The organism is Acinetobacter sp. P1(2025), from assembly GCF_051390655.1.
Taxonomy (GTDB): domain Bacteria; phylum Pseudomonadota; class Gammaproteobacteria; order Pseudomonadales; family Moraxellaceae; genus Acinetobacter; species Acinetobacter junii.
The window spans coordinates 1-45,164 of record NZ_JBPKBJ010000029.1 but is presented as its reverse complement, the minus strand read 5'-3'; the positions used below and the strand labels follow the sequence as shown (position 1 = coordinate 45,164).

Below are 45,164 nucleotides of genomic sequence, written 5' to 3'. Positions count from 1 at the left end.
ATTTGTTTAAGATGAGATGTAACTCATTGAAATGTGTCATCATATTCGTCGTCAGAAAACAAGTATTATGCCATTATTTCAATGAGTTATCTTTTTTTGTCGTGTACAAAGAAAATTAACATAATACGCCTTATGCGAAATACGTAAAACAAAAAGCCCCTATCTATAGGGGCTTTTTATAATTTTATTGATTAAATCGAATGTCCTAAACGCTCACCCATCACCACAGTCGAGTTCGCTTTAAACTGCTCTTCCCATACCATTTTATCTTTTTCAAATAAAACCACTGCAGTAGAACCTAAGTAGAAACGACCTAACTCAGCGCCTTTATCTAACTGCATTTGGTGATGCTGTAATTCAACCTTACCTGATGGTTTTACCTTACCTGTTGCAACAGTTTCAATCCCAGCCACAATCATCGCGCCAACTAAAACCACCGCCATACGACCAAGTTCTGTATCAAACAAACATACCATACGCTCATTACGCGCAAACAAACCTGGTACATTTTCAGCAGTCGTTTGATTAACTGAGAACAACTCACCTGGAATGTATAAAGTTTCAGTCAATGTACCTGCAAATGGCATATGTACACGGTGATAATCTTTTGGTGATAAATAAACAGTTGCAAACTGACCATCTACAAATGGCTTTGCAAGTTGCGGATCACCAATCAATTTCTCTACAGAAAAACTTTGACCTTTGGCTTGGAAAATATCACCTGCCTCAATCTTACCCAACTGAGAAATTGCACCATCTGCAGGACAAACAATACTATCCGCACGCTCGTCCACGCCACGTACACCTTCCTTCAATGCACGGGTGAAGAACTCATTAAATGATTTATATTGATTCGGATTAGTCTGCTCAGCAATGCTCATATCAATGCCGTATTTCGCTTTGAATGCCTGAATCACAGCAGTTTTTACCAAAACATTTTCACTGGCTGCCACTTTGCCGATGACACGGCTCAGTTGATGTTGAGGTACTAAGTTTTGTGCTTTGATAAAAAGTTGTTTTTTTAGGTCTGCTGAAAAACTCAAGATGGTGACTCCCCTGAAATAATAGGACTATCGAGGCGATTGCCCCATTCACTCCACGCACCATCGTAAGCTCTCACTTGCCAATTGAGTAATTTTGCCAAGATATACGCCAAGCCCGAACGGTGATGTGACTGACAATACACCACCACAGGTTGTTGTAAATTAAAGCCTAATTGTTCCAAACGTTGTTGAGTGCGTTCAAGCGGGTGTAATTTTAGATGATTTTCACGATTTAGGGCAGTACTCCATTCAAAATGCAAAGCATTTGGGATGTGACCACCGCGTCGCGCAGCAAGACGTAAACCCGTATATTCATCTATGGTACGGCAGTCCCAAAGTTGAATATTCTTATGATTGACTTCATTGAGGAGTTCATCATATTCAATACGATGCTGTTGTACCGCCTGCTCATCAATAGCAACCAACTCTGCAACAGGTTTGTATGGTTCAACTTCAGACGTAGTTGGTAAACCTGCACCTAACCAGCCGTGAATACCACCATTAATTAAACTGGTACGTGTGAAACCTAAGCAGTGTAAATTCCAAATCAAACGCCCTGCCCAAGCACCACCCTCGTCGTCATACACCACTACATGATGTTGCGGTGAAATATTTAATTTCTCAATCAGGGTTTTTAAACCATCGACATCTGGCAATACACCATTCGCTTGTTCATTCTGCGCAACTAAATATTTAGGTGGCAAATGTATGGCATGTGGAATGTGCAGTTGCTCATAAACCGAAGCTCGGCTTAGATCGATCACTCGAATCAACTCATGACCCAAGTATGGTACAAGTTGTTCAGGTTCAATCAATAAACCTAATTTAAAATCTGTGTCAGTCATTGTTATGGTGTCTTGTGATTACAGCATTACATCAAATTTTAGCATAGCTCACTTTTTATCTTTGTCTGATTTTTCATATTCATTTAGCAGAAAAGTAGATATAGGAAAAAACCCAACGATTTTAGATTTAAAGCATAAAATTTGCTGACAATTGCGAAAGTTAAGCCATATAAACCTGTCGAAAAAATTTACTGGTGCAGAGGCGGCATCCATGCCACCTCTGTGGCTGCTTTGCGCTGCTTTCAAAGCGTTGCTTTTAAATTGCTCAGGATGTACCGTCAGTTCAACAAAAAAAATGTTACTTTGGATCTTTCAAAAGTAAAGAGTACCTATTACAGATCTCTCATAACATTTGAGCTATTCCAGAGCCGTACTAAATTTTGAGTATGAAAGAATAACTAGGCCTCTTCAATCTCAAACACCTGACGCAAATACGCCAAAAACGTTTCATTATCGCTCATGGTCTTGCCTGAACTATCAGAAATTTTTGCTACCGATTGCCCATTACATTCCACCAGTTTTAAAACAATATTAAGCGGTGTCTGTCCCATGTCATTGGTGAGATTAGTTCCAATACCAAAACTGACCTGAAAGCGATCTTTAAAATATTGGTGCAATAACCATGCTTTCTCTAAATTTAAACCATCACTAAAAGTTAACATTTTGGTCTTGGTATCTATTTTTAATTTGCGATAGTGCGCATAGGCTTTATCACCCCATTCATAAGGATCACCACTATCATGGCGCAAACCATCAAATAATTTGGCAAAATACAGATCAAAATCTCGCAAGAAAGCATCCATCCCAACCACATCGGTCAATGCGATTCCTAAATCCCCTCGATACTCTTGTACCCACGCTTCTAAAGCCGCTTTTTGGAAATTACGTAAACGAACATCCAATGCCTGAAAAGCCTGTAAAAACTCATGTGCCATGGTTCCGATCGGGCTAATGCCTAATTCTTTCGCTAACAGCACATTGCTGGTGCCACGAAAAACTTTGGGTGCAGCTGAGTGAAAGGCTTGAACTACATGTTTTTGCCATTCAAAACTATAACGTCGTCGTGTGCCAAAATCTGAGACTAAGAATGGAGGATCATTTTCTTGCTGTTGCTGAGCATAATCTTGTAGTAGAACGAGCTTCTGCTGTAAACGGCGCTCGCCTTCTACAAAAACGTCATCATTACGGATGCGTTGGAAATACAGCTCATTGACGATAGCTAAAACGAAAATCTCAAACATCATGGCTTGTACCATTGGACCTTCGATTCGGATATCAAGCCGACCTGCCTCATCCATACTGGCTTGGATGAAACGACGTTTAAGTTGAAATAACTCTAGGTAATCAACAAAATCACTTTTAATAAAACGCAAGGAACGTAAATACTGTAACTCATCATCGGTGAAGCGCAGCTCACACAACAAATCAAGTTGATGGTTCAAATCATCCAAAATCTCAACTAGCGGATAAACAGTGTCATCTAAATTGCGGCAACGAAATAAATAAACACTGTGAGTTTGCGGAAACTGATGTAGCACGACTTGCAACATCGTGAATTTATACAAGTCCGTGTCGAGTAAAGATCGAATAATGGCAGGCATAAAGGATGGTTTTAACCAATTTTTATTAGATATCTGTTGTTATACAACCAAACGCTGGAGATTGAATAGTAGACTTTTGCTGCACGACTCATTTTTATCCTTTTGCTCTGCTAAAATTGCGCATCTCCTATCATCCAATTTTAAAGTTATGCGTGCATTAATTCAGCGAGTTCTCGAAGCAAAAGTGGTTGTGGACGGACAAACGACGGGCGAGATTGAAAAAGGCTTATTGGTTTTTCTAGGCTTAGGGAAAGACGATACTTTAGAAAAGGGTCAGAAACTGATAGATAAGATTCTCAAATATCGAATCTTTGACGATGAAAATGGCAAGATGGGGTGGAATGTGAGTCAGGCCAGTGGCGGTATTTTATTGGTATCGCAATTTACCCTCATGGCACAAACTCAAAAAGGGTTACGACCAGACTTTGGACCTGCGATGCCACCTTCAGAAGCCAAAGCACTCTACGAGCAATTGGTTAAATACACACAACAGCAATTTGAAAATGTACAAACAGGTATTTTTGCTGCGGATATGAAAGTACATTTGGTGAATGATGGACCTGTGACTTTTAACCTAGAGATTGAATAACTTTAGGCAATAAAAAAACTCCCATCTAGGGAGTTTTTTTCAGGCTTGTTATTTACCTGTTTTTTCTTTAATAAACGCACGTGCTTGGCGAATTTTTTCTTTTACAGGTTTTGGTACTTTAGGTGGAAGCAATTTCGCTGCTTGGTTGAACCAAACCAATAAGCTAAAGTCACCTTCCATTTTAATGCTACCGTCTTGCATACCTGTCATGAATGCTGTTGGGTCGCCTTTTACTAAAGTTTTTACGCCTTGCTCACTTGAAGCAAATTGCAAAATAAAATCCGCTTTTTCAGGATTGCCCGCAACTGTATCGATCTTACCGTGATTGACAATAATCTGACGTGCCATGCCCAAGTCTGTACCAATTTGAATACGAAATTCACGATCATGAACTAACTCAATAAACTTAGGGTTAGTACGTGCCAATTGCTTCATACGCAACGCCAAACCTGCCACCAACAAATCCAGTGGATCTGTACTTACATCAACGATAGGTAACTTAACCACAGGTAGAGAAGAAAGCTTCATGACAATTATGCCCACAGTATAATGATGAAAATTAAGACAACCCGTATCCTAGCACAATTGTGAAGAACTCTGTAAAAGCTTTGTTTCAGAAAGTGAATGTAAAAAAGGCGTGCTGAGCACGCCTTTGATGTGATTAGAATTATTATGTATTTATCGACTAGAACATTGTTGTTGGTCATCCTTATAAACAGGCGTGTGTTCAATATACTGGCGATTTGCCAGTTGTTTTTGTGCTTGTTTGTCTTCACGTAAAAGAATAAATGTCACCGTCACCATCGCAAGGCTGAGAGCTGTCAGATAACTATAAGCGACAGACATTTCGAACATGGTTTGCACACCAAAGCGTACCACTTCGAGCAGTCCCCAACTAATCATACCCGCCAACATAAAACCTAACCAACGACGATAAGGAGAGAAGAAAACAGCAATAACTGCGACAGCGATCAAGCCAAATCCAACCCACATGGTGAAATTCGCTGCTTCCATAGAAACCTCCGTCTTTAAAAGGATGTCTGAATCAACGTTCAGACCTTATATTGTTCTGTAATCTCTAACAGTACTTCGTGTTGCATTAACGTCTTTAAGCATTATGGAGCGTTTTTTTTAGAAAAAAAGAGCTTAAAATTAACGATACGACACAAGATGTCGCAATATGCTTTTGTAATTACATTTTTTAAAAATCAAAATTCTGAAATTTCTATATAGCATCAATTACTGAGTGTCATTACAAAAAAATACGCTTAATTTTGAGCTCAAAAAAACTTTTTTCAGAATTTTTTAATTGTAGGTTTTCTATACATTTAGTCATAAATATGACGAAGTGGTGACAGCTAATAAAATCAATAAAGCCACATGATCTGTGGCTTTATTTGAGGGCTCAGATCTACACTTATCTATGCCCGATTGAGGTCTTTATCATGCATACCTAAAAGATAAAGCACGCCATCTAAACCCACACTCGAAATTGCCTGATTGGCATTTTGACGAACTAGAGGTTTGGCGCGGAATGCCACACCTAGCCCAGCGATTGACAGCATTGGTAAATCATTTGCGCCATCACCAACAGCCATCGCCTGCTCTAGTGAGATACCCATTTTATCAGCCAACTGGCGTAACAGCTCTGCCTTACGCGCACCATCAACAATCGCACCTTTCACTTCACCAGTGACAAGCCCATCTTGCACATCCAAAATATTGGCATGCACTTCATCAATGCCAAGTTTAGCTTGTAAATACTCTGCGAAATATTGGAAGCCACCTGAAAGAATTGCTGTCTTATAACCTAAGGCTTTCAACGTTGAGATTAAGCGCTCTGCACCTTCTGTCACAGTTAGACGCTCAGCAATTTTAGGCAGAACAGATGCATCTAAGCCTTTTAACAACGCAACACGCGCACGGAAACTTTGTTGGAAATCAAGCTCACCTTGCATTGCACGTTCTGTAATTTCCGCAACTTGCTCACCTACACCCGCTTCTAATGCAAGCTCATCAATCACCTCTTGCTCAATCAATGTAGAGTCCATATCAAAGCAAACCAAGCGACGATTACGGCGATAAGCATTATCTTCTTGTACGGCAACGTCGATGTTTAACTCACCTGATAAACTCAAACAAGCAGCACGCATTGCTTGTGCATCCAGCATTTGTCCACTTAATCCGAACTGAACGCAAGCGCGTCGTGGGAACTGGCTTTCTTCTTCTAGTTCTAAACGTCCTGATAAACGTGTCACCGTTTCTATGTTAAACCCTTGACCCGAAACAATTTGAGTCACAGCTTGCAAGTGTGCAGCGGTCAGTTCAGGTGCAAGAGCCGTCACGATATAGCGTGTACGTCCGCCCTCACTCACCCATTGGTCATATTCTGCGTTGCTGATTGGTTTAAATCGCACAGTTAAGCCAATATCATGTGCTAAAATCAGAATCTCTTTCATTGCTAATGCTGTTGCAGTCTCGTTATCTGATGCAACAACGATCCCAAGGGTCAGTTGATTGTGAATAACCGCCTGACCGACATCGAGTATTTGCAAAGAATGTACGGAGAGTACCTGCATTAATCGAGTAAACTGATTCGGTTGATCTGGTCCTAAAAAGGATATAAGAATGATTTCTCGCATGAATTGACTCGTGTTAGAGCGACAACTATTGTAAGAATCATAACATAACCCATGAATCTATTTGCCTTGGAAGTTTAACTTGAATGCGCCTCGCCAAGGGCTATTTGCTAGCCTACTGATCGTTAGTTTTGCCTTGCATACCTTTTTATTGGTGATTGCAACGACTCATCAACTCAATGAAAACCGCGCCAGCCAAGGACAACTGATGACCAGTCAGTTAGTGGCAGATACTCTTTCTGAAATGGAACCCGCCAATACTGTTTCTTTAGCATTGGTTGCTAATCGCTATGCGACCAATCCAAGTGTTGCCTCAATCCGTATTTTGGATGCCAACAAACAAGTGTTAGCAACTAGCGGTATGGCTAAAACTCGTCAAGGCGAAGTATTTGTCCGTGATGCTTTACAGAATGAAAAGAAAGTGGGAACAGTCGAAATAACGCTGATACAACCAAGTATTGGTGAAATTTTGCGCACACAGTGGTTGGCGATTCTATTGTCTCTCTTGATTCATGGATTAATTTGGTTAGGCTACCGTGCTATTGCACGCCCAACGCGAACCGAATATCTTGCTCGTATCAATCAAGAAAATCATCTCAAGCATGAAATTCAACGTTTAACTCAAGCTTTGGCATTAGAAAAACAAAATACGGTTACTTTGGTCGCTCAAGCACAACAACAAGCAAAAGTACAACCCAAAACGCGAGTTGAAAAAGTCAGCACTGAAACACCTCAAGTTGATCAGCATACATTGGCGCTTAACATCCAATTTTATGATCCAAAACAACTCTTAAATAGTGTTAACCAATCCGTTTCATTGCCCTACTTTAAGCTATGTCAGTTATTTTTGGATAAAAGTATCGATCTATGTGCTAAACATTATCAAATTGATCCATCTAAAATTTGTGTTGAACAAGAGTTTAATGCTGAAGGGGCAACCTTAAGTACTCAGTCAGATCAAACACATGCTTTAGAATGTCTTATGATGATTGGTGCTGTTTTCCAACTGCTCGCAGAAGTACTGTATAAACGTTATCGCGAAGACAAACGCTTTGCATTGCAAACGCGTGGTTCTGTTGCTAGCTCTGTAGATGCCATGCAGCTCGACGCAATTGAAGCTTCGAAACGCCTAACTCAACATTTACATGCAAAAGAAGCTGCCTTGCATTTGAATCACGAGCAATTAAAAGCGATTCAACATAGCTATGAATTAGTTGCAATGCCAAACCCAAGTAACATCATGACACGTCATGCATTTATGATTAATGGTATGAATGAGGAGTGTGCAACTTTAGCTCAAAATCTGCGCACTGAAATTTTAATGGGTAAAAAGGCAAAAGTCTCATCTGAATCATCCAGCCTTTCTTAATTCACCTCGATAAAATAGCCCCATTTTTTAAGTATAGAATGGGGTTTATTATTTGAATAACTATTAAGTTCATTCCATCAAAAAGTGCTTGATTTGCATAAAACATCAACACACTCAAACTATAATCTTAAATCGATTCAGCGCAGCTTGAGTTAAAAAATTATTGCAAAGCAATGAAATTTTTAGAAAAAACAAAATATTATATTCTGAATCAAAACCAAATATTTAGATCAATAAAAGCGTTTACTCAGCATGATGTATAAATTCGTCACGTGCGATAAGAAGCACAGGCGAAAAGTTTTAAAATGCGGTAAACTATGCCAAATTTATCGAATACTAATGCCTTAAAAGGCTGCTTAAAAGGTGAAAGCGAATGCCGCTGAGTCGTGTTGAAGAACTTGTCGCAGATATTCGTGCAGGCAAAATGGTTATCCTCATGGATGACGAAGATCGAGAAAATGAAGGTGACTTAGTCATCGCTGCTACCCATGTTCGTCCTGAAGACATTAACTTCATGATTACACATGCACGTGGTTTGGTCTGTCTGACATTAAGCCGCGAACGTTGTAAGCAACTCAACCTTCCGCTTATGGTTGATCAAAACGGCGCTCAACATGCCACGAACTTCACCCTTTCAATCGAAGCAGCCGAAGGCATCAGCACAGGTATCTCAGCAGCAGAACGTGCTCATACCATTCGCACAGCTGTAGCTGCCCACGCTAAACCAAGCGATATTGTTCAACCTGGTCATATTTTTCCATTAATGGCTCAACCAGGTGGTGTCTTACACCGCGCAGGTCATACCGAAGCTGGATGTGACTTAACACGCTTAGCAGGTTTAGAGCCTGCTTCAGTGATCTGTGAAATTATCAATGAAGATGGCACTATGGCGCGCCGTCCTGATTTAGAAGTATTTGCAGAAAAGCATGGTCTCAAGATCGGTACGATTGCGGATTTAATTCACTACCGCATGACCAACGAGCAAACTGTTGAACGCTTATCTCAAGAAACTATTCAAACTGAATACGGGACTTTTGATCTTTATAAATACCGTGAAATCGGTAACCCAGATATTCATTTAGCTTTGGTAAAAGGTGAGCCGAAAGAAGGCGTGACCACTGTTCGTGTCCATGGTTTCAACCCTGTTCGTGATCTTTTAAAGCTCAATAAAGCCGATGGTTCTCCAGCATGGAATCTTGATCTTGCAATGAAAACGATTGCTGCAAGTGACCGTGGTGTATTGGTTTGGATTGGACAAGATCACTTGGAAGATTTAGGTCATGCCATTCATCATTTGAACCAACCAAAGCCACTGAAATCAAATGCAGCGCTATCGCAGCAATATCAAACAATTGGTGTCGGTGCACAAATTTTACGTGATCTTGGTGTTGAGAAAATGAAGTTGTTGAGTTCTCCGCTTCGTTTCAATGCTTTATCAGGATTTCATTTAGAGGTGGTGGAATACATCACTGCCGATCAAATCACAGCAAAATAATCGAGGTTGCTATGGCAATTCGCCGAATTGAAGGTTTATTACATCTCGCAAGCGAAGGTCGTTATGCGATCTTAGTTGGTCGTTTCAACAGCTTCGTTGTAGAACATTTACTTGAAGGTGCGATCGACACATTAAAACGTCACGGCGTTGCAGAAGATGCGATCACCGTGATTCATGCACCAGGTGCATGGGAGCTGCCGATCGTTGCGAAGAAATTAGCGGCTTCAAACAAATTTGATGCCATCATTGCTTTAGGTGCAGTAATTCGTGGTAGCACACCTCACTTTGACTTCGTTGCTGGTGAATGTGCTAAAGGTCTAGGTGTTGTAGCACTTGAAAGCACAATGCCTGTGATCAACGGTGTTTTAACTACCGATAGCATCGAACAAGCGATTGAACGTTCAGGTACGAAAGCAGGTAATAAAGGTAGCGAAGCTGCACTTACTGCTATCGAAATGGTTAACTTATTAAAGGCAATTTAAAGCATGTCGCAAACACTTCAGGCCGCTTATGCAGCGAAACGCAAAGCACGTCGTTTTGCTGTACAAGGGATTTATGAATGGCAAATGAGTCAAAATCCTGTTCATGAAATTGAAGCACGTACACGTGTTGAAAATGCCATGCACAAGGTTGACCTCAACTACTACCATGAATTACTCACTCAAGTGGTTGCTCAACATGAAGCTTTAGATGAGTTACTCATTCCTGTACTTGACCGTGAGCTATCTGCACTTGATGGTGTAGAACTTGCAACCTTACGATTGGGTGCTTATGAATTACGAGATCATCTCGAAGTTCCTTATCGCGTTGTACTTGATGAAGCAATTGAGCTAGCAAAACACTTTGGTGGTGCAGACAGTCATAAATACATCAATGGTGTATTAGATCGTCTTTCTTCAAAGCTTCGTGAAGCTGAAAAACAACAAGCGAAATAATAGGCTTGATGTTTCATGGCTGAGTTTTCAATTATTGACCGTTACTTTAAACGAGCATCTCATCAGGATGTCAGTTTAGGTATTGGTGATGACTCAGCCATCCTCACCCCTCCTTCCTCGCAACAACTCGTCATTTGCACAGACACTCTAGTCGCTGGGCGCCATTTCCCTTTAGACGCCTCAGCACATGCTGTGGGTTGGAAAAGTGTAGCCGTGAATTTATCAGATATCGCGGCAATGGGAGCTCACCCACACAGTATATTGCTTGCACTCAGTTTACCAAGTGTAGATGAGGCATGGTTGGCTGAATTCAGTCGAGGACTCTTTGAATGTTGTGACCTATTCAATGTTGCATTAATCGGTGGAGATACAACACAAAGCTCCCAATTAACGATTACAGTGACAGCGCTAGGTTGGATAGAACAAGGACAAGCAATTACGCGAGCTGGTGCGCAAGTCGGTGACTATATATGCGTGAGTGGGCAAGTCGGTGATGCTGCGTATGGACTGCACCATTTAGGTCATGCACTACAACAACGTTTAGATTATCCAACACCGCGTTGTCAGTTAGGTCAGCGACTGAAAGGTCGAGCGACCAGTATGATCGATGTCTCGGATGGTTTAGCACAAGACTTAGGACATATTCTGAAAGCCTCTGGCGTGGGTGCGACTTTATTTTTAGATCGTTTGCCAATAGATTCAGCACTAAAAGCATTAGACCAACAACAAGCTTGGCAATATGCGCTCGCTGGAGGGGATGACTACGAATTATGCTTTACAATATCACCGCAAAAATTCGAAGAACTATCGCGACATCAATCTGATGTACCGTTTACAATAATCGGCGAAATTACCCAACAAACTGGATTGTTATTTAAGTATATGGGCGAAATTTACCCATTACATGTTCATGGATATCAACACTTTGCATAAACCCCCTATTCACTTTAACCAAATGACTTGGTTTGACCGCTTTATTGTGTTCTGCGGTGTAGGATTTGGCTCTGGTCTTAGTCCCAAAGCCCCTGGTACTTTTGGGTCAGCATTTGCTCTTCTTTTCGTCCCCCTGTGGCTAATACTTGGCTTCAATGCCAGTGTTTTTGCAATCCTACTTATGTCGATTGCAGGCATTTATATTTGTGGTCACACTGCCAAAGTGATTAATGTCCATGATGATGGTCGTATCGTTTGGGATGAATTTGCGGGACAATCGATTACCTTTTTACCTCTGCTTTACTTACAGCAAATGAATTGGTTATGGGTCATTGCAGGTTTTGTCTTATTCCGTATCTTCGACATCTGGAAACCATTTCCAATTAATTGGGCTGACCAAAAAGTTTCTGGCGGCTTTGGTATTATGCTTGATGACCTGATTGCAGGACTTTGGGCTGCATTATGTATTTTTCTTATTCAATTTTATTTTTTGACCTAACACATTAATATTAGGGTTAATTATGTCAACAACCGTCATTATTCTAGCTGCAGGGAAAGGAACGCGAATGCGTTCAAAGCTTCCTAAAGTATTACAACCACTTGCAGGTCGTCCACTTTTGGGACACGTCATTGAAACCGCAAAAAAACTCAACGCCCAAAATATTATTACCATTTATGGGCATGGCGGTGAACTTGTTAAACAAAGCTTTGCACAAGAACAGATTGAATGGGTTGAACAAGCTGAGCAATTAGGTACTGGTCATGCTGTACAGATGACATTACCAGTTTTACCGCAAGATGGTATCTCACTCATTTTATATGGTGATGTGCCTTTAGTTCGACTCAGTACTCTTGAACAATTACTAGAAGCATCTAGCCAGTCTGGTATTGGGATGATCACACTCGATGTCGAAAACCCAACGGGCTATGGTCGTATCGTTCGTCAGGCAGGAAAAGTTCAAGCCATTGTTGAACATAAAGATGCCAATGAAGAACAACGTCAGATCCAAGAGATCAATACGGGTATCTACTGCGTTAGCAATGCAAAATTACACCAATGGCTACCAAAGCTGTCGAATAATAACGCACAAGGCGAATATTATCTTACCGATATCGTAGCGATGGCGGTTGCAGATGGTCTGGAAATCGCTTCCATTCAACCTGAACTTGCATTTGAAGTTGAAGGCGTAAATGATCGTCTACAACTCGCTACGTTGGAACGTCAATTTCAACAACAACAAGCCAAAGAATTAATGCAACAAGGCGTTCACTTAATTGATCCAAATCGTTTTGATCTACGTGGCACATTAAAATGTGGGCAAGATGTTCAAATCGATGTGAATGTTATTATTGAAGGTCACTGTGAGCTCGGTGATAACGTACAACTTGGTGCAGGCTGTATCTTAAAGAACACGCGTATCGCAGCAGGCACTAAAGTTCAGGCTTATAGTATTTTTGAAAATGCCGTAGTAGGCGAAAATACTCAAATTGGTCCTTTTGCTCGTTTACGTCCAGGCGCAAATCTTGCAAATGATGTGCATATCGGTAACTTCGTAGAAGTTAAAAATTCTAATATTGGTGTAGGTTCTAAAGCCAATCATTTCACTTATCTTGGTGATGCTGATATTGGTGCGGATTGTAATATCGGTGCAGGTACGATTACTTGTAACTATGATGGCGCAAATAAGCATAGAACTATTATTGAAGATCATGTATTTATTGGCACCAATAATTCACTGGTTGCTCCGATCAAAATCGGTACTGGTGCTACAACTGGCGCTGGTTCAACCTTAACACGAGATGTGGCTGACCATAGTTTGGCTGTCGAACGATCTAAACAGTTTGAAAAAGCAAATTATCAACGTCCCCAAAAGCTGAAAAAATAAGAGGATAAAATTATGTGTGGTATTGTTGGAGGCGTTGCTGAACGTTGCGTAACTGATATTTTGATCGAAGGACTTAAGCGTCTTGAGTATCGTGGTTACGACTCTGCTGGTTTAGCATTACTCAATAATCAAAAAATTCTACGTGAGCGTCGCGTAGGGAAAGTTGCCAATCTTGCCGAAGCTGTTTCAGAACAACATTTAACGGGTAATATCGGAATTGCACACACACGTTGGGCAACTCATGGTAAACCAACTGAAAATAATGCACATCCACACGTTTCTGGAAATGTCGCTGTCGTACATAACGGTATTATTGAAAATTACCAAGAATTAAAAGACGATCTACAAGCCTTAGGTTATGTATTTACCTCTCAAACAGATACCGAAGTTGTTGCTCATCTCGTACATGACGCATTAAAACATACTGATAGCTTACTTGAAGCCGTACAAAAAGTTATTCCACAACTGAAAGGTGCTTACGCTCTTGGAATTATTCATACTGAACATCCAGATGAATTAATCACTGTTCGTGAAGGTTCTCCTCTCGTGATTGGTGTGGGTATCGGTGAAAACTTTATCAGTTCAGATCAATTGGCTCTACTTCCAGTCACGAATCGCTTTGTTTATCTAGAAGAAGGAGATATTGCTCGCTTAACTCGTACGAGCATTGAAGTTTTTGCGCAAGGTGAAGCTGTTCAACGCCCAGTGAAAGAACTGGATGCTACGGTTAGCAACGCATCTAAAGGTGAATATAAGCACTTCATGCTCAAAGAAATTTATGAGCAGCCAGAAGCGATCCAGCAAACCATTTCACAAGCCTTAAATGGCAATTATTTGCGTGAAGATTTTCTTCAATATGCTAATGCTGATTTTGCTAAAATCCAACAGGTACAAATTATTGCCTGTGGAACCAGCTATCACGCAGGTATGATTGCAAAATATTGGTTTGAACAATTAATCGGCGTATCTTGCCAAGTCGAAATTGCCAGCGAGTTCCGCTATCGTACGCCTGTCATTGTGGCAAATACGCTGTATATCTGTATTTCTCAATCTGGTGAAACGGCAGATACCCTAGCAGCCTTACGTGAAACCCAAAAACGCGCTAAAGCCAACACGATTGACATTAGCACGATGACGATTTGTAACGTTGCGACATCATCGATGGTTCGCGAAACAGATCATCATTTACTCACTCTTGCTGGCCCTGAAATTGGTGTTGCTTCAACCAAAGCATTTACCACGCAACTTGCTGCATTAATGTTACTGATTCTAAAAATCGGTCAAGTGAAGCAACGTCTCTCTGATGCCCAGTTAACAGAAATTACTGAAGCTTTATGGCATTGCCCGAAAGTAATTCTAGATACTTTGCAGCACAATACTTCGATTCTTCGTTTGTCTGCGTTATTTGTAGAAAAGAACCACTGTTTATTCCTTGGTCGTGGAACACACTTCCCAATCGCACTAGAAGGTGCTTTGAAGCTCAAAGAAATTTCATATATTCATGCTGAAGGTTATGCGGCAGGTGAACTCAAACATGGTCCATTGGCATTAGTTGACAATGAAATGCCTGTGGTGATTTTGGCACCAAATGATGACATGCTCGATAAATTAAAATCGAATATGGAAGAAGTACAAGCGCGTGGCGGCGAGCTTTTTGTTTTTGCTGATGAAAATAGCGGAATCCAAGAAAAAGATCGCCAACACGTAGTTCATATCCCAGCAGTCAATGAATGGTTAGCACCTATTGTTTACAGTATCCCTGTACAGCTTCTGTCATATCATGTCGCTGTATTGCGTGGTACTGATGTGGATCAGCCACGTAACCTTGCAAAAAGTGTAACGGTCGAATAATAAAAAAATGGAAGAAAGGTTGCTGTGTTCGTTGTGTTCGTATAATTAAGTTTGTATCAAATAATTAAGTTTAGATTTAATTATTTAAGTTTGGATATTAATGAAGTAAACGAACGAAACCCTACCCTGTAGACCCAGTGATTCTTCACCAAGTCTACAGGGTTTTTAATATAAATAAATTCAAATTAGAATCACACCAGAAATATAAAATTATTACTAATATATTCAACAATATAGATATATAAAAATCTCACCCTAGATTCAAAAAGCATCCCTTTTTGACCTAATCTTGAAAACATTTCATTTTTATTTAAAGTATGCTTCACCTTTCTGAGCAAGAATTCGTATTTTAAAGTGGAAGAACCCGATACTTAATACAAACTTAATTTCATCTAAAATTAAGGATACCAAATTATAATACAAACTTAATTTTAAAATTGAAAAATAATGAATAATATATATCAATAACTTATGATCAAAAATAAAACAAACTTAATTAAATTACCATAATTAGACGCAGTATTTGGTCATAAAGCAAAATAAGGGATAAGGAACTATGTGCAAACTCTGAATAAGTCTATTAGCTATTCCTGTTACTAGCTAGCAGCCCACCTTATTTAAAATGAGGTATTTCATTCACTGGATATATTAATGTTAATGGATTTGATGTTAATGAGATAAAGCCAAACCGCTGATAAAACTTCATAGCTTTTTGATCCTTAGCATGTATTACAACAAAATTAACACCAATAATTTGAGCAACTTTTGAAACTTGTTTAAGAGCATGTGCTAAAAGTACTTTTCCAACTCCTTGCCCCTGTGCTGCTTGATCAACGGCAAAGCGACCCACAACCACACAAGGTAAGGGATAACGAGGTAATCGTTTAGTGAGAACAGCATCAACCCCATCAAATCCTATAGAGGTACTTGATAGACAATAAAACCCCCTCACCTGTGCATCATCATCAATAGCAACATAGGTTTTACTTGTTCCTGATTTCTGATGTTGGGATGCGTATTGTTTTATGAACTTATTTAAATCATCTTGCCCACAATTAAATGATTTTTTCTGATGATGGGCTTGTAAAACCTCAATTTTCATCCAATAAACTCATTAAATTTTTCATCTCATCATTTGCAGGGCGCGGATTTTCAAGCAAATTCATTAACATATCACGATCAGCATTATTTACTTTTAACTCGTGATTAGATTTAAGTAATTCTTTTGCTCGTTCAAATGAGGATTGGATCATAAAGGAACTCACACTAAGACCCAATAAATTCGCAGCTTGCTCAATTACAATCTTTGCATCTACGGTTGAACGAACATTGATTCGTTCTGTTGCTAAGTTAGCCATATTTTCCACCAATTTGTACATCATAATGATGTACAAATTATAGCAGATTAAGGTAGTACTTTAAGATCCAAATTTACATATTTTGTTCTAAAATATTTGGAATAGAAAATAAACATTTTACTATGAACCAGAATGAATGGTCGGGTTTGAGTATGAATATGCAGTTGGTTTACATAAGAATATGCAACGATGTTTACTAAGATGTAATTTGAATACTTTTGCCTATCATTAACGTTTTTTAAACTCATTAATTGAGTACTAAAATACCAGATTAATTATTAAGTTAATGAATTAAAAGAATAATTAAATAATAAATTATAAAATTTTGTTTGTATATAAATATATTTAAGTTTGTATGTTTTTGCCAAATACAAAATTACCCCCATTCAGATATGATTAATTATCCACCAAAATCCACAGGTCTTCTGTATGGCAAAAATTATAAAAAACTATGAAGAACTAGTAACAGAAGGGTATGGCCAGGGCCATGGACGCGATTATAAACCTTGTAAAACTGTTCAAAACTTCAGTTCAATTGGTCGCTCTCACAGAGTACAAGGCCGTGTGAGTCAACGTCTTCATCACTTATTTTCTGATCTAGAGCTATCTACCTTTTTACTGCTTGACTGGAATCAGAACGTTACAGATATTCGCGAACATTATCCTTTGGATATCTATGATCTCAACTCCATCTGTTCTCGTTTCCGAATGAAAAAAGTATCGGTTGACTATATACCTTTTACCCTATCTTCAGATTTTTTAGTTGATTTTGGTAAGTTTTCTATAGCCCTTGACACTCTTTACAGCAAGGATCTGAATAAAGCTCATGTTATTGAGTCATTAGAAATTAAACGTCGTTACTGGGAAGAAGAGCACAATACGCCGTTCAAACTGATTACTGAAAAAGACATTCCTGCTACGGTACTAGAGAACATTAAATGGCTGTATGTAGAAAAAAATGACCTTGAAATAACAAATCACATGATTGATCAAGCAGTTTATTTTATGGAAGAAATTAGCCAGTACCCTCAAAGCTCATTAATCCAATTTTGTAAGCATTCTGACCAAACTCAAAAAATGGGTATCGGAGCGACGCTCGCATTGTTTAGAAAATTATTTGCACTGCGAATACTTCAATTTAATCTAGAAGTTTCATACTTGGAGCTTAAACTCTCTGATATTCATGCAAGTAATTTGCTCCAGAATGAGAATACAGTCCATGCAACTAATTAATTCAGTTTACATCTTGAATTCAACACAATACCGAATACTCAAATTCTTACCGCAGTATACGGTATGGATTGCGATTGATAATAAAAATGCTTTTCCTGAACTCATTTTGTCTAAGGAACTTCAAACTCTCTCAGATGATCAAAGCCTGATACCAGCGCAAGATCCTTATGAATATTTAAAACGATTAAACTTGAGTGAAGATTCTATTCAACTCAAAAAAAGAGATGAAAACTTTTTAATTATTCAAGATTTAATTAATGATGAACAAGTTCTTATCAATACAAAAATCAGGACTGCAAAAATTAAAACTATACATCTAGAAAAAGAAGTATCAATTAATAAAATTCTACGACTCCTAAGACGCTACTGGCAGCGTGGTCAAACTATAAATGCTTTGGTACCGGACTATGAAAACTCAGGTGGAAAAGGCCAAAAAAGAGCTATAGGTGATAAAAAAATTGGCAGACCACGCATCTATGAATCGAATGGAGGTAAGAATGTCACTGAACAGGTTGAATTATATTTTAAGAAAGCCATCGAAGAGTATTTAGTTCCTGTCAAAAAACAATCCATTAACGAAACTTATCTTCGGTTTAAAAGTGTATTTTCTAAGCACTTTCATCAAGTGCAAACCTCAGATATTCCAACCTATGCTCAATTCTATTATTTTTATAATACGCGATATAGAAATAAGAACAATTCCAAGGAAATTCTGACGAATCAGAAAACCCTGAAAGATCACAAACCTCTAATTTCAACAGCAACCAAGCAAGCAAATGGCCCTGGCGCACGTTATGAGATAGATTCAACGGTTGCTGATATTTACCTTGTATCATCACGAGATCCATCACAGATTATTGGCAGACCTACCGTCTATCTTGCTATCGATGTATTTAGCCGGATGATTACTGGGCTTTATGTTGGTATGGAAAACAGCTCATTTAACACAGCCATACAATGCCTCAGCGTTGCAATCCAAGATAAAGTGACATTCTGTCAGAGTTATGGCTTGCAAATACAACCGGAAGACTGGCCTATTTATGGTTTACCTGGTGCCATACTTGCAGACCGCGGTGAACTCATTGGTTATCAAATTGAACTTCTTGAAAAAAACTTTTCTGTTCGTATTGAAAATGCGCCACCGTATCGAAGCGATGCCAAAGGTATAGTGGAGAGGGCTTTTGGAATCATTCAGTCACGCTTTAAATCCTACGAGAATATTGGTGTTGTTTCTGGATTCAAGGAAAAAAAGAAAGGCGGACATGATTATCGACTAGAAGCTTGTCTAACTTTGGAAGAGTTCAGAAAAATCATATTAAGCTGCGTCTTGTTACGCAATAATTTTGATATTTTGACGAAATATGATCGTAGTGCCGATATGCCGACTGACCTGCCTTCTATCCCCCTTAAGCTCTGGCAGTGGGGTCTACAGCACCGTACTGGGATGTTAAGACAAGTGGATAACAAATCACTATATGTTGGCTTGTTACCTAGGACCGACGCCTCCTTAAGTGACAAGGGACTTAAAGTCAAAGGCTTACTCTATCAATGTTTGGAAATGCATCAACAAGGCTGGTTTATTCGTAACACGACCAAATCCCGCCCGAAAAAGTTGCGGATTGGTTTTGACCCATACTCAGTAAATACCATTTATGTTTTCTTTGATGAAAATAAGTTGGAATACTGGGAAGCCCACTTAAGTGATACCTCACGTCAATATCAGCATCTGACCTGGTGGGAAGCTGAACAAATTCAAAAAGCAATCAAAACTGTTGAAAAACAGCATTCACAACTAAAGTCCGTAGCCATCAGTGAATTGCAGGATTTTACTGACAAAATCATCCACACAGCACAGAGCCGGCAGGCTCAAGCAGGAGTTCACCAACTTTCTAAAGCACAACGTACTCGGGATATTCGTCAGAACAAACAAGAAGCAATTCAGGTGGAACGTGAGGAACATCTCCAAAATAGGTCCGTCAATTCTATCCGGACTATCCATTCCAACCAAGACAATACTCCAACACCCCCATCTCACAGCAGCAATCTGGATTTGACCAGTCAACCAGACTTAATGAGACAATTATTTGAAGAGGACGATGAAGAATGAATAATAATGAACTCGCGGTCAACACATCGATAGAAGATATCTATGGGGATAATCCTCTCATTACTCAATTACCGCCTATCCTTGACACAAAATCGGTCATTAAACACCTACGAGGGAAACTGAAATTTATTCCAGAACAGCGTTTCTTACCCCAACCAGAAAGAATCCATCTGATTGCTCAGTTGCCTCATGATTTTTTTCAACCACTGACTAAACATCTATCCCTTGAACAAAAAATTTCTATCATGATCCGGCAAGGTTACGTGAGCAGAAACATCACTAATGGGGATAGACATCGACATTTACACGCTGCTTTTCAGCAACTAGAACCATCAAATGAAAGCTCTTACCGCTATGCACCTCCAGAGTCGACTGCAACTAGCATGTCAATTATAGGATGTTCGGGAAGCGGTAAAACAACGACAATGAACAAAATTTTGCGTTATTACCCGCAAGTGATTGAACATAGAGAGCTGGGATTAAAACAAATTGTTTACCTTAAAATTGATTGTCCGCATGACAGCTCTTTAAAAAACTTATGCTCAAACTTTTTTAGAGCAGTAGATTTAGCATTAGGAGATACAAACTTCGAGCATCGTTTCACCAGAAGTCGCTTAAATGTGAATGCTATGCTGCAGCAGATGAAAATTATCGCAAATAATTATTCTATTGGACTTTTAATCATTGATGAAATCCAGCATTTGAATACAAAAAAATCTGGCGGGGCTGAAATCATTCTTAATTTCTTTGTCACCCTTGTGAATGTGGCATCCATTCCAATTGTGATGATTGGGACACCCAAAGCCAATGAAATTCTGCAAGAAGATTTAAGATCAGCTAGACGCAGTGCAGGATTAGGCTCTTTAATCTGGGAACCTATGCGCAATGAAGCACCCACTCCCGATCCTAGCACCCCTGATCAAATGATCATTTCTGAATGGTATGCTTTCACCAACAAGCTGTGGCAATATCAATGGGTTCAACAACCAGCTGAACTGACCGATGAATTAAGAAACACTTGGTATTATTATACGCAGGGCATTCCAGATTTAGTGGTCAAACTGTTCTGCTTGGTGCAGATTCATGCAATCACCATTGGTCTGGAAAAAATTACATCTGAACTTTTTAAAAAAGTCTACGAAGAACAATTACAGCCAGTCCACGATATTTTGGATGCACTCCGCTCAGGCAACCCCACACGTATTGCACGATATTCTGACTTAACGATCCCTCAAGTTCAAATTGAGGAATATGTTGAACAACACCGTTTCAAAGCTGCATTAAAAACGGAAATACAGCGTAAAGATCTAGGACCACATTATTCCACACTGATAGGTATGCTAACGGCCTTAGGTCACCCCGCTGCTACAATTGATCTGCATGTCACTTCTGCATTAAAAAAATATCCAAACGAGAACTTACAGGTACTACTCCAACATATTCTGGAAGTATTAGACGGCTCTGTAGCAAAAGATAAATTGGACCAGCCTCAGACCACAACTCCGGCAAGGAAGCCAAGGACCTCTCGTAAAGTCATGAAAGTGGAGGAATGGAAGAGTACTGAAACGAATGACTTACGAAACTTTTTCAGTCAAGCACAAGAACAGGACGTAGATGTTTATGAGTTATTAAAATCATCTCACTATTTGTTTGATCCTACCTGTCCCATTTTGCATTAAGCAGAAAAAATGGAGGGTAAGGTACCATGATTTCAAATTTTCCAGCACCATATCCAAATGAATTGATTTACAGTGTGATTGCTCGTTATGCTGTTCACAATGGGATTCTGAGTCCAAAATATCTCACTGAAGAATTATTCAATAATAGGAACTTGACACCAACTTACGATTTACCTTCTCATCTAGACAGGGTGGCCAGTTACTTACCAGATCACTATGATACGCTTATTTTAATCAACCAACACACCCTGTTACCAATTTACCAACCATTTCAACCTGATAGAGTAATGCATTATGCTGTGCAGGCATTGCGAGGTGAGCAGTATCAATCCCTGCATACCAAATTAGGAAAAAATGCATCGCGGATCAAAGCTGTGAGTTTTTTCCGGTTCTGCCCTCATTGCTGGCAAGAACAGATGCAGCAATATGGTGAAGTTTATTGGAAATGCAGCTGGCAGATTACAGGATATGAATATTGTACAAAGCATGCATCCCCCCTTTTTGTAAGCTCTGTCTCGTGTAATGGACTAGACCGAAGGTACTATGTTGCTCATTTAAATGCTCTTAAGGACTCTATTCAGCTCGCATTAAATTCTGAGGACTTAAATAAGCATAGTGAACTTGCAGGATTGATTGAAGAACTATTGTCTAATTCAGACACAATCACTTTAAAAAACTTTTCTTCTATATCTGTCGCTTACTTCAATATTTTAAAAGATCGGAACTTACTTTCAGGTCAAAAAAATATCAATTATGAAAAAGTTCGTCAACTTGTTGTCGATTATTGGGGGGAAAGTTTTCTTCAGTACTATCACCTAGGTGATCTGCGGTCTGAGAATTGCTGGCTCAAGAATATCTGCAGAAAACACCGAAAAGCTTTTTCATATCTTGAGCATCTCATCGTATTAAAGGCACTTGTTCCCGAACAAAGTCCTATTTATACATACCAACAGTATTTGGATCTAGCGACAGTAGGTATAGAGGAACAAGCCATTCCTGTCACTGTAAAACACAAGACTTACCAAGTCCTGTCAGATGATCAACTGAAATGGATACAATTGATTCAGGATATGTCAGTCAAACTAGCTCGTAAACATGATGGTGCACTGTACGCACGTTTATATCGCAATCATAAAGATTGGCTGTTACAAATCAATCAAACCGCTATCATGACACCACTCTCTCTACCCAAACCACGTGTCGATTGGAGTATTCGGGATCGTCAGTTTATGAAACAATTGATTAAAATACGTGATGAATTATTAGAAGACTTAGACTCCCCACAATGGACCAAAAAGTTTTTAATTAAACAACTTGGGCATGTCAGCCTAATTGAAAAAAACTGGCATTTTCTGCCGTTGACCAAAGCATTTTTGGAGCGCTACGCTGAGTCGGTGGATTGTTATCAAATACGTCGTCTGACACGAACATATATTCGTCAACAAACTGAGAATAAATACTATCCACCGAGTGTTTTTTTACGTGTATCAGGATTAAGTGAGCAGCGATTAACGCCAGAAGCACGTCGATTTTTTAATAATATTTGGGAAGAAATAAAAAATGAGTGATTGTTCAACCGACTTTTTACCAAAAGAGATGATTTACTATACTGCGACAAAAATTAGTCGACGCGGTCAAACTCGGTTTGATATTGATACTCATTTGTTTAACCCTATTATTAACCGTCCTATTCAACTTAAATTACCGATTGAGAGTATTATTCTTTATGACTATCTCACCCCAATTGCAGATTCTGAGCCAAAGGAATTATTTTTCCATACACTTGAAAGTGTAAATTTCACAGTATTCAAAACAATCACTTTATTAGGAGAAGAATATAAAAAAAGTGATCAAGGCAGGATTTGCTTTGAGTTTGATTACTACTCAAAAGTATTAAATAAAAATCTTACTATTCAAATACCGAAACTCATTCTTGCTCGGGACCTATTCTTTTCACATCCTTATCTTTTACGTGCAGCACTCTTTGCGGAAAACTATTCAACAGATATTCTAGTGGATACGAATGATGAAAAGGCTATTCATATTAATATAGCAAAAAACAAAAAAATTATGAACGCAGATGTCTCTGATCCTCATTTTTTGAAGAAGCTCGCTTTAATTTTATTACAGCCTGATTTAAATAAAGCCTTCATTAGTATTTATCAGAAAACAATTATTGATCAAAAAGGCGCTAAAAGTTTTAATTTTGACATGGAAGTGCCTGATCTTAAAAATATTGATCTAACAGTAGATGGAATTTATGATAAAGAAACAGGTATTTACAGAATTGAGCGCATTACATCTTTCAAAAATCTTGATACAGCTATCAACCGCCCTATTCAATTTCATTTCACTTCAAAAAAAATCATACAACAGGTCAAAAATGCTCAAGGGCAAGGTTCAAACAAACCAAAACCAGCGAGCCAACCTAAAGAGAAATTGAATAAAAATGCTGAGGCAGATATCGATAAACTACTGGCCAAGCTAAGAAACCTACCTGGAGAAATTTATACAATTGAAGAATTAAAAATTTCTTTAGAGAAACCTCCTGCTAAAACTGTAGTACGTAAAAGACGAAAGCAAATGGATAAAGATCAAAATCAAGAAGAAGGATTTGCTGGTGGAGAAGGAGATATAGAGGGTACAGTGTCTGGATTTACAACAGAATCAGAAATTCAACTAGAGCGAGTCACTTATAAAGACTTGATTAAACTATTGGAGCAAATTGAAGAAAAGGGATATAAAACCAAAGAAATCAAGAACTCACCTTTTAAAATATATAAACGTTTCAGAGGCCATAAGTTTGCAAACAATCAATTACGCTACTTTTATGTCTATAAAATTTTTAATATAGAAAATAACCATCAATTTTATTTGTGTGAAATTGATACTTCAGATGGTAAAAAAAATATCTCTACCTTATTACTCCCATATGAAAAAGAAACTCAACGATTAATTGAGATAGATTTGGAAATATTAAATAATTCAATACTGTCTCAATCACTCAGTTGGCCTAAAAAGCTTCTATCTGAAGTGAGAGGTATTACTGCAATAACTACAATTAATCATCCTTCCAAAAAGGAAGAAATAGAAGATGTAAATTATTACACTGACTGGGCGGAGCGGATCTTGGCAAAGGTAAAATCGATATAAATTTCATGAAGAGCTAATATATAAAATAGCATGCTGAAGTACCAAACTTTAAAAATTAGATGAAAGAGCACTATATACAGTTAAACATCTATTTTTAAAGAAGATATAAAAGTTAACCAGTAACTTGGCATATAGGAACTATTTTCCTTCTATAATCATACTTTCCTTACTTCGCAGGAATTATTTCGAGAATTTAAATGACACAACTTACTTGTTTTAAAGCCTATGACATCCGCGGCAAACTCGGTACAGAACTCAATGAAGAGATTGCTTATAAAATCGGTCGTGCCTATGGGCAAATTTATCAACCAAAAAAAATTGTGGTGGGCTGCGACATCCGTCTCAGCAGTGAAGATTTAAAACAAGCCACCATCAAAGGTCTGAATGATGCGGGTGTTGATGTTTTAGATTTAGGTATGACGGGGACTGAAGAAGTCTATTTCGGTGCCTTTCATCTAGATGTTCAAGGTGGGATCGAAATCACGGCAAGCCATAATCCGATGGACTATAACGGCATGAAATTGGTCCGCGAAAATGCACGTCCGATTGGAGCTGATTCAGGGCTAAAAGAAATTCGTTTATTGGCTGAATCAGGCAACTTTAATGAAGTTATCACTAAAAGCAAAACTGAAAAATACAATATTCTGCCTGAATATATTGATCATTTAATGTCGTATATTGATCCTGCAAAAATTCGCCCACTCAAATTAGTCATGAATGCGGGCAATGGCGCTGCTGGTCATGTGGTTGATGCCATTGAAGCAAAATTTAAACAGTTCAATATGCCTGTTGAATTTGTCAAAATTCACAATGATGCCGATGGTACTTTCCCTAATGGTATTCCCAACCCAATTTTAGTTGAAAACCGTGACAGTACCCGTAATGCGGTGATTGAACATCATGCAGATATGGGTATCGCTTGGGATGGTGACTTTGACCGCTGCTTCTTATTTGATGAAAAAGGCCAATTTATTGAAGGTTATTACATCGTCGGTCTATTGGCACAAGCGTTCTTACTGAAACAATCTGGTGAGAAAATTGTGCATGACCCTCGCCTGGTTTGGAATACCTTTGATGTGATTGAACAATACCAAGGTGAAGCGATTCAGTCTAAATCAGGGCATTCATACATTAAAGAAAAAATGCGTGAGCACAATGCAGTATATGGCGGTGAAATGTCAGCGCATCATTACTTCCGTGATTTTGCTTACTGTGACAGTGGAATGATTCCATGGTTGTTGGTTGTTTCTGTACTGTCTGAAACTGGACAATCGTTGTCTTCATTAGTTGAAGAGATGATTACTAAATTCCCTTGCTCAGGGGAAATCAATTTCAAAGTCGCAGATACTCAAGTCACAATTCAAAAAATCTTTGATCACTTCGCAAATCAAAATCCAAGTATTGACCACACAGATGGTGTAAGTTTAGATTTTGGGGCTTGGCGCTTTAACGTACGTGCTTCAAACACAGAGCCCCTATTACGTTTAAATATTGAAAGCCGTGCGGATAAAAATCCTAAAAAAATGCAAGACTATGTGGATGAGCTGACCCAGCTGATTCAAGGCAGCTGAAGTCAGAAAAAAAAGAGCCACATCAAAATGGCTCTTTTTTTATTCTTGATACTTATCTGAACAAATTAATCGCGATAGCCTTGTGGATTCTGCTTCTGCCAATTCCAACTGTCTGCCAACATATCTTCTAGTTTATATTTTGGTTTCCATCCCAGTTCACTCACCGCTCGAGCATTATTCGCAAAAGATGTTGCCACATCACCTGAGCGACGTGGCGCAACTTCATAAGCAACAGCAACGCCATTCACTTGCTCAAAAGTATTTTTCACTTCCAGAACAGACGAACCATTACCCGTTCCCACATTCCAAGCTCTACAACCTTTAGCTGCCAAACGATTATTCAATGCACATAAATGCGCATTTGCCAAATCTACAACGTGGATATAATCACGAACACCAGTACCATCAACCGTATCGTAATCATCGCCATAAATTGAAAGTTTTTCACGACGACCAACCGCAACTTGCGTCACATAAGGCATCAAATTATTTGGAATACCTTGAGGGTCTTCGCCAATACGACCACTTTTATGCGCACCAACTGGATTAAAATAACGTAAAAGTGCGATTGACCAACGCCCATCAGCAATAGAAAGCTTTTCTAATAATTGTTCAACAATCAGCTTAGTATACCCATAGTTATTGGACGGCATACCTGTCGGCATCGTTTCATCCAGAGGTGAAATATTCCCTTCATCATAAACTGTCGCTGAAGAACTAAATACCAAATTAAATACATTGGCACGTTCCATTGCTTGAACCAATTGTATTGATCCTGCAATATTATTATCAAAATAAGTTAGTGGTATTTGCTGGCTTTCACCTACTGCTTTTAATCCAGCAAAATGAATCACCGCATCAATTTGATGTGAAGAAAAAGTTTGATCCAAATCATTTTGAATGCGAATATCACCTTGAATAAACTTAAGCGTTTTTCCAGTTAACTCCTGAACACGTTTTAATGACTCTTCCGAGCTATTTGAAAGGTTATCGAGCACAATCACATCATGTCCAGCGTCAAGGAGTTCAACACAGGTATGTGAACCGATATAACCTGCCCCACCAGTCACTAAAATATTAGCCATCTAATTTTCCTAATAAAATTTTTAACAAACCCTGAGTCGAAACATCTAAAGCAGATAAATCTTGTTGTTGCCCATTTAAAATCGGCAGTAACTGGTTGGCAATTTCCTTGCCCTTTTCAACACCCCATTGATCGAAAGGGTTAATATTCCAAAGTACGGATTGTACAAATACTTTATGTTCATACATTGCGATGAGCATACCTAAGCTATAAGGATTGAGCTCCTGCATTAAAATTGTTGTACTTGGCTGGTTACCCTCATATTTTTTATATTCAGGCAAAGAGGCCAATTCGCTTTGATCCAATGCTTGATTACCGAATGCCAATAAACGTGACTGTGCTAAACAATTTGAAAGTGCCAAATGATGTTGTTCAATTAATGCCTCAGCATTATCCACATAGGTAAACTGATTTGCGTTATAACGTTGTATTGGGGCAATGAAGTCACAACTCACCGAATGTGTACCTTGATGCAACAGTTGATAAAATGCATGTTGTGCATTCGGCCCAACCTCGCCCCACACAATCGGACAAGTATCCCATTCAACCTTTTCACCATTACGTTGGATCGACTTCCCATTCGATTCCATTTCAAGCTGCTGTAAATATGAAGCAAAGTATTTGAGGCGACCGTCATAAGGCAAAACAGCATGGGTTTGAATGTCTAAGAAATTATTGTTCCAAGCGCCTAAAAGCCCCATCAAAACAGGAATGTTCTGCTGAAAAGGGGCATGTTGAAAATGCTGGTCAATCGCATAAGCGCCCGCTAAAAACTGCTTAAACCCATCCACCCCAATAGTTAAAGCAATTGGAAGTCCAATACACGACCACAGAGAATAGCGGCCACCCACCCAATCCCACAATAAAAATTGATTCTCAGGCGCGATCCCCCAAGCAGTCATTTTTTCGGGCTTGGTCGATACGCCAATAAAATGGTGCTTTAAGGTTTGAGCCTCTTGGCCTAATGCTTTTTCAAGCCACAGACGTACCGTTTGAGCATTGGAGAGTGTATCAATCGTACCAAATGACTTTGATGAGATAATAAACAAGGTTGTTTCTGGACGCAGCTTATGCAGAAGCTCTGAAAGCTGACTACCATCTATTGTTGAAACAAAATGTAGATTTAAAGGCTTTTGTGTCGATTTTTTAAAGTCAGATAATGCATGGCTGACCATCAGCGGCCCTAGGTCAGAGCCCCCCACACCAATATTGACCACATCTTGAATCACCTCACCCGTCGCCCCCCGGTATTGGCCCTCGTGAATTTTGTTGACCAATGCATACATTTTTTGCAGTTGTTCATGAATCTGATCGGCAATAGCCTGATGCTGTTGATCGTATTGCGGTAAACGTAAAGCCCAATGCATGGCTGAGCGGTGTTCAGTATAGTTAATCGCTGTACTTGAGAATAAAGTTTTAATCCAACTGGTTAAATCTCGTGCCTGCGCCCACTGCACTAAAGAATCAACTGCCGTTCGGTCAATACGATGTTTACTAAAATCAAAAATAATCGGCTCTAATACGACAGAGAGCTGCTCAAAACGCGTCGAATCATCTGCAAAAAGATCATTCAGATGATGCTGTTCAAAATGAGCTTTCAAGCCCTGCAGTCGGGCAATTGCTGTATTAATATCTTCAACGGGATATGGTTTCTTTTTATTCTTCATCGCCCTACACCCTGATAGGCAAAGCCTTGGGCTTTGACATAGCATGGATCATAAATATTGCGACCATCTAAAATCAGTGGGTGCTGCATTTTTTTGAGTAATTCTGGGTAATTAGGGCTCCAGTACTGCTTCCAAGCAGTTAATAAGCACAAAGCATGTGCTCCCTCAACGGCCTCATATTGATCGGTACAGTAAATCAAATCTTCTCGATACCCATAATGTTTTTCAATTTCTGCCAATGCCTGAGGATCATGCAATTTGACCACCATATTTTGTGCCCAAAGCGCTTTTAACATGGCATGAATTGGAGACTGCTGAATGCGAGACGTGTTTTCTTTAAATGAGGCCCCCCAAATTGCAATCACCTTACTCGCTAAATCCCCATGATAATAATTCCATAATTTACGGAAGAGAATTTCTTTTTGCTGCTCATTGATATCCCAAACTTGCGCCAATAACTGGCTCTTCGCTCCAGTCCCCGAAACAGTATTTGCCAAGGTTAGGACATCATGAGAGAAGTTCTCACCACCAAAGCCAGCCCCTGGATAAAGATATGAAGCACCAATTCTGCTATCTGCTGCCAAGCCTTGACGTACATGCTCAATATCGATACCTAACTTTTCAGCCACCACGGCCAAATCGTTAATATAACTGATGCGCGTCGCCAACATGCCTGAAACACTGAGTTTAGTAAACTCGGCATCTAAAACGGGCATAAACAAATATTGTTGTTCTCTTGGAAATAAAGGACGAAGTAACTCTCGAATTTTAATTTGACTCGTTTCACTTGAACAGCCCACTGTCAGTTGTTTTGCCTGAACTAGGCTTTGTAAAGCATTACCTTCTTGGATTACGTCAGGCAAATACACCCAATCATCGTCCGATAAGATTTTTTCAAATTTTTCAGTACCATGTAACCCTAAAGTCGAGGCATTGATCATCAATTTAGGATGAATAATAGGACGCTGTTTGAGTTCTTTTAAAATTTCGATGCCTTGCGATTCTTCTGTCGGACTCAGACTAAAAAAGTAAGCATCGATATCGAGAGGAATCGCATTAAAATTGCAGTATTGGAGAAATCCACTTTTTTCTTGCTTATGGAGTAGATTGATCACAGCATCATCTTGGGTATAGGCTTGCTCTGAAGCCAACCTTTTTAGGATATCGCACCAAAAGACCTGATGTCCACATTCAGCCAACAATGCCGCCATAACACCTGAATACAGGGTTTGTCCAAATACTGCAACTTTCATAAGAGTTTCCCGCTGATCATTAAAGCTCTTGGATAAGCGCTTTAAATGCCTCACCCAACTTCGGGTGATCGACCCCATAATGCAAAACGGCTTTTAAATAACCCAGTTTACTTCCGCAGTCAAAGGTTTGGCCTTTCATACGATAGGCTTCAACTGTATTGGTCTGTTGTAGCATGGCAATTGCATCAGTTAATTGAATTTCATTGCCTGCTCCTTTAGGGGTATTTTCGAGCAAGGTCATAATTTCTGCAGGCAAGACATAACGTCCCACCACCGATAAATTAGAAGGTGCCGTGCCGACTGCAGGTTTTTCGACAATGCCCTGCATCACGGTACTTTCACCTTCTGCGGGTGCAGTGGCTACATCGACAATACCGTATTGATCGACCAGATGATCTGGCACTGCTTCGACCATAATCTGTGCGGCATGGCTTTGCTCAAAACGCTGAATCATGCGTGCCAAGTCATTTTGTGCAGCATCATCTTTAACCAATACATCGGGTAACAGCACTGCAAAAGCGTCATTACCCACTACAGATTTAGCACATAAAACCGCATGCCCTAAGCCTAAAGGTTGTGGCTGACGTACACTCACAACACTGACATGGGCAGGTAAAATTTCGGTAATCTCTTTGAGCAAATCCAGTTTTTGTTTTTGTGCTAATGTGGTTTCTAGCTCAAAGTTACGATCAAAGTAGTTTTCAATGGAGGCTTTAGAGGAATGGGTCACCAAAATAATTTGCTCAATCCCTGCTGCAACTGCCTCGCGTACTACATATTCAATCGCAGGACGATCAACTACGGTCACCATTTCTTTGGGAATGGCTTTACTGGCTGGCAGAAAACGGGTGCCTAAACCTGCAACGGGTAAAATGGCTTTTTTAATCATATGTCTTAACCTGATCTCGATATTTTAATTTACTTTGACTTCTTTACCACGGACATAACCATCCACATAGTGTTCAAGCTGTGCCAAAGCCCAGTCGATATCACTTTGAATTGCTGTTAAGTCATGCATACGCTCAAACACCAACAACAATTCATCCAACGGATACATTTTTTCATAAGAACGCAAAATCCGGCTGTGTTGTGTCACTTCGGTATTATCGGCATCAATCAACAATTCTTCGTAGAGTTTTTCGCCTGGACGTAAGCCTGAATATTGAATTTCAATATCACCTTCCTGACTGCCTGTTTCACGTACTTTTAATCCACTCAATGCAATCATTTGACGGGCCAAATCCTGAATGCGTACAGGCTCCCCCATATCCAGCAGGAATACATCGCCCCCCTGACCCAAAGCACCCGCCTGAATCACCAATTGCGAGGCTTCTGGAATGGTCATAAAGTAACGGGTGACTTCAGGATGAGTCACGGTAATAGGCCCACCTTTGGCAATTTGCTGTTTAAACAACGGCACCACCGAACCCGACGAACCCAAAACATTCCCAAAGCGGACAATGCTAATTTGGGTCTGATCTTGCGCTTCTGCCATGGCCTGACAATACAACTCTGCCATACGTTTAGACGCGCCCATGACATTGGTCGGACGCACGGCTTTATCGGTAGAAATGAGCACAAAGGTTTCTACCCCTTTTTTAACTGCGGCATTTAAGCTAAATGCCGTACCAATTGCATTATTTTTCAAGCCTGCCAATGGGTTACACTCCACCAAAGGCACGTGTTTGTAGGCAGCAGCATGGTACACAGTTTGAATCGCATACTGTTCCATCACCCGTTCCAGTTTGGCCTGATCGAGCACTGAACCTAAAATCGGGATAATGGTGACATCGCTATTTAAGCGTAATTCTTTGTCAATGCTATACAACGCAAATTCGGTCAGTTCATAAATCACCAAGGCTTTGGGTTTATTTTTGACAATTTGGCGACACAGTTCAGAACCAATGGAACCACCCGCGCCTGTGACCAAGACCATTTTATTTTGAATATTTTTAGCCAACAGTTCGGGTACTGGCGGCACAGGGTCACGCCCGAGCAAGTCAATAATATCAACTTCCTGAATATCCGATACGTGAATTTCACCATCGACCAGTTTGGTCAGTCCTGGAATTTCGGTAATTTTAATATGTGCAGGTTCTAAAAATTTGACGATCTCGCTTTTACGCATCCGCCCCACTGAAGGCAATGCAATCAAAATTTCATCAATATGCTTTTTCGGCATGACTTTTAATGCTGTTTCTGCATCATAGACTTTTAAACGGCCCAACTGTTGTCCAGTGAGTGATGGATCATCATCAATAAACAACACGGGTAAGTGTTCATCGGAATTGTAGAGTGCTCCTGCAATTTGCTGTCCTGCATTGCCTGCACCATAAATCGCCACACGTTTTTTTTGTATATCGGCCTGTAAATAAGAACGCACGATAAAGCGAATAAAACCACGGCTAAACCAAACCCAAGCGAACATGAGAAAGCCGAACATAAGCGGAATAGAAGTGGGAATAAAGGCATCGGTAAAATATGCCAACGCATATAACCCTGCCACAGTCAAAGCCGTACCCACCCCCAATTTGACCATAAACAGTTCGCTGTAGGTACGCACAATAAAGCGATACACCCCAAAAATAAACAGCGATACAACGGCAATCACACTTGCCCATACCGAACCAAAAGCCAAATTGGGCACCACTTCTGCGCCTAGGTCAAACTGGCGAATGGCATAACATAGCCACAGCAAGACAGGAAATACACAGAAGTCCAGCACCATTAAAAATGCGAGTTTGACTAAGCGGGGGGATTCTACAGCAGGTTCGATAATGGATTTCACGGGATGAGGCTTCTCAATATTTTTTTACTGAAAATTGTCTATATACCTTAAATAGGCAATTTTCAGTTCACACTATTTTTATGAAAGTAAAATATATCATTTACATATTTTACTCTATTTTCGGTTTCAAGATTAGGTAACTCTATCGCATGAATAGTCTAGTGATGTAAATACACCAACTCATCTGACGCAGCCCTTTAAGCTCTATCACAAGATGAAGATCACCACTTGAGGACTGCATCATCAGTATGGCTTAGCCTGCCATCTGTTGTATCACCTGCTGAATCGCCGCAATAGTTTTTGTGATACTGTCATCGCTTAAGTTTGGATGGACCAAGAACATTAAACTGGTTTCGCCCAATTGCTGTGCATTTGCTAAACGCTGTGCAGGTCGCCATGTTGTACCATCAAAGGCGTGTTCCAAATATACTTCTGAACATGAGCCACTAAAACAAGGGACATTTTGGGCATTAATTTCCTGCATGATACGATCACGTGACCAATCTGCGGGTAACTGTTCGCTATTGACCTGCACATAGCACTTGTAGTTGGCATGTACATAGTCACTGTCTGGGTAATGCACAGTAAAATATGGACTGTCCTGAAAGGCTGCCAAAATACGCTGTGCATGCTCGGTACGTTTTTGTGTCCATTCTGGCATGCGCTGTAATTGTATACGTCCAATCACCGCTTGCATTTCCATCATGCGCCAGTTGGTACCAAACGAATCATGTAACCAACGAAAACCTGGTGGATGCTCTTTGTTATAAATACTGTCGAAGTTTTTGCCATGATCTTTATAAGACCACATTTTTTTCCATAGCTGTTCATCATTGGTGGTGACCATACCGCCTTCACCACCTGTGGTCATAATTTTGTCCTGACAAAACGACCATGCACCAATATGTCCGATAGAACCAGCCGATTTACCTTTGTATTTTGCGCCGTGTGCCTGTGCACAGTCTTCAATCACATATAGCCCTTTATCCGCAGCCAGTTGCATAATGGGGTCCATATCACACATCCAGCCTGCCAAATGCACACAAATAATGGCTTTAGTATTTGGAGTCAGTACTGCTTCAATAGTACGGGCAGAAATGTTTTGTGAATCAAGCTCCACATCGGCAAAGATGGGGTTGGCACCTGCTGTCACAATTGAACTGGCAGAAGCTAAAAAAGTACGGGAAGTGACAATCACGTCATCCCCTGCTGCAATGCCTAATGCCTTAAGCGCGACATCTAAAGCAACTGTACCGTTGGCAAGTGCTACTGCATATTGAGTTCCCGCAAACTGTGCAAATTCTTTTTCGAATTCACGGCATTCTTGTCCCGTCCAGTAATTGACTTTATTGGAAAGCAAGACTTGCGATACGGCATTGGCTTCTTCTTGACTAAAGCTTGGCCATGGTTCAAATGCAGTATTTAACATTACCTATTCCTAGATTTTAAAAAGTTTGAAAAATTATTTTTTCTCTAAAATTCGTGCCGGATTGCCGATCACTGTCACACCCGCAGGAACATCTTTGGTCACCACCGCACCCATTCCAACAATAGCACCTTTACCGATCACGAGAGGTTTATCTGGCGTACCCTGTTTAATGACAGCGCCTGTGCCAATATAGGCATGGTCTTCAATGACAATGTTGCCATTACAACTAACGCGCGGGGAAAAAGTGACAAAGTCACCAATCGTACAATCATGCCCAACGTAAGAATAAGCACTAATATGACAATGCTTTCCAATCTTTACGTTGTCAGTGAGCAAACAATATACAAATAAAATCAAGCCCTCTTTAGCATTTGCTGTTTCATAAGCGATTGCGTTATCAGCTACTATTTCAACAAACCCTATACCGTCTGATTCGCACTTATTCGCAAGCTTTTCTCTAACTTTTGAGTCTGCCACTGCAATAACAATTTTTTTTGATGCAGCTTTAACTGACTTAAAATCTTCATAGGTCATTACTAGGAAGCCATTAACTTGTTCTTGTTGAATCCCATCATCTACAAAAACAAACTCTGAATTATCACTAAGGTAATTTGATTTCAGTACAGGCATAATTTCTCTGCCAAATCCACCAGCACTATAGACTGCATAAATATGTTTCATGATTTTTCATCCTTTTGTTTACCTTCAAATCTAGTCATAGTCGCCTCGCCCTCTGCACTAATGTCATCTTTAGCCAGCACTTTATGCACGGTTTGAAACATAATTTTAAAATCAAGCAGTGTGGACTGGTTGTCTACATACCACGTGTCTAGCTTAAATTTTTCATCCCAACTAATTGCATTACGTCCATTGACCTGTGCATGCCCTGTCATACCTGGACGCACGTTATGACGTTTGGCTTGCTCTGGACTATACAGCGGTAAATATTCCATCAGCAATGGCCGTGGCCCCACCACGCTCATATCACCTTTAATCACATTCCATAGCTCGGGCATTTCATCCAGACTGGTAGCGCGTAACATTTTGCCAAATGGCGTTAAGCGCTCGCTGTCTGGTAGGCTATTACCTTGGGCATCGACGGCATCGCGCATGGTACGAAATTTAATCATTTCAAAGGGTTTTCCATGCAAACCGGGACGAACCTGACGAAACAGCACAGGCGAGCCCAAGTTTTTTTTCACCTTGTATGCAACAATCGCATAAAGTGGTGAAAGCAGGATCAGGGCAATAGAAGCAATGATAATATCGAGTAAGCGTTTGAACATGGGTAACCTAAATTAACTTATATCAAATTTGATATTGAGGAAATAAATAATATCTAACATTTTACTCAACTAGTCTTTCTACTAAATCCATGATCTTCATATAAGATATCTCCCGTAGGAAGAATTCTTTTGCAATTTTCTTATTTATTTCAGACATTTTTTTTAATAAATGTCTATTCTCAGATAAGAATATTAATTTTTTAGCTAAATCTTTATAATCACCTGACTGATAATGCACCCCCCCCCCCATAGCTAACAACTCCTGAACTTCTAAATTTTCCTGACAGCTTAAAATAGGAAGTCCACAACAAAAATAATCTGACAACTTGTTGGTAATTGATTGCTGGGCAGTTGAACGAATAGGATTAATAGCTATATCAGAATATTTCAATTTTTCCATTGCATGATCATATGCCATAGTCCCTCTAAACTTAACATATCCACCTAATTCTGAATTTAATTTTTTCAATCTTTCTTCGTGGGGACCTGTTCCTATAAATTCAATTTCTACTTGATCATGGCATAAAGTTGAGGCTCTCACTATTGTTTCCAAATCATAACTACCCGCCATCGTTCCTATATATGTAGCGATCATTTTTTTCTGATTTGGTTTCTTGATTTCAGAATTAAAGTGTAAATTATCTGCTCCAATGTAAACCACTTCTTTATATTGATTATCAAGATGATTTATATCTGCTCTGTTCATATAAGTTTCAGACACAGCAACTAAAGCATCAGCATGAGCATAGGTATGATTTGCATACTTTGTGATTGGGGATAAAATTAATTTTCCCAAATGATTAGACAACAATGGTATCGGTCCAAATATTGATTCAGGCCAAATATCTTGTATATCCATGACTAACTTAAAACCTAATGTTTCTTTCAATTCTCCAAGAATATAGTTGGTTTTTATTAATGGATAAGCCGAATAAACCAAATCATATTTACACTGATTAGTTAGCATAAATTTTTGAAAATTCTCACAAAATTCATGATGACTTTTTAATCTTCCAAAGCTAACATTCACCCTATATCCAGGCTCATCTAATAAAATTACCTTTATACCATCTAAACTTTTTCTTTCACTACGATGAGACTTTAAAATGTGACAAAATCTGCTCGTTACTAAGGTTACATCATATTTTTTACTTAATATCTTAGCAATAGCAATGAAACGGTTTGCCCCTGGCTCATCAGGAAATGTAACATAAGGAGCAACAACTAAAATTTTTTCTCTTAATTGCATAAAGCCCTCAATTTAATAAAAAAAACTAGATTTTATCACAAAAAATAAAGCAAAAATATTACTTTTTTGAACTTAAGTTTATATAAATCCCTAAAAAAAAGAAAAAGTATGGAAAAGCATATGCCCTTGAGAAAACCATAGATAATAAACAAAAAATTAAAGGCATAAGGAGAAAAAAATATTCCTTTTCTTTAAAAGATTTTATTAGTGTCCAAAAAATTAGAAAAATTATGGGTAAAAAAACAAATAAACCATAATCATCTAATAAAAATAAAATATTATGAATATAGTTACCACCACCTTCTTCTTCCTTTAGTCTAGTATAAAGATTACCAGTAAAGGGGTTAACAGAAATACGTTCTAACCCTAAATTTAAAAAAATTGTTCTCGCATCATCTCCACCTGATGAAGATTCCACGGTATACCCGATCCGTGTATCCGAAAAACTTTCATAAAAACTATGTGTTTTACTTAAATTCCCAACTACAATAATTAAAGAAAAAACTAAAACTATTAATGAAAATATAGATGTAGTTTTGATTTTCAGACTAATTAAACTATATGTATAAAATATAAAAACTGCTGCTAAAAAGAATACCAAGGAGGATCTTGAGCCAATATACAAAAGAGTTATTGCACCCAAAATCAATAAACCAAACTTTAAAAAATTAGATTTTATTATTGGTATAATTAATAGCAAAATAATCGAATAAACATCAGCAATCCTAAGATATGCACCATATTCATTTAACTGAGCCCATACATCCTTTAAAAAAAACTGAGTATATAAAACAACTCCAGTTACCACACATAAGGTAAAACAAAAACACTGATTAACTATTTTTTTAAACTTTACATAATAAAGACCTGAGTAAAATAATAAAAAATACATAAAAAAAGATGTAAAAAACGCATTAAAAACTACTAAATTAAATTTAGAAGTATGATAAAAAATAAAATTCAAACATACAGAGATAATAAAGAAAGAAAAAAAACAAACCAAGATTATTTTAGGATATTTATTTAATTGATTAATTCTAATAGGAAAAAATAATAAAGCCAATAGTAAAACAGGAAATGCTATTATTGTTGCAGATGGAACAGGTATATTATAGAGATAAGCAAGAATATCACTAATTAACTTAAGTGGAAATACTAAAATAATTAAAAGCAAACCCAAATAATCACCTACGAATCTTCTCATAGAATCATTCATGATAATATCTGTTCTAATCATATTAAAGTTAACTCTTATCAAGGGTACCTAATACTACAAAAAGGTAAATAGAATAAAACAAAAAACCTGTAACTGCATAAGTTTCAAATATAAAATTAGAAAAAAAAGAACCTGCAACAACCACTGCTCCAACTCTTAGAACAAATCCTAATGATTGTAAAAAAAGAGAAATTTTTTGATTATTTGTTATATGTAGCGACATAGAAATAGGTGATGTAATAAACTGCATAAAGAACCACGGTATCATCCAACTCATCATCACTCCAACTCTAGACCATTCCTCACCTAGAAATATAGGAATAATACAAGGAAATAAGAAAAACCCTAATAACATGGGTATTAAGCTCACCCTAATAAGGTTAATAATTATTTCATGCGTAAATTTTTTTAAGTTATTTTCTCGATATTTGTTCCCAGCTTCACTCAAATAAACCTGTGCAACTGATTGACCAACTAAAGACATAGGTGCTGATAGCAATTGGCTTGCTAACATTAAAAAACCAACCTCAGGTCCTACGCTATAAAAAGCTATTAACAAAATAGGCAGTTGTATTGAAGATGCATTAAAAACACCTTCCAACACTGAATATTGAGGGAATTTTTTATACCTTTTAAATATTGCCATCAACTTAAATTTATTAATTCTTCTTAAATTTTCTCCATTTTCTTTAAAAAATCTTCTCCCAATTACAAAAAAACCGCTACTAATTCTAATTATGTATCCTAAAATCAAAGCTAAGAATGCAGGAGAAATTAATCCATATACTATTTGAAAAATAGTACTAAAACCTGTTTGCATTAATCTTGTTTTAGATACTAGAATAAATTCTTTTTTTCTAGTACTCCAGTATTGGAAGGTGTTATAAAATCCAATTAACAACCCTCCTAATGGTATCAACCAATAATAATCAAGAAGTTTAGTATCAATAATATTTTTAAGAAAGTTTTGACCTAGGAATAATAACAAAAAAATAATAAAGTTAATTACCAATGTACTCATCAATGCCAAGATCACCAAGATAACTGCATGTTTATCCAGTTTAGGTAAAGGTATAGCTATCTCAAACCTCAAACAAACTAAAACACTAATAATGCTCAAAATGGAGATATAGACTGCCAAGACACTAAAATCATTTGGATCATACAATCTAGTAATTATTGGTAATGTACAAATAAATATTAAATGAGAGAATGCAGTACCCGTTATTAAAATCATAACCGACTTCAACATTCCATTTAAAGAGTTTATTTTATTTCGAATATTACTAATCAAATTCAATTCCTAAAATTAAATATATGATTTTTTTATTAAAATCATAGTTTCTCATATAAAGAAATTAATTTTTTCGCATAATTTTGAGGATCACATTCCTTTATAATCAAATCATAAGCATTTTCTACATATAATTCAGTTTGCTCTTTATCTTCAATCGTTTGCAATATTGCTTTTGCCATAGCTTCAGTATTTCTCGGCTCAACCAAATGACCCGTTTGGTTATTAATCACAATTTCACCAATAGCTGAAGCAGCATAGGCACATACTGGAGTTTTTGTTAGCATTGCTTCTATAATTGCATTAGATACCCCTGCACCAGAATCACCATCTACAACAATAGGGCTAACAAAAACATCTACCTTTTGCATGAAATCTTCAACATCCACAATATTGCCCATGAAGCTGATTTTATGTTGAATATTCATATTCTCAGCTAAACATTCCAATTCTTTTCTATGCGGTCCATCTCCACCAATAATAAACTGAATATTTTGCGGAAATTCTTTGGACTCATTTATATATTTAGCTATTTCTAAAAATAAATCCACACACCTATCCGCTCTTAAAGCCGATAATGTCCCAACTGTAATAAAATTTTTAGACAATTTTTCTTTAGGTGCAGTATCCGGATTTAATCGATAAGCATTATAAACATAAGATGTATGTAGCGGTTCAAATCCATATCGAATTAATTTTTTTTGTTCTAATTTACAATTACCCAACCCTCTAATATCCATTCTATTAAATAAAGGTACAACATATTTATAAGTTGAGTGATTTAACCCTCGAGAGGTCCAGAATATTTTTAGATTTTTATTTTTTGAAAAAAATTTAGCCACCCATAACATAGGTATAGGCCTAGCCATTTGTGCATGTATCACATTAATATGATATTTATTTACCACATAAATAACTTTTAATATGTATTGCAATATTTTTATTGGATTTTTCGTATGAGATATTACATCAAACTGTTTAATATCTAATTGATTAATCGATTCAGATAAAGGGCCTTTCTTACCCAAGACATAAACATCTTGAACATATGATTTCAGTTCTTTGGCTGTGATATAAGTTGCTATTTCTGTTCCACCCACTTTCCCCATATCACTTACTAATAAAACACGTAATTCTTCATTATTAGTCATATAGAGCTCCAAATGAGCTTACAATTTTCTCTTGCGCTTCAATAGTCAAATAAGGATGCATCGGCAAACTCATTACACGTTCAGCGACCAAATCACCTACAGATAACACTGCATTATCATCTGCTACAGCAGGCTGTTTATTTAAGGGAATTGGATAATGCACCGCAGTCGGAATACCCTGAGATTTTAACTTTTCTTGTACTTCGCTACGATTATCTACTTGAATCGTATATTGCGCCCATGCACTTTGGTTATGCATTTCAATAAACGGAGTTGTTAAAATACCTGCTTCATTGAAAAGCTTAGTATAAGTATCCGCCACACGCTGACGCGCCTGCATTTCATCGTCCAAAATTGCCAGTTTGGGTAACAAAATAGCCGCTTGCAACGTATCTAGACGGCTATTTACCCCAACACGAATGTGATGGTAACGACGGTCTTGCCCATGACGTGCAATCTGACGAATCACTTTAGCAAGCTCTTCATCGTTGGTAAAAATAGCGCCACCATCGCCATAGCAACCTAAAGGCTTACTTGGAAAAAAGCTGGTACAGGCAACAGTACTTAAATTACAGCTTTTACGCCCTTTGTAAGTCGCACCAAAACTTTGTGCAGCATCTTCAATCACGGGAATATTATATTTAGCAGCAATTGCATTAATTGCATCAAAATCAGCACATTGTCCATACAGACTTACTGGAATAATTGCTTTAGTGCGTGGTGTAATGACTGCTTCTAGTTGTTCTACATCTAAGTTATAGGTTTTTGGGTTCACATCTACATATACAGGTGTCGCCCCCAATACAGCCACAGTTTCTGCTGTTGCAATATATGTAAAACCTGGGGTAATGACTTCATCCCCTGGCCCTATACCAAATGCCATTTGAGCAATTTGCAAAGCATCTGTACCATTAGCACAAGTAATACAATATTTAGCACCCACATAAGTCGCTAACTTTTCTTCTAGTTCTGCAACTTCAGGCCCTAATATATACTGACCATGTGCCAATACCCGCTGAATACCCGCATCAATTTCAGCTTTAATACGTGACTGCTGTGCTTTTAAATCAATAAATTCAATCATTGCTAAGAGACCTTTTAAAGTTCTTTAAAAACTTTTGATGTGGTATAGCAAAGTTACCCGTCACAGTTTCACCCTGTTTTACGCCACGAGTTACAACTGCCCCCAAAGTAATAAAACAATTATCTTCCAATACAATACGGTTCGTAATCACTGCAGAAGGACCAATCCATACCTTATTACCGATATCCACATTTCCACCAATCATAGCATGGGCAACAATTAAGCACTCTTTACCACATTGCACTCCATGTGCATAATGAACAAAGGCATCTAATTTAGTGCTCTCTCCAATAATAGTCGGTCTATAAGAAAACCCTTTTGCCACATGACTATTTGCACCTATCTCAACATTATCATGAATAATAACTTCACCATTATGTGCTACTGATAAAATTCCGTGAGATGTCTTTTTGTGCTCAAACCCATCAGTTCCAACCACACTACCAGCACGAATAATTACATTATCACCAATAGTTACATCAGAAAGAATTGTTACATTTGGATCAATTTTACAATTCTTGCCGATTTTAACCCCCACAGGGCTAACATACGCTTGAGGGCTTATTTCACTACTAGAGTCTATAATTGTTGTCTGTCTTTCCTGATTTTTCGCCAAGTAATCAACAATAGAGAAAAAGAACCATTTGGGCTCATCAACTACTACTAAATCAATATCTGCTCGGATTAAACCACTTGAAGCAATTTCTTGAGTACAAAAAATACCTTTTATACTATTATTATTATTTAATTGAGGAACATACTTTTGATCCTCAATGAATGATAATAAGTTATTTTCCGAGGTAGTAACTAATAACCCTACATCATCATAATCAAACATATTTTGAAAAAGCTGGTGAGTCGCTTGGAAAACCACATCATTTGTAATTTTCATTAGTTTTCACCTTTGCTAATAGAGGGTGTGGGTTGCTTGGATTTTCAAGAACTGGAGCAACACGAATCACTTCAACCGTTTCAATTGCTGCACGGTTTTCTTCTACGCCATAGCCTTTACCAGACAAAATACGTTGGTAACTTTGGGTGTGTAAGTCGGTAAAACCACCTGAAAACTCAAGCTCTTCATTTTCAATAGTAATACTACGGTAGGTTAATTTCTCACCTTGCACCGCATTTTCAGGTAAATTTTGGGCATCAATCGACAAGAACCAGCGTACACGGGCACGTTCATACTCTAAATAACCCGATGCGGTTTTTTCATCACGATAATGCACTTCATTCTTCACAATTTTGCCAAAAATAAAGTGCAGCATGTCATAAAAGTGCACACCAATATTGGTTGCCACGCCACCCGATTTATTATCTACTCCTTTCCATGATTTTAAATACCACTTACCACGTGAGGTTAAATAAGTTAAATCTACATCAAAAATTTTACCTGCAGGTGCAGCCTGAACTTTATCACGCAACTCGATAATAGAAGGGTGTAAACGCAACTGTAAAATCGAGTTTACTTTTGCACCATATTGTTTTTCGTACTCTGCTAGCATATTCAAATCTTCAGAGTTTAAAACTAACGGCTTTTCACAAATCACTTCAATGCCGTTTTTTAATGCATATTTCATATGCGGCGCGTGTAAATAGTTTGGTGAACATATCGCAACATAATCCAGCTTTTCACCTTTTAATTTTTGATCTTCCACATATGCTTGAAATTCTTCAAATTCGGTAAAAAACTCTGCTTCTGGAAAATGACTATCCATAATACCCACAGAATCATTTACATCCATTGCAGCCGCTAAAGTATTCCCTGTTTCCTTAATCGCTTTTAAATGACGTGGAGCGATATATCCCGCAGCACCAATAAGGGCAAATTTTTTCATGATAAATAACTTCTTTTAAATTTCTAAATTAAAGACGGAAAACTGTAAAGCCTTGAGCAGTCATGTCATCTTGATTAAACAGACTTTTTACATCTGCCAAGACAGGCTGTTCAGTTTTTACAAAGGCACGTAATTGCTCAGAACTTAAAGCGCGAAATTGATGATGTCCAACAGCAACAATTAAACTATCTACAGGATGTTCAGCATCTACCTGTACCAGCTCAATACCGTATTCATGCTTAACTTCTTCAGCATCTGCCCAAGGGTCACACACAGATACTTTTATTCCCCATTGTTCAAACTCTTTAATCACATCTACAATTTTACTATTACGAATATCTGGACAGTTTTCTTTAAAAGTAATTCCTAAAATACCAACGGTTGCTTGAGTTACATCAATATTATTTTTGACCATTCTTTTAATTGTTGCACGTGCCACATAACGTGCCATATTGTCATTAATACGACGACCAGCCAAAATCACTTGTGGGTTGTAACCAACTTCTTCCGCTTTATGGGTTAAATAATACGGATCCACCCCAATACAATGTCCTCCAACCAAACCGGGACGGAAAGGCAAGAAGTTCCATTTACTGCCAGCTGCTTCTAAAACATCAATGGTATCAATACCTAAACGATCAAAAATAACTGATAGCTCGTTCACCAAAGCAATATTTAAGTCACGCTGGGTATTTTCAATGACTTTTGCAGCCTCTGCTACTTTAATACTAGCAGCTTTATGTGTACCTGCTGTAATAATGCTGTTATAAACAGCATCTACCAAGTCAGCAACGATCGGCGTACTGCCACTGGTGATTTTTTTAATTTTAGTTAGGGTATTTATTTTATCACCCGGATTAATTCGTTCAGGGCTATAGCCAGCAAAGAAATCTTCATTAAATTTAAGGCCTGATACTTTCTCTAAAACTGGGATACAGATTTCTTCAGTAGCACCTGGGTATACAGTCGATTCATAAACCACAACATCCCCAGCTTTTAGCACTTTGCCAATAGTTTCACTGGCTTTTTGTAATGGGGTCAAATCAGGACGGTTAACATTGTCAATGGGTGTAGGCACAGTGACAATAAAAAAATTACAGCTCCTTAAATCTTCAAAATTTGCAGAATAACTCAGTTGATTAGCTTGTTTTAATTCTTCTGGGGAAACTTCGAGAGTATGATCTTGGCCATTTTTGAGTTCATCAATTCGCTTTTGGTAGATATCAAAACCCACTACAGGTACTTTTTTTCCAAATTCCACCGCTAAAGGTAAGCCGACATAGCCTAGACCAATCACGGCAATCTTGAGTTCTGACAAAGTTAGCATTTTTGAGCCTTGCTTATTTATATAATCTAAGAGGGTAAGTAAATAAAAAACGACTAGAACTATACCAGAAAAATTAAGCATTTTTTATTACTAATTTTATCTTTGTACACGACAAAAAAAGATAACTCATTGAAATAATGGCATAATACTTGTTTTCTGACGACGAATATGATGACACATTTCAATGAGTTACATCTCATCTTAAACAAAT

Annotated in this window: 39 protein-coding genes; 15 read left to right on the top strand and 24 right to left on the bottom strand. The window is 38.3% G+C overall.

All coding sequences use genetic code 11. From position 1 onward, the window contains the following. Positions 1-191: 191 nt before the first annotated feature. The 3 genes from asd to pncB form a co-directional block, all read right to left on the bottom strand. Positions 192-1,043, bottom strand: a complete 852-nt coding sequence (asd, locus tag ACSC97_RS09195; RefSeq protein WP_004910093.1) for an archaetidylserine decarboxylase — start codon at positions 1,041-1,043, stop codon at positions 192-194. After that, complete coding sequence (locus ACSC97_RS09190; protein ID WP_436660567.1) at positions 1,040-1,888, bottom strand: sulfurtransferase; 849 nt, start codon at positions 1,886-1,888, stop codon at positions 1,040-1,042. Before ACSC97_RS09190 ends, asd begins: the two co-directional genes overlap by 4 nt. Positions 1,889-2,286: 398 nt before the next feature. Continuing rightward, on the bottom strand, positions 2,287-3,489 hold the full coding sequence (gene pncB, locus ACSC97_RS09185; protein WP_436660565.1) for a nicotinate phosphoribosyltransferase: 1,203 nt from the start codon (positions 3,487-3,489) through the stop codon (positions 2,287-2,289). A gap of 148 nt (positions 3,490-3,637) precedes the next feature. Here pncB and dtd point away from each other — a divergent pair, with 148 nt between their 5' ends. Next, the gene (dtd, locus tag ACSC97_RS09180) at positions 3,638-4,078 is read left to right on the top strand and encodes a D-aminoacyl-tRNA deacylase (RefSeq protein WP_436660563.1); all 441 of its coding nucleotides are present in this window, start codon (positions 3,638-3,640) and stop codon (positions 4,076-4,078) included. 48 nt (positions 4,079-4,126) lie between these two features. Here dtd and ACSC97_RS09175 read toward each other — a convergent pair whose 3' ends face one another. The 3 genes from ACSC97_RS09175 to serB form a co-directional block, all read right to left on the bottom strand. After that, positions 4,127-4,606: an SCP-2 sterol transfer family protein gene (locus ACSC97_RS09175; RefSeq protein WP_436660561.1), complete on the bottom strand. Its 480-nt coding sequence runs from the start codon at positions 4,604-4,606 to the stop codon at positions 4,127-4,129. 150 nt (positions 4,607-4,756) lie between these two features. Further along, a complete protein-coding gene (gene aciT, locus ACSC97_RS09170; RefSeq protein WP_004951151.1) occupies positions 4,757-5,092 on the bottom strand; it encodes a ciprofloxacin tolerance protein AciT in 336 nt (111 codons plus the stop codon). Between the two features lie 407 nt (positions 5,093-5,499). Continuing rightward, entirely contained in the window at positions 5,500-6,720 is a 1,221-nt protein-coding gene (gene serB, locus ACSC97_RS09165) for a phosphoserine phosphatase SerB (protein WP_004910102.1), read from the bottom strand. Positions 6,721-6,781: 61 nt separating this feature from the next. On the opposite strand from serB, the gene ACSC97_RS09160 reads away from it, so the two are divergent. The 8 genes from ACSC97_RS09160 to glmS all read left to right on the top strand — a co-directional run bounded on the left by ACSC97_RS09160 (position 6,782) and on the right by glmS (position 15,186). Then, positions 6,782-8,086, top strand: a complete 1,305-nt coding sequence (locus ACSC97_RS09160) for a hypothetical protein (protein ID WP_419372309.1) — start codon at positions 6,782-6,784, stop codon at positions 8,084-8,086. A gap of 373 nt (positions 8,087-8,459) precedes the next feature. After that, entirely contained in the window at positions 8,460-9,581 is a 1,122-nt protein-coding gene (gene ribBA / locus ACSC97_RS09155; RefSeq protein ID WP_004951142.1) for a bifunctional 3,4-dihydroxy-2-butanone-4-phosphate synthase/GTP cyclohydrolase II, read from the top strand. Between the two features lie 11 nt (positions 9,582-9,592). Continuing rightward, positions 9,593-10,063, top strand: coding sequence for a 6,7-dimethyl-8-ribityllumazine synthase (gene ribH / locus ACSC97_RS09150; protein ID WP_004637206.1), 471 nt, complete (start codon positions 9,593-9,595; stop codon positions 10,061-10,063). 3 nt (positions 10,064-10,066) lie between these two features. Then, positions 10,067-10,516, top strand: coding sequence for a transcription antitermination factor NusB (gene nusB, locus ACSC97_RS09145; RefSeq protein WP_004679125.1), 450 nt, complete (start codon positions 10,067-10,069; stop codon positions 10,514-10,516). Between the two features lie 15 nt (positions 10,517-10,531). Beyond that, complete coding sequence (gene thiL / locus ACSC97_RS09140) at positions 10,532-11,449, top strand: thiamine-phosphate kinase (protein ID WP_436660557.1); 918 nt, start codon at positions 10,532-10,534, stop codon at positions 11,447-11,449. After that, positions 11,427-11,948 carry a phosphatidylglycerophosphatase A family protein gene (locus ACSC97_RS09135; protein WP_004951136.1) on the top strand — a complete coding sequence of 174 codons (522 nt, stop codon included), beginning with the start codon at positions 11,427-11,429 and terminating at the stop codon, positions 11,946-11,948. Before thiL ends, ACSC97_RS09135 begins: the two co-directional genes overlap by 23 nt. A gap of 22 nt (positions 11,949-11,970) precedes the next feature. Further along, positions 11,971-13,335, top strand: a complete 1,365-nt coding sequence (gene glmU, locus ACSC97_RS09130) for a bifunctional UDP-N-acetylglucosamine diphosphorylase/glucosamine-1-phosphate N-acetyltransferase GlmU (RefSeq protein ID WP_004910114.1) — start codon at positions 11,971-11,973, stop codon at positions 13,333-13,335. Between the two features lie 12 nt (positions 13,336-13,347). Next, on the top strand, positions 13,348-15,186 hold the full coding sequence (gene glmS, locus ACSC97_RS09125) for a glutamine--fructose-6-phosphate transaminase (isomerizing) (protein WP_436660554.1): 1,839 nt from the start codon (positions 13,348-13,350) through the stop codon (positions 15,184-15,186). A gap of 613 nt (positions 15,187-15,799) precedes the next feature. On the opposite strand, the gene ACSC97_RS09120 is transcribed toward glmS, so the two are convergent. Continuing rightward, positions 15,800-16,288: a GNAT family N-acetyltransferase gene (locus tag ACSC97_RS09120; RefSeq protein ID WP_004684281.1), complete on the bottom strand. Its 489-nt coding sequence runs from the start codon at positions 16,286-16,288 to the stop codon at positions 15,800-15,802. Then, on the bottom strand, positions 16,278-16,544 hold the full coding sequence (locus tag ACSC97_RS09115; protein WP_017396924.1) for a DUF1778 domain-containing protein: 267 nt from the start codon (positions 16,542-16,544) through the stop codon (positions 16,278-16,280). The genes ACSC97_RS09120 and ACSC97_RS09115 overlap by 11 nt, the downstream gene beginning before the upstream one ends. 429 nt (positions 16,545-16,973) lie before the next feature. On the opposite strand from ACSC97_RS09115, the gene ACSC97_RS09110 reads away from it, so the two are divergent. The 6 genes from ACSC97_RS09110 to ACSC97_RS09085 all read left to right on the top strand — a co-directional run bounded on the left by ACSC97_RS09110 (position 16,974) and on the right by ACSC97_RS09085 (position 26,287). Next, entirely contained in the window at positions 16,974-17,777 is an 804-nt protein-coding gene (locus ACSC97_RS09110; RefSeq protein WP_436660551.1) for a TnsA endonuclease C-terminal domain-containing protein, read from the top strand. After that, complete coding sequence (locus tag ACSC97_RS09105) at positions 17,764-19,884, top strand: Mu transposase C-terminal domain-containing protein (protein ID WP_436660549.1); 2,121 nt, start codon at positions 17,764-17,766, stop codon at positions 19,882-19,884. Before ACSC97_RS09110 ends, ACSC97_RS09105 begins: the two co-directional genes overlap by 14 nt. Continuing rightward, positions 19,881-21,563, top strand: a complete 1,683-nt coding sequence (locus ACSC97_RS09100) for an AAA family ATPase (RefSeq protein WP_180056335.1) — start codon at positions 19,881-19,883, stop codon at positions 21,561-21,563. The genes ACSC97_RS09105 and ACSC97_RS09100 overlap by 4 nt, the downstream gene beginning before the upstream one ends. 26 nt (positions 21,564-21,589) lie before the next feature. Then, a complete protein-coding gene (locus ACSC97_RS09095; protein WP_436660546.1) occupies positions 21,590-23,131 on the top strand; it encodes a TnsD family Tn7-like transposition protein in 1,542 nt (513 codons plus the stop codon). Next, on the top strand, positions 23,124-24,716 hold the full coding sequence (locus ACSC97_RS09090; RefSeq protein ID WP_436660544.1) for a Tn7-like element transposition protein TnsE: 1,593 nt from the start codon (positions 23,124-23,126) through the stop codon (positions 24,714-24,716). Before ACSC97_RS09095 ends, ACSC97_RS09090 begins: the two co-directional genes overlap by 8 nt. 197 nt (positions 24,717-24,913) lie before the next feature. Beyond that, the gene (locus tag ACSC97_RS09085) at positions 24,914-26,287 is read left to right on the top strand and encodes a phosphomannomutase CpsG (protein WP_436660542.1); all 1,374 of its coding nucleotides are present in this window, start codon (positions 24,914-24,916) and stop codon (positions 26,285-26,287) included. A 65-nt stretch (positions 26,288-26,352) separates the two neighbouring features. Here ACSC97_RS09085 and galE read toward each other — a convergent pair whose 3' ends face one another. The 16 genes from galE to tviB form a co-directional block, all read right to left on the bottom strand. Then, entirely contained in the window at positions 26,353-27,372 is a 1,020-nt protein-coding gene (gene galE, locus ACSC97_RS09080) for a UDP-glucose 4-epimerase GalE (RefSeq protein WP_126038892.1), read from the bottom strand. Next, a complete protein-coding gene (gene pgi / locus ACSC97_RS09075; protein ID WP_436660540.1) occupies positions 27,365-29,038 on the bottom strand; it encodes a glucose-6-phosphate isomerase in 1,674 nt (557 codons plus the stop codon). The genes galE and pgi overlap by 8 nt, the downstream gene beginning before the upstream one ends. Beyond that, entirely contained in the window at positions 29,035-30,291 is a 1,257-nt protein-coding gene (locus ACSC97_RS09070) for a nucleotide sugar dehydrogenase (protein ID WP_436660538.1), read from the bottom strand. Before ACSC97_RS09070 ends, pgi begins: the two co-directional genes overlap by 4 nt. A 19-nt stretch (positions 30,292-30,310) precedes the next feature. Further along, positions 30,311-31,180 carry a UTP--glucose-1-phosphate uridylyltransferase GalU gene (gene galU, locus ACSC97_RS09065; protein ID WP_436660536.1) on the bottom strand — a complete coding sequence of 290 codons (870 nt, stop codon included), beginning with the start codon at positions 31,178-31,180 and terminating at the stop codon, positions 30,311-30,313. 24 nt (positions 31,181-31,204) lie between these two features. Beyond that, positions 31,205-33,079: a polysaccharide biosynthesis protein gene (locus ACSC97_RS09060; RefSeq protein ID WP_436660534.1), complete on the bottom strand. Its 1,875-nt coding sequence runs from the start codon at positions 33,077-33,079 to the stop codon at positions 31,205-31,207. A gap of 253 nt (positions 33,080-33,332) precedes the next feature. Then, on the bottom strand, positions 33,333-34,508 hold the full coding sequence (locus ACSC97_RS09055; protein ID WP_436660532.1) for a DegT/DnrJ/EryC1/StrS family aminotransferase: 1,176 nt from the start codon (positions 34,506-34,508) through the stop codon (positions 33,333-33,335). Positions 34,509-34,541: 33 nt separating this feature from the next. Beyond that, positions 34,542-35,189 (bottom strand): NeuD/PglB/VioB family sugar acetyltransferase, encoded by a 648-nt coding sequence (locus tag ACSC97_RS09050; RefSeq protein WP_436660530.1) that lies wholly within the window; start codon positions 35,187-35,189, stop codon positions 34,542-34,544. Further along, positions 35,186-35,794: a sugar transferase gene (locus tag ACSC97_RS09045; RefSeq protein ID WP_436660528.1), complete on the bottom strand. Its 609-nt coding sequence runs from the start codon at positions 35,792-35,794 to the stop codon at positions 35,186-35,188. The genes ACSC97_RS09050 and ACSC97_RS09045 overlap by 4 nt, the downstream gene beginning before the upstream one ends. A gap of 61 nt (positions 35,795-35,855) precedes the next feature. After that, positions 35,856-37,043, bottom strand: coding sequence for a glycosyltransferase (locus ACSC97_RS09040; RefSeq protein WP_436660526.1), 1,188 nt, complete (start codon positions 37,041-37,043; stop codon positions 35,856-35,858). 58 nt (positions 37,044-37,101) lie between these two features. Continuing rightward, the gene (locus tag ACSC97_RS09035) at positions 37,102-38,259 is read right to left on the bottom strand and encodes a hypothetical protein (protein ID WP_436660524.1); all 1,158 of its coding nucleotides are present in this window, start codon (positions 38,257-38,259) and stop codon (positions 37,102-37,104) included. A 28-nt stretch (positions 38,260-38,287) separates the two neighbouring features. Beyond that, positions 38,288-39,553: a lipopolysaccharide biosynthesis protein gene (locus ACSC97_RS09030; protein ID WP_436660522.1), complete on the bottom strand. Its 1,266-nt coding sequence runs from the start codon at positions 39,551-39,553 to the stop codon at positions 38,288-38,290. A 41-nt stretch (positions 39,554-39,594) separates the two neighbouring features. Next, complete coding sequence (locus tag ACSC97_RS09025; RefSeq protein WP_436660520.1) at positions 39,595-40,704, bottom strand: glycosyltransferase; 1,110 nt, start codon at positions 40,702-40,704, stop codon at positions 39,595-39,597. Further along, entirely contained in the window at positions 40,697-41,788 is a 1,092-nt protein-coding gene (locus ACSC97_RS09020; RefSeq protein WP_436660518.1) for a DegT/DnrJ/EryC1/StrS family aminotransferase, read from the bottom strand. Before ACSC97_RS09020 ends, ACSC97_RS09025 begins: the two co-directional genes overlap by 8 nt. Then, positions 41,781-42,680: a DapH/DapD/GlmU-related protein gene (locus tag ACSC97_RS09015; protein WP_368779725.1), complete on the bottom strand. Its 900-nt coding sequence runs from the start codon at positions 42,678-42,680 to the stop codon at positions 41,781-41,783. The genes ACSC97_RS09020 and ACSC97_RS09015 overlap by 8 nt, the downstream gene beginning before the upstream one ends. Then, entirely contained in the window at positions 42,664-43,626 is a 963-nt protein-coding gene (locus ACSC97_RS09010; RefSeq protein ID WP_436660515.1) for a Gfo/Idh/MocA family protein, read from the bottom strand. The genes ACSC97_RS09015 and ACSC97_RS09010 overlap by 17 nt, the downstream gene beginning before the upstream one ends. Positions 43,627-43,654: 28 nt before the next feature. Beyond that, positions 43,655-44,953 (bottom strand): Vi polysaccharide biosynthesis UDP-N-acetylglucosamine C-6 dehydrogenase TviB, encoded by a 1,299-nt coding sequence (gene tviB / locus ACSC97_RS09005; RefSeq protein ID WP_436660513.1) that lies wholly within the window; start codon positions 44,951-44,953, stop codon positions 43,655-43,657. Positions 44,954-45,164: the final 211 nt, after the last annotated feature.

What these genes read in the sequence shown, in the direction of transcription:
- ACSC97_RS09045 (WP_436660528.1), bottom strand. Translation starts at nt 35,794, where the DNA reads ATGTTCAAACGCTTACTCGATATTATCATTGCTTCTATTGCCCTGATC.
- serB (WP_004910102.1), bottom strand. Translation starts at nt 6,720, where the DNA reads ATGCGAGAAATCATTCTTATATCCTTTTTAGGACCAGATCAACCGAAT.
- ACSC97_RS09085 (WP_436660542.1), top strand. Translation starts at nt 24,914, where the DNA reads ATGACACAACTTACTTGTTTTAAAGCCTATGACATCCGCGGCAAACTC.
- tviB (WP_436660513.1), bottom strand. Translation starts at nt 44,953, where the DNA reads ATGCTAACTTTGTCAGAACTCAAGATTGCCGTGATTGGTCTAGGCTAT.
- ribBA (WP_004951142.1), top strand. Translation starts at nt 8,460, where the DNA reads ATGCCGCTGAGTCGTGTTGAAGAACTTGTCGCAGATATTCGTGCAGGC.
- ACSC97_RS09035 (WP_436660524.1), bottom strand. Translation starts at nt 38,259, where the DNA reads ATGAATGATTCTATGAGAAGATTCGTAGGTGATTATTTGGGTTTGCTT.
- ribH (WP_004637206.1), top strand. Translation starts at nt 9,593, where the DNA reads ATGGCAATTCGCCGAATTGAAGGTTTATTACATCTCGCAAGCGAAGGT.
- pgi (WP_436660540.1), bottom strand. Translation starts at nt 29,038, where the DNA reads ATGAAGAATAAAAAGAAACCATATCCCGTTGAAGATATTAATACAGCA.
- ACSC97_RS09095 (WP_436660546.1), top strand. Translation starts at nt 21,590, where the DNA reads ATGATTTCAAATTTTCCAGCACCATATCCAAATGAATTGATTTACAGT.
- ACSC97_RS09100 (WP_180056335.1), top strand. Translation starts at nt 19,881, where the DNA reads ATGAATAATAATGAACTCGCGGTCAACACATCGATAGAAGATATCTAT.
- ACSC97_RS09110 (WP_436660551.1), top strand. Translation starts at nt 16,974, where the DNA reads ATGGCAAAAATTATAAAAAACTATGAAGAACTAGTAACAGAAGGGTAT.
- thiL (WP_436660557.1), top strand. Translation starts at nt 10,532, where the DNA reads ATGGCTGAGTTTTCAATTATTGACCGTTACTTTAAACGAGCATCTCAT.
- ACSC97_RS09040 (WP_436660526.1), bottom strand. Translation starts at nt 37,043, where the DNA reads ATGCAATTAAGAGAAAAAATTTTAGTTGTTGCTCCTTATGTTACATTT.
- ACSC97_RS09050 (WP_436660530.1), bottom strand. Translation starts at nt 35,189, where the DNA reads ATGAAACATATTTATGCAGTCTATAGTGCTGGTGGATTTGGCAGAGAA.
- galU (WP_436660536.1), bottom strand. Translation starts at nt 31,180, where the DNA reads ATGATTAAAAAAGCCATTTTACCCGTTGCAGGTTTAGGCACCCGTTTT.
- dtd (WP_436660563.1), top strand. Translation starts at nt 3,638, where the DNA reads ATGCGTGCATTAATTCAGCGAGTTCTCGAAGCAAAAGTGGTTGTGGAC.
- glmS (WP_436660554.1), top strand. Translation starts at nt 13,348, where the DNA reads ATGTGTGGTATTGTTGGAGGCGTTGCTGAACGTTGCGTAACTGATATT.
- glmU (WP_004910114.1), top strand. Translation starts at nt 11,971, where the DNA reads ATGTCAACAACCGTCATTATTCTAGCTGCAGGGAAAGGAACGCGAATG.
- ACSC97_RS09105 (WP_436660549.1), top strand. Translation starts at nt 17,764, where the DNA reads ATGCAACTAATTAATTCAGTTTACATCTTGAATTCAACACAATACCGA.
- ACSC97_RS09025 (WP_436660520.1), bottom strand. Translation starts at nt 40,704, where the DNA reads ATGACTAATAATGAAGAATTACGTGTTTTATTAGTAAGTGATATGGGG.
- ACSC97_RS09115 (WP_017396924.1), bottom strand. Translation starts at nt 16,544, where the DNA reads ATGGCTAACTTAGCAACAGAACGAATCAATGTTCGTTCAACCGTAGAT.
- ACSC97_RS09070 (WP_436660538.1), bottom strand. Translation starts at nt 30,291, where the DNA reads ATGAAAGTTGCAGTATTTGGACAAACCCTGTATTCAGGTGTTATGGCG.
- ACSC97_RS09175 (WP_436660561.1), bottom strand. Translation starts at nt 4,606, where the DNA reads ATGAAGCTTTCTTCTCTACCTGTGGTTAAGTTACCTATCGTTGATGTA.
- ACSC97_RS09055 (WP_436660532.1), bottom strand. Translation starts at nt 34,508, where the DNA reads ATGTTAAATACTGCATTTGAACCATGGCCAAGCTTTAGTCAAGAAGAA.
- ACSC97_RS09020 (WP_436660518.1), bottom strand. Translation starts at nt 41,788, where the DNA reads ATGATTGAATTTATTGATTTAAAAGCACAGCAGTCACGTATTAAAGCT.
- galE (WP_126038892.1), bottom strand. Translation starts at nt 27,372, where the DNA reads ATGGCTAATATTTTAGTGACTGGTGGGGCAGGTTATATCGGTTCACAT.
- ACSC97_RS09190 (WP_436660567.1), bottom strand. Translation starts at nt 1,888, where the DNA reads ATGACTGACACAGATTTTAAATTAGGTTTATTGATTGAACCTGAACAA.
- ACSC97_RS09015 (WP_368779725.1), bottom strand. Translation starts at nt 42,680, where the DNA reads ATGAAAATTACAAATGATGTGGTTTTCCAAGCGACTCACCAGCTTTTT.
- nusB (WP_004679125.1), top strand. Translation starts at nt 10,067, where the DNA reads ATGTCGCAAACACTTCAGGCCGCTTATGCAGCGAAACGCAAAGCACGT.
- ACSC97_RS09135 (WP_004951136.1), top strand. Translation starts at nt 11,427, where the DNA reads ATGGATATCAACACTTTGCATAAACCCCCTATTCACTTTAACCAAATG.
- ACSC97_RS09090 (WP_436660544.1), top strand. Translation starts at nt 23,124, where the DNA reads ATGAGTGATTGTTCAACCGACTTTTTACCAAAAGAGATGATTTACTAT.
- pncB (WP_436660565.1), bottom strand. Translation starts at nt 3,489, where the DNA reads ATGCCTGCCATTATTCGATCTTTACTCGACACGGACTTGTATAAATTC.
- ACSC97_RS09120 (WP_004684281.1), bottom strand. Translation starts at nt 16,288, where the DNA reads ATGAAAATTGAGGTTTTACAAGCCCATCATCAGAAAAAATCATTTAAT.
- aciT (WP_004951151.1), bottom strand. Translation starts at nt 5,092, where the DNA reads ATGGAAGCAGCGAATTTCACCATGTGGGTTGGATTTGGCTTGATCGCT.
- ACSC97_RS09010 (WP_436660515.1), bottom strand. Translation starts at nt 43,626, where the DNA reads ATGAAAAAATTTGCCCTTATTGGTGCTGCGGGATATATCGCTCCACGT.